Origin of the sequence: Kitasatospora sp. NPDC058162 (assembly GCF_042884005.1) — a bacterium.
Taxonomy (GTDB): domain Bacteria; phylum Actinomycetota; class Actinomycetes; order Streptomycetales; family Streptomycetaceae; genus Kitasatospora.
This window is the reverse complement of the sequence record NZ_JBHVUS010000014.1, coordinates 28,801-86,471: the sequence shown is the minus strand read 5'-3', so window position 1 is coordinate 86,471 and position 57,671 is coordinate 28,801. Positions and strand designations below refer to the sequence as shown.

Below are 57,671 nucleotides of genomic sequence, written 5' to 3'. Positions count from 1 at the left end.
CCGCCGCGCCCGGCGTCATCCTCAGCTACCAGAACCGCGCCATGGGCGAGGCCCCGTACAACGTCGTCCCGGCGCTGTACGTCGGCACCGACAACAAGCTGCGCGGCAAGTTCAACAGCCCCAACCCCCCGGTGACCTCCACCGCGGACGTCACCGACAACGCCTGGCACCACGTCGTGCTCGCCGGCGCCCGCGACAACACCGCGATGTTCCTCGACGGCGCCCTGGTCGGCACCACCCCCGGCGACATCGACCACCTCAACATGGACCGCGCCTACCTCGGCGGCGGCTACACCGGCAACTGGCCCGCCGGCAACGGCGGCTGGTCCTGGTTCAACGGCCAGATCGACGAGGCCGCGGTCTACGACTACCCGCTCACCGAGCAGACCGTCGCCGACCACTACGCCCTGCGCACCGGCAGCGCCCAGCTCACCAAGACCACCCTGCCCTCGGGCCGTACCAGCGCCCAGGTCACCTACGACGCCACCACCGAGCGCGTCACCAAGGTCACCGACGCCACCGGCGGCGACTGGAAGATCTCCGACCCCACCTACAGCGGCGGCTCCTTCCTCTACAGCAACGCCGTCAAGGCCTCCGCCCCGGCCGCCTACTGGCGCCTGGGCGAGCGCGACGGCGCCACCGCCGCCAGCGAGGTCGGCAACGGCCTGGCCGGCACCTACGGCGACGCCGTCGTCAAGAAGGCCCCCGGCGTCTTCGCCCCCACCGACGACACCGCCGCCCGCTTCGACGGTTCCGCCAAGTCCCAGATCGAGATCCCGCAGGACGTCCTGCACGCCAAGACCGAACTCGCCGTCGAACTCTGGTTCAACACCACCAAGCCCGGCGTGCTGCTGGGCGACCAGAGCCGCGCCATCGACGACCCCAACGGCATCGGCGGCACCTGGACCCCAGTGATGTACATCGGCTCCGACGGCAAACTGCGCAACCGCTTCTTCGGCACCGCGGACGCCACCATCGCGTCCCCGAACGCCGTCACCGACGGCTCCTGGCACCACGCCGTCTTCTCCGTCCAGGGCACCACCCAGACCATCTACCTCGACGGCCAGATCGTCGGCGTCCAGAACGGCAGCGTCGACCACCAGCAGAACGCCCACACCTACCTCGGCGCCGGCATCGCCCGCTTCTGGCCCGCCGCCCCCACCGACGACATCAGCCACTTCACCGGCAGCATCGACGAAGTCGCCGTCTACCAGCACCCGCTGAGCGACCGCGACGTCGTCGCCCACTACCGCGCCCGCAGCGCCCAGGTCGGCGGCCAGGGCACCGGCTACCGCGGCTCCGTCGTCGCCGACTCGCCCGGCGGCTACTGGCGCCTGGACGAGACCGGCGGCACCACCGCCGCCAGCGAGGTCGCCGCGATCAAGGGCAACGGCACCTACGCGCCCGCCGCCAAGCCCGGCACCACCGGCGTCTTCGGCCCCGGCGACGGAAACGCCGTCCAGTTCAACGGCACCAACACCTCCTACGTCGACCTGCCCGCCCAGATCGTGCGCAGCCAGACCACCGACCTGGCCGCCGAACTCTGGTTCCGCACCAGCGGCACCGGCATCCTGCTGAACCAGGCCAACAACACCAGCGGCAACACCGTCCCCGACCTGTACGTCGGCACCGACGGCAAGCTGCGCGGCGGGTTCTACGGCCTCAACGGCGGCCCGATCACCTCCGCGGGCACCGTCACCGACGGCTCCTGGCACCACGCCGTGATCAGCGCCACCCAGGGCACCCAGTCCCTCTACCTGGACGGCACCCTGGTCGGCACCGCCTCCGGCGGCATCAACCACCTCGACATGGACCGCCTCACCCTCGGCGGCGGCTACCTCGGCAACTGGCCCGCCGGCAACGGCGGCTGGGCCTGGCTGACCGGCCAGATCGACGAGGCCGCCGTCTACCAGCACCCGCTGTCCGCCGACCGCGTCGCCGCCCACTACCAGGCGCGCTCCGCCTCCTCGGCCACCGAACTCGCCTCCCGCGTCACCCTCACCGACCCGGTGGGCAACACCACCACCGACGTCCACGACGCCACCCGCGGCAACCGCCTCATCTCCCGCACCGACGAAGGCGGCAACACCACCACCTACACCTACGACACCGGCGGCTTCGTCCACACCGTCACCGACCCCAACGGCCACTCCACCGTCAGCGGCCAGGACGCCCGCGGCAACACCCTCTCCCTGACCACCTGCCGCGACGTCAACTCCTGCTGGACCTCCTACACCGGCTACTACCTCAACAAGGACAACCCGCGCGACCCGCGCAACGACAAGCCCACCGAGACCCGCGACGCCCGCTCCGCCGGGCCCGGCGACACCACCTACCGCACCACCGTCGCCTACACCGCCCTCGGCCTGCCCGAATCCACCACCCGCCCCGACGGCCGCACCACCCGCACCGCCTACACCGCCGGCACCGAGCCCGCCTTCAGCGGCGGCACCACCCCCGCCGGGCTGCTCGCCAGCGAGACCACCGCGGCCGGCGCCGTCACGGCGTACGCCTACTACTCCACCGGCGACCTGGCCCGCACCACCCTGCCCAGCGGACTGACCGTCACCTACGGCTACAACCTGGCCGGACGCCGGGTCTGGTCCAAGGAGACCTCCGACGCCCAGCCCGACGGCGTCACCACCACCTACGAGTACGACGAACTCGGCCGCCAGACCGCCCAGACCGGCCCCAAGACCACCGACGCCGTCACCGGCGACACCCACCAGACCAGGACCACCGCCGCCTTCGACGCCGACGGCCGCCCGACCGGCAGCACCACCGCCGACATCGCGGGCACCGACGGCACCCGCACCACCAGCAGCAGCTACGACAGCGCCGGCCGGCTGGAGAGCGACACCGACGCGATGGGCGGCGTCACCCGCTACGGCTACGACGCGCTCAGCCGCCGCGCCTCCGTCACCGACGCCCTCGGCCAGGTCACCCGCTACACCTACACCCCGCGCAGCCAGCCGGCGACCACCGTCGTCGAGGGCTGGAACGGCGACGGCAAGGGCGTGCGCGACCTGACCGCGGAGTCCCGCGCCTACGACCCGGCCGGCCGCCTGGCCTCGCGCACCGACGCCATGGGCGCCGTCACCAGCTACACCTACTTCGACGATGGCCTGCCCGCCACCACCACCGCCGAGAACGTCACCCAGGCCGACGGCACCACCCGCTCGATCGTCCTGGAGGCCGACGAGTACGACGGCGCCGGCCACCTGGTCAAGCAGACCACCGGCGGCGGCCGCACCACCGCGGTGCGCACCCTCGACCCGTCCGGACGCGTCACCCAGACCGTCCTGGACCCGGGCGGCCTGGCACGCACCACCACCCTCGGCTACGACGCCGACGACCGCGTCACCACCAGCACCCTCAAGGTCAGCGACACCGAGAACAGCGTCCAGACCAGCACCTACGACACCGCCGGGCGCCTGACCCGCAGCCAGCTCGCCTCCTCCACCGGCGGCCCCACCGCGGTCAGCACCTTCAGCTACGACCAGCGCGGCCTGCTGACCTCCGCCACCTCGCCCAACGGCAACGCCGCAGGCGCCGACCCGGCCGGCTACACGGCCAGCTACCAGTACGACGTCCTCGGCCGACGGATCTCGGCCACCGCCCCGCCCGTCTCGGCGGAGAGCGGGGGAGCGGCCGCCACCACCGTCCGCCCGACCACCACCACCGGCTACAACGCCTTCGGCGAGGCCGTTTCCACCAAGGACCCGCTCGGCCAGATCGCCAAGACCACCGTCGACGCGCTCGGCCGCGTCACCGAGACCCGCCTGCCCTCCTACACCCCGCCCGGCGCCACCGCGGCGCTCAACCCCGTCGGCCGCACCGAGTACGACAAGCTCTCCCGGGTCACCGCCGCCACCGACCCGGCCGGACGGCGCACCACCTTCGGCTACGACCGCCTCGGCCACCAGAACCAGCGCGTCGCCCCCAACTCCACCGGCCCCTTCCAGCCCCAGACCGACGACACCCCGCCCACCTGGGCCACCACCTGGACCCCCACCGGCCTCCAGCTGTCCACCACCGACCCGCTCGGCGCCCGCACCGAGGCCACCTACGACCAGCTCGGCCGCATCCTCACCGGGACCGTCGTCGAGCGCCAGCCCGCCCTGCAGAACCTGACCACCAAGTTCGCCTGGGACGACGCCGGCAACCGCACCGCCGTCACCACCCCGGCCGGCAGCAGCACCGCCGCCACCTACAACCCCGCCGGCCAGACCGTCACCAGCACCGACCCCGTCGGACGCGTCAGCAAGGTCGAGTACGACGGCCTCGGCCGCGCCGTGCGCGCCATCGCCCCGCTCGGCGAATCCACCCGCACCCGCTACGACGGCCTCGGCAACCCCGCCGCCACCGACAACCTCGACCCGGCCGGCACCGTGCTGCGCACCACCACCGCGACCTTCGACCTGGAGGGCAAGCCGCTCACCAGCACCAGCCCGGCCACCGGCGCCGTCACCAGCACCGACTACGACGCGCTGGGCCGCACGGTCAAGCTCACCGAGCCGGTCGCCACCGGGCAGGCGATCACCACCACCCTCGGCTACGACGCCCTGGGCCGCCGCACCCGGCTGACCGACGGCAAGGGCAACACCACCGTCTACACCTTCAACACCTGGGGCCTGCCCGAGTCCACCGTCGAACCGGCCACCACCGCCCAGCCCGCCGCCGCCGACCGCACCTGGACCACCTCCTACGACGTGGCCGGCCAGGCGGTGCGCGCCACCGAGCCCGGCGGCGTGGTGCGCACCAGCAGTTACGACCCGCTGGGCCGCCTGGTGCGCGAGAGCGGCACCGGCGCCGAGAGCGCCACCACCGACCGCGAACTGACCTACGACAAGGCCGGGCACCTGATCCGGCACAACTCCTCGTCCGTCAGCGGCCAGAACTACGCGTACAACGACCGCGGCCTGCTCATCAAGGCAGGCCCCGACCTGACCGCCCCCGACCAGACCTGGGAGTACGACGCCGACGGGCGCGTCACCAAGCGCCGCGACAAGGACACCGGTGAGACCGTCCTCGGCTACAAGGCCGACGGCCAGCTCGACTGGGCCAACAACCCCAAGCTGAACATCAAGAACTGGTACGGCTACGACGGCGACGGCCGCCCCAGCAAGCAGTGGTACATCCAGGCCGACCCGGTCGACGTCACCAAGGACAAGGCCGTCTCCGAACGGCGCCTGAGCTACGACCCGCTCGGCCGCCTGGCCGGGGACCAGCTGCTCGCCGTCGGCGGCACCGGCACCCCGCTGGCCGGCACCGCCTACGAGTACGACCTCGACAACCGCCTCACCCGCAAGACCGTCAGCGGCGGCGCCACCGACCCCGTCAAGGACAACCGCTACGGCTACGACCAGGCCGGCCGCCTCACCTCCTGGACCGCGGACAGCACCGCCACCACCGCGTACACCTGGGACGCGGCCGGGAACCGCACCGGCAACGGCAGCGCCACCGCCACCTACGACGAGCGCAACCGCCTGTTGACGGACGGCACCAGCACCTACCGCTACACCGCGCGCGGCACCCTGGCAGGCGTCACCACCGCAGGCAAGGAGGACACCCTCGCCTACGACGCCTTCGGCCGCCTGATCACCGAAGGCACCACCAACTACACCTACGACGGCCTCGACCGCGTCACCACCCGCAACGCCGCCCGCTTCAGCTACGACGGCGGCTCCAACAACCTGACCGGCGACGGCACCTGGACCTACGCCCGCGACACCGCCGGCAACCTGCTCGGCGCAGGCAACGGCACCAGCAGCGTGCGCCTGCGCACCGACCAGCACACCGACGTCACCGCCACCCTCGACAACAACGGCGGCACCGTCACCGGCACCACCACCTACGACCCCTACGGCAAGCCCACCGCCACCAAGGGCACCGGCACCAGCCTCGGCTACCAGAGCGGCTGGACCGACCCCGCCACCGGCGACGTCAACATGGCCTCCCGCTGGTACCGCCCCGGCACCGGCGCCTTCACCTCCCGCGACTCCTACCTCCTCAACCCCAGCCCCTCCGCCCAGGCCAACCGCTACACCTACGGCAACGCCAGCCCCCTGAACGGCACCGACCCCTCGGGGCACTGCCTGGAGGACGCCTGTGTCATCGAGGTGACAGTGGTCATCGGTGCCGGCGTCGCGCTCTACCAAGCCTGTCAGGCGAAGTGCAACGACATGGCCAAGGCCGGCGGGCAGATCTACAACAACACGATCAGCGGCGTCAAGAACTCGTGGAACTGGCTCTCCGACAAGTTCAGCGGCTCCTCCTCCCACGCCGGCAGCAGTTCCGCCGCCGCCTCCTCCACGTACGCCCCGGCCACCACGATCCCCGGCACCTGGGACATCCAGCTGGACAAGGCCGACGCCCGCGCCCGGGCCGCCCAGGTAGCCGCCGCCGCTGCCGCTGCAGCCGCCGCGGGGGCAGCAGCAGCGCCCGACACCGCAGCGGACGACGGCACCTGCTGGTCGAGGTGCGGCGGAACGTCGCCCACCAAGGTCCGCCCGGCCAAGTTCCACCGGCCGACCGGCACGATCACGCGGCCGGTCCCGATCACGATCCCGAAGCCGCTCTGGGATCCCCGCACGACCACCATCGAACGGCCCCCGCCGAAGCCCGACTGGGAGCCGCCGAAGCCCGGCGACATCATCAAGATCATCTCTGCGATCTACAACGCCGCCGACCTGCTCAACCAGCTGACCACCCACCAGAACACCACCCCCGACCAGGACGCCAGCACCCAGACTGCTCCGGGGACCAATCCGGGTAATGGAAGCGGTACCACGACCAACCAGCAGGAGGATGACTGCACAAAGCACCTGAGTAAGACCAAGAAGCAGCGTGGGATGTCAGGGATCGTCTGCCTCCGCGCGCCCGAGGGGGCGAGTCAGGAGCAGATCGACGAACTCAAGGACCACATTGCCGCGCTGAATGCCGTGTCGAGCTACTGGTCGCCCACGGGTCGGGTGTCTCCCAGTAAGGAGATCGTGGACTTCACGCGATCGGGAAAGGAGATCACGTTGGCCGATCTGGCGGAGAAGTACAAGGACCTCCACATCAAGGAGGTGAAGGGAACTCCGTACCAGTACAACGGAAACGTGGCTGGCCACCTCCCCGACACCACATGGTCCGGGAAGTACTCCCCCTACTGCTGGCACCAGCAGGACAATGACGTGAACTCGCTCGTGGGTGCATACGCAAACAAGTACAACGAAGGCTACAAACCCACCGAGTTCATCTATGCCGGCGTGAACAAGACACCGAGCACCTACACGACCGAGCACGTCCATGGGTCCGTCACGCGCGGCGAGTACGGGATCTGTAACATCACTCGCTAGCAGGTGCATGATGACGATGGGAACGGTGCGATTTGGCTGAGTGGATCGACAGGCTCGTGGCCGCGAGGAACGCCGACCACCGGTCGGATCCCGAATCCGACCTCTCGGCGCCTCCGGGGCTTCGGCCACCAGCGGACGCGGCTCAGATCGTGGAGCTTGAAAGGTGGTTGCGGCAGCCGATCGAGCCGGGCTACCGCGAGTTCCTTGAGTTCTCCGACGGGATGGGCAACTTCCGTTCGGGGATGCCCCTCCTGGGGTGGCGCGACTGGCCGTCCGGGGACACGCTCTCGCGGGCGCTCCGTTTTCGTGACCTCGTCACCAGCATCGACGTCCACATCGACGAGGGGCTCACGGAGGACGCCGTACTGGCCCCGCTGTCAGTGAACGCGGACGGTACCGTGGGGATCTTCATGGTGTGGGACGAGGAGTCGCCGGAGAAGCGGTACTTCTGGGTCGGGAATGGCGATGCTGCCTTCTTCTCGACGCTGTCCGAGGTCTTCGACGTCGCGTCGGGTGCTCGGTCGTGGAGCGACTTCTCGACCGAATGAGTCGGTGCGGCACCGGGGACGGCCGAGAGACCCGTTCCTGCCCGTCGCGATCGCTGATGCTGTTGGCGAATCCGCCTCGCCGCGTGGAGCGGCGAGGCGGAGTCACATCAGAGGAGGGCGGCGGGTGTCGGCGAGGGGAGAGAGCCGGCTGTCCGGATTCCGCCCCCTCAGGATCGGCATGTACGTCGCCCCTACTGATGCGTGACTGATTCGCCTCAGTACCGCCGCGGCCTACCGTCGGAGACGTCAGAACGACGAAGCCCCTCCGATGCCAACGGGAGCAGCACATGACCGCCTACGCGATCGCCCAGGTCCACTCCGCCGAGATGTGCCCCGACATCGTGGAGTACCTGGAGCGGATCGACGCCACCCTCGACCCCTTCGGCGGCCGCTTCGTCGTCCACGGCGGTGCGTACGAGACGGTGGAGGGCCGCTGGGTCACGGGCGGCACGATCGTCATCGAGTTCCCCGACCTCGCCACGGCCCGCGCCTGGTGGGACTCGCCCGCCTACCGGGAGATCCTGCCGCTGCGCACCCGGCACATGAAGGCCGACATCATCCTGGTCGAGGGTGTGCCGGCCGGGTACCGGGGGGCGGACAGCCTCAAGGGGCACTGACCCCCCGGCCCCTACGATCGCTCGCGCCACCAGGCGACGGTTGCCGCGAGTTGCTCCTCGAGCGGGGTCGCGCGGACGGTGAAGGCGCTCTCGTAGGCGGTGGAGTCGACGACGAAGGGCCGGTCGAACTGGTAGCGGACCTCGCGCAGTTCGCGCAGCAGCGGGGAGAACAGGCCGGCCGCGCCGAGCAGGACGGGGGAGAGGCGGCGCACCGGGACGGGGTCGGTGCCGGCTTCGGCGGTGAGGCGCTCGACCATGGTGCGCACGGGCAGGGCGGGGGCGGTGGGGACGTGCCAGGGGCGGCCCCAGGCGGCTTCGTCGGTGGCGAGTTCGGCCATGGCGCGGGCGACGTCCGGCAGGTAGGTCCAGCTGTGCGGGGCGTCCGGGTCGCCGAGGACGGAGACCGGGCGGCCCTGGAGCAGGGCGGGCAGCACGCGGGCGGCGAGGTGGCCGCCGTCGGTGACGCCGGGGCCGAAGAAGTCGGAGGCGCGCACCTCGACCGCGCGGATCCGCCCGGCCTCGTGCAGGGCCCGGGCCTGTTCCCAGGCCGCCGCGCGGACCCGGCCCTTGGGGCCGGTGGCGGCGAGCGGCAGATCTTCGGTCATCGGGCCCTCGACCGGGCCGTAGCCGTACAGGTTGCCGAGCATCACCAGCACCGCCCCGCTGTCCTCGGCCGCCGCGCACAGCGCGGAGGCGAGCGCGGGCCAGCGGGCGGACCACTGCGGCAGCGGGGGCGCGGCGCAGCCGTGGATCGCGACGGCGCCGCGGGCGGCCTCGGCCAGCCGTACGGGGTCGCTCGCGTCCAGGGCGAGGTGCTCGACGCCGTCGACGGGGGCGGCGGGGTGCTCGGTGCGGGTGACGACCCGGACCTCGTGGCCCTGTTCGGCCAGCAGGCGGGTGGTGGCGGCCCCGGCGGGCCCGTGTCCGACGACGAGATGGAAGCTCACGCGCCCACCCTAGAGCGTCCCCCTGACAGGTCGTGACGCGGCTGCGGAAGGGGGTCGGCCGGCGCCGGGGAGGCTGGCAAATACCTGGTATGGCGATAGCAAAAAAGGATCTATGCTGTCGGGCGTTCATGATCCCTTCACAGGAAAACGAAGGTTCCGCTGCATGAAGCTGCCCCGGGTCTCCACCGTCGTCGCCGCCGCCGTCCTGACCCCCGCCGTCCTGTTCCCCTCCTCGGCCATGGCGGCCGACGCCCCGCAGCCCGCCGGGCTCTCCGGTCCTGACACCGCCTCCGGCTCCGCGCCGGACGTCACCCCCGGCGACGACGGCGTCAACGGCGGCCCGGGCAACAGCAGCGGCCCCAAGGCTCCCGAGGGGCAGGAGCAGCGCGACCGCGCCGAGATCCAGAAGATCCTGGACGACAAGAACACCGGCCCCGGTGTGCGCGCGGCGGCCGAGAAGGCGCTCAAGGGCGACGCCGCCGAGCTGCGGCACTTCCTGGAGATCGACCTGGCCAAGAACCGCGGCGACGACCTGCGGGTGAAGGTCTCCCAGCTGATGGCCGCCGGTGGCCCGGCCGTGCGCGCGGCGGGCGGCAAGGCGCTGGACGGCGGCGAGGCCGCCCTCGTGAAGTTCCTCGAGGAGGGCCTGCCGGCCGCTCAGGCCGAGGACGCGGACCGCGCCGAGGTCCAGAAGATCCTGGCCGACCCGGAGACCGGTCCCGGTGTGCGCGCGGCCGGTGAGAAGGCGCTCAAGGGCGGCGCGGCCGAGCTGCGGCACTTCCTCACGGTCGAGCTGGCCAAGAACCGCGGCGACGACAACCGGGTCAAGGTCTCCCAGCAGCTGGCGACCGGCGGCCGCGAGGTGCGCGAGGGCGCCCAGAAGGCGCTGGACGGCGGCGACGCGGAGGTCGCGAAGTGGCTGGCGGAGGGCTACCCCGCGGCCAAGGCCTCGGACGACCGGGTCGCCGTGTTCGTCGCGCTGTCCGACAAGAACACCGGCCCGCACACCGTCGAGGCCGCCAAGAAGGCGCTCAGCGGCACCCCGGCCGACGTCGCCCAGTTCCTGAGCGACCTGCCCAAGCTGCGCGCCTCCGACAACCGCATCAAGGTCTCCCAGCTGATGGAGACCGGCGGCCCGGCGGTGCGCGCGGCGGCCGGCAAGGCGATGGAGGGCAGCGACGCCGACATCGCCACCTTCCTCGCCGAGGGCTGGGCCACGGCCCGCGCCGCGGACGAGGCCGCCGGGAACAAGCCGGCGGACAAGCCCGCCGACAAGCCGGCCGACCAGTCCGCCGGGCAGCAGGGCCAGGGCGCCCAGCAGCCGGCGGCCGTCCAGCCGGCCGCCCTGACCACGTCCGAGGACACCACGGCCGCCACCGCTGCCACCACGGGCACCACCGGCTCCGGCACCGGCTCGCTCGCCGCCACCGGCACCGACGGGCTCGGCTGGGAGGCCGGCGGCGCCGCCGCGGCCGTCGCCGCGGGCGCGGCGCTGGTCGCGCTCTCCCGCCGCCGCTCCACCCAGAGCTGACACCCGGTCGCGTCCCCGGCCGCCGTGCCCACCACGGCGACCGGGGACGCGCCGCGCCCAGCGCCTGCGCTCAGCCCCCGCGCTCGGCGAGCCTCTCCGCGAACTTCCGCGCGAGCAGCTCGCGCCAGCGCGCCGCGTTGCCGCCGTCCAACTGCCCCTCGAAGGCCCGGCGGGCGGCCGCCACCAGCTCCTCGACCGTCCCCGGGCCGGTCCGGTACCCGGTCGCGGCGTCGTACACCGCCCACAGCGCCTCCTCGGTCGGGTCGTCCAGGCCCAGGCAGGTCGCCACCCCGTGCCCGGCCAGGGCCTCGGCCAGCACCGCCTCGAAGACGCGCCGCAACCGCCGACCCTCCGTCACGCCCGGCACATCCGTCGCGTCCGGCACGCCTCAGCCCCCGTCCCCGCCGCCCTCGCCGCTGCCGCTGTTCCCGCCCAGGAGCCGCCGCTCGCGCCGCCGACGGCGGCGCGCCTGGCCGCGCAGCAGCTCGCCCGCGCCGAGCGTCACCGCCGCCACCGCGCGCGCCCAGCGCGGCCCGCCGCGTGCGGCCCACACCACGCACCCGCACCCGGCGAGCACCAGCACCAGCACCCCGACCAACACCGCTCCGACCACCACGGACACCTCTTCTCCCTCACCGGTTCGGCCACGAATCCTGCCATGTGCCAGGATGCCCATCCGAGTACCGACCAGGACGAACGACAAGAGGAGTCACCCGTGGCCAACGCCCGGTTCGCCACCCTGCACACCACGGCGGGCCCGATCCGGCTGGAACTGTTCCCGTTCCACGCGCCGAAGACGGTCCGCAACTTCGTCGAACTCGCCGAGGGCGCCCGGGAGTACACCGACCCGCGCACCGGGGAGCCGGGCAGCGGCCCGTACTACGACGGCACGACGTTCCACCGGGTGATCAAGGGCTTCATGATCCAGGGCGGCGACCCGACCGGTACCGGCACCGGCGGGCCGGGCTACGCCTTCGCCGACGAGTTCCACCCGGAGCTGTTCTTCACCAAGCCCTACCTGCTGGCGATGGCCAACTCCGGCCCGGGCACCAACGGTTCGCAGTTCTTCATCACGGTGGGCACCCCCACCCACCTCAACCGCCGCCACACCATCTTCGGCCAGGTCGCCGACGCCGCCTCCAAGGCCGTGGTGGACGCGATCGCCGCCGCCCCGACCGAGGACGAGCGCCCGGTGGAGGACGTGGTGGTCACCAAGGTCGAGATCACCCACGCGTGACCCCCGGGCCGGCGGCCTTCCCGCCCCGCCCGGTGCGCGGGGTGCGGGCCCGCTACGTCTTCCAGGGCGGCTGCCCGAGCGCCGTCGCGGACGCGACGGTCGACTTCGAGCCGTGGGAGGAGGGCGTGCACCTGGAGGTCGCCGCCGGCGCCACCGTGCGCGGTGACCCGGAGCCGGGGGAGCTCGCCCGCTACCACGCCGCCCTGGCCGAGGGCGTGCGCGCCGAGCTGGCCGAGCAACTGCCCGGTACGGAACCGGCGTTGGCACTGGTCGTGCACCACACCGTGGTGCACGACGTGGACACCAGCGAGTACGCCTACCGCCGGGCCGGGCAGGCAGCGGTGCACGAGGTCCTCGCCCTCCTGAAGGGGGACAGCCGCCGCCCGGCCGAGCGCGGGCGGCGGCAGCGGAGTTGACGGAAGGCCGTGCTCAGCAGCCGCCCGCCGGGCGCTCACGGGTCACCAGGTCCGCCCGCCCCGCCGTGGCGTCCAGCCACACCACCCGGGTGCCCCGGTCGGCGGCCACCGCGTACTGGCCGCCGCGGTCGCAGGAGACCCGCCGCGGCTCACCGCCCGCCAGCGGCACCTGCCACAGCTTGGGCATGGCCGCGTTGGTCCAGCCGCCGGCCGGCTTCGCCGACGTCAGCTGGTAGCTGACGGCCTGGTCGGAGGCGGTCAGCGCGGTGAACCGCGGGGCCAGCGGGGAGCTCGCGGGCACCACGTCCACGACGCCCGAGCCGTCCAGGGCCCCCGAGCGGATGGAGCTGCGAGCGGCCGGGTCGGCGGGGGTGTCCAGCCACACCAGGCGCCCGCCCGCCAGCAGGGTGGAGGAGGTGCGGCTGGGCCCGGAGCCCGCCGGGGCGTGCGCGGTGTACTGGGCGGTGACCTTCCCGGCCGCGAGGGAGTAGACGGTCGGCGCGTACACCTGCTGCCCGCCGTCCTGCCAGGTCTCCGTCCAGCCGAGCAGACCGTCGCGCAGGGTCAGGCCGGACACGCCGTGCCCCTCGGGCAGCGGCAGTTCGACCGCCGGGGCGCCGTCGTGGACCAGGTAGGCCCGGGAGCGGTGGGCGGCGGAGTCGGTGCGCACGTAGGCGATGTCCGGGCCGGAGACCTGGAGGCCGTCGATGCCGTCGGTGGTGCGCAGCAGGCTGCGCACCGGGCCGGCGCCGCTGAGCGGGGCGGTGAGGAGCTCCTTGCCCGGTCCGCCGGAGCCGCCCTGGGCCTCCCACACGGCGGTGGTGCCGTCGGTGGCGGCCCAGCTGTGGAAGCGCCCGTCCTGGGGGCTGAGCCGTACGGGCTCGCCGCGGCCGTCGACGGTGCCGGTGTACAGGCCGTTGCCGTCGGGGCCGTTGGCCAGGACCACCCAGTGCCCGTCGGCGACGACGGGGCTGGACATGCCGTTGGGGATGTCCGTCAGCAGGGTGCGGGCGTCGGTGCCGAGCCGTCGCTGCCAGCCGGCGTGGATCCCGTGGGCGTCGAACGCGGCGGCGACGGCGCGCAGTTGGCGCCGGTCCAGGCCCTGGTCGCGGCCGGCGGCGAGGACCGCGTCGCGGCCGGCGAGGAAGTCGTCGGTGGGGGTGAGGTAGTCGGCGAGCGCGTGGTAGACGAGCCGGTCGGCGGCGAGCGGGTCGATGCTGCGCCGGATGTCCCACAGGGCGCCGCCGAAGATGGTGGAGTTCAGGTGCACCCCGCCGGCGTCGACGTCGAGGGTGCCCAGGTAGTCGTCCACGGTGGTGCGGTGGTCGTCCAGGCGGCGGCTCGCGCACTCCTGCGGGGTGCCGGTGCGGCACAGCGACTCGCCCAGCAGTGGGGCGGTGGGGTCGTCCATGGCCAGGCCGCGGGCGGTGACCTCGATGGCGTTGCCGAAGTAGTCGGCGAGCGCCTCGTTCATGGCGCCGGACTGGCCGAAGTAGGTCAGGTTGGCGGTGTGGTCGATGACGGCGTGGGTCATCTCGTGGCCGGAGACGTCCAGGGCGGCGGAGAAGGGGTAGTGGCCCGGGAGGGCGCCGTAGACCATCTTCTGTCCGTCCCAGAAGGCGTTCGGGAACGGGTTGCCGTGGTCGCTGACGTTGACGACGGAGACGATCGGGCCGCCCTTGCCGTCCAGGCCGTCGCGGCCGAGGCGGTCGCGGTAGAAGTCGTACACGATCCCGGCGTTGACGTGGGCGTCGGTGGCGCCGTCGTCCCCGGTGGCGGCGGGAAAGTCGGGGGTGGGGGAGGAGGCGGGGACGGCGTCGGCGGGCATGGTGTGGTCGAAGTCGCCCTCGTCGCGGCCGGCGGCGTCGTAGGTGGTGATGGCGGCGGGGCGGGTGAGGTCGCTGAGCTGGTAGGTGCCGTCGGGGCGCTGGGCGATGTGGACGGCGGTGGGGCGTCCGTGGGCGTCGGGGGCGGTGCCGGCGGCGGGCCGGAGGCCGTCGGCGGGGGCGGGGCCGGGGTCGGTCGCGGGGCGGGGCGCGCGGGCGTCGTGGGCGAGGGCGACGGTGCCGGCGGTGGCGTCGACGTACACCTCGCGGGCGGTGCCGCCGGCCCCGGGGCGCACGGTGTAGTGCTCGGTCAGACGGCCCGGGCCGCCGGGCAGGACGACGGCGCCGTGGTCCTCGGCGGTGGCGCCGGTGCGCTGCTGCGGGTCGGTCAGCGCGTCGACGGCGGTGCGGCGCAGGGCCTCGGCGGGGACGGCGGGGGTGGTGGGGGCGGTCAGGCCGGTGAAGTAGCGCCCGCCCGCGGACTCGACCTTCTGGGCGGCGCCCTGCCCGGTGAGGTGCACCAGGTACTGGCCGCCGAGGACGGGGATCCCGCCGTGGCGCTGCTCGAACCTGACGGTGCGCCGGCCGTCCGGGCCCGCGGTGGTGGCGAGTTCGGCGAGCTCGCCGGTGTCGATGCGGTAGCGCTCGGGGTGGGCCGCCAGGTGGGCCCGGGCGGCCTGGGCCGGGTCGCCGGGGGCGGGCTCGGCCAGGCCGGTCACCAGCTGCGGGGCGGCGGTGTCCCGGCCCTCGACCAGGGCGGGCACCGGGTCGGCGCCCGCGGCGGGGGCCGGTGTCGGTGGGGGCGCGGCCAGGGCGGGCGGTGCGGTCAGGGCCAGCGCCACGGTGGTGGCGGCGACGGCCAAGGTGCGGGCGGTGCGCGGGTGTCGGGGCACGGCGGTCCTCTCACGGGCGGGTGCGGGGGTGCGACGGCACGGCGGTGCAGTCGCGCCCGTCCACCATAGGCAGTCTGGCGACATATGTCGATTGACTGCTCATCAAGTCCGGTCCCGCGCGGCCCCCTTCCGGTCCACGGCCGTCCGTGGGCGACCCGTTCAGCCCCGTTCAGCCCCGTGCTGCCCGGTACCGCTCCCGCAGGTCCGCGGCCGTCCAGCGGCCCAGGAACACCGCGCCGTACGCGGTGAACGGGACGGGCAGGGCGAACAGCGGCACCGACAGCCAGCTCGGCCGGCCGGTGCTCATCCGCCCCCGGTCGTCCAGCCACACCGTGACCTCATGGCCCTCCGGGTACGGCCCCTCCGGCCGCTCCGCGCTGAACTCCCGCCCGTCCACGCTCCAGCGGAAGGTGCAGGCGTACGTCTTCGCGCCCAGGCCGCCGCCCTCCCCGCCCGGCTCCTGGCCGCTCACCCGGCAGCCCGTCACCCGGGCCGTGGCGGCGCGCGGGTGGCCCAGCCGCTCCCGTACGGTGCCGGCGACCTGCGCCGCCAGGAACACCGAGAGCAGCGTCAGCAGCAGGAACCCCGCCGCCCGGGTGCCCGTCCCGCGCAGCCGGTCCGGGCCGCTCCGGCGCACCGGGAGCCAGGCCGCCGGGCCCGCCACCGCAGCCCCGGAGCACAGCCACCACAGCCAGCCGGGCACCGCGTCGTCCTGCGACCACAGCCACACCGCCGCCGCACCCGCGAGCGCCAGCGTCACCACCGCCGCCGCGGCCACCGCCAGGCACCACCGCACCCGTCCGTCCAACGCCCCGCCCCCCGATGCCACGGCCCGTCACCGTCCTCCTGCCCGATCCTGGGGCCGCCCGGCCCCCGTGACCAGGATTTCCCCCGAGCGGTGACAAGGCCGCGACATCCTCGCGGGCGGACCGCGCCCGCCCCCGTCAGGAGCCGGACAGGGTGATCCCGAGGATCCGCGCCCCGGTCTCGGTGCGCGGCCGGTGCCGGCTGCCCGGCGCGAACACCACGTAACTGCCCGCCGGGTGGCGCTCCGCGCCCTCGATCACCTCGCCGCTGAGCACGTAGTACCGCTCCTCGGTGTGGTGCACGTCGACCTCCGGCCACCGGCTGCCCGGCGCGAAGTCGATCAGCCAGGCCCGGGCGTGGTCGGTGGCGGTCAGCCGCCGCCGCACGATCCCCGGCCCGACCTCGACCGGGTCCACCTCCTGCGCGAGCAGGGCCGTCTTCAGCCCGTCGTCGTCCAGTACGTCCGCGTCGTCGTTCAGTGCGTCGTTGTCGTCCATGCCCCCACTGTGGCCGCCCGCGCCCCCACCGCCCCAGTGTCCGGAAAGACATCCTCGGGTACATTCCTGCCATGGAAGCCCCCGCCGCGACACCGCCCCGCCACCGGGTGGTGGCCCTGCTCGGCGCACCCCAGTCGCCGTTCGAACTCGCCTGCGCCGCCGAGGCCTTCGGCACCGAACGGGCCGGGCTGCCCTCGTACTACGACCTCACGCTGTGCACCGAGCACCCCGGCCCGCTGCCCACCACCCTCGGCGTCCCGCTGCTGGTCGAGGAAGGGCTGACCGCCCTGGAACGGGCCGACACCGTGGTCGTCCCCGGCTGGCAGCCGCCCGGCACACCCGCCCCACCCGCCGTCCTGGACGCGCTGCGCGCCGCCCACGCCCGCGGCGCCCGGATCGTCTCCATCTGCACCGGCGCCTTCGTGCTGGCCCAGGCCGGACTGCTGGACGGGCGCCGCGCCACCACCCACTGGGGCCGCACCGCCCAACTCGCCGCCCAGCACCCGGCCCTGGAGGTCGACCGGGACGTGCTGTACGTCGACCACGGCGACGTCGCCACCAGCGCCGGCTCCGGCGCCGGCATCGACCTGTGCCTGCACCTGCTGCGCCGCGACCACGGCGCCGCCTACGCCGCCCAGGTCGCCCGGCACATGGTGCTGCCCCCGCACCGCGAGGGCAGCCAGCTGCAGTACGCCGCCGCCCCCGCGCCCGCCCGGGCGGACGAGTCGCTGGCCCCGCTGCTGGAATGGGCCGAGCAGCGGCTCGGGGAGCGGCTGACCCTGGACGGCCTCGCCGCCCGCGCCGGGCTCTCCGCCCGCACCCTGGCCCGGCGCTTCGCCGAACAGCTCGGCACCAGCCCCGGCCAGTGGCTGCTGGCCCGGCGCATCGACGCCGCCCGCGCCCTGCTGGAACGCACCGACCTGCCGGTGGAGGCCGTCGCCGCTCGGGTCGGCCTGGCCTCCGCCGTCAACCTGCGCCGCCGCTTCCACACCGCGCTCGGCACCACCCCCGGCGCCTACCGCCGCACCTTCGGCACCGCCCCCCGGCCCTGAGGACCCGCCGCCCGGGCACCCGGCCGGCCCCGCCGCGTCCGCCAGCCCAGCCGCTAGCCCGCCGCGTCCGGCAGCTGCGCCGGGCACGTTCCACCCTGGCGGTAGCGCCACCCCGCGGCCGGCCCGGGGCTCAGCCCGGGCGGCGTACGGGGGCTGGTCCTCGGTCCTGGCCGCCTTCGCCGAAGCGTTCCTGCGCGGGCGCGGGCGCACCGCCCAGGCGGACCCCGTGCGCCGGGGCCACAGCCTGGGCCTGGCCATCATCGAAGCCCGTCACGAAGGCCTCGACCTCACCCTCGAGCCCTTCGGCGGCCTGCGCGCCACCCTCACCCCGCCAGCCCTGCCCCGGCAGTAGCGGGCTCCCCGGGCAGCCGCCCGAGACTCGGCCCGCGCGGCGTACGGGGGTCTCGCCCTCGGCCTCGGCCACCTTCACCGAAGCGTTCCCGCCCGGCCGCGCGTGCCCCGCCCCGGCAGTAGCGGCCGCCCAAGGCTCAGCCCGCGCGGCGTACCGGGGTCTCGTCCTCGGCGCCGGCGACCCACTCCGGCAGGGGTTCGCGCCTGGCGAGCCAGTGGGCGGCCCGCCCGCCCAGGCCGGTGCGGGCGGCGACGACGCCGCCGGTGATGGCGCAGGTGGTGTCCACGTCGCCCAGGCCCTCGGCGGTGGTCCACAGCGCGTCGGCGAGGCTGTCGAGGTGGTGGGCGGCCGACCACAGGGCGAAGGGGACGGTGTCGCCGGCCCGGACCCGCTGCCCGCTGCCGAGCAGGTCCGCCGCCCGCCAGGGCTCGGTCTCCGGGGCGAGTGAGGCGGCCCGCTCCAGGCCGTCGCGCACCGGACCGGCCGGGGTGCGCCGGGCCACCTCGGCGAGGAACCCCGCCCCGGCCACCGCCTCCGTCCCGCCGTCCGCGCGCCCGCGGGCGGCGAGCGCGGCCGCCAGCGCCACGGCCACCGCGCCAGCGATCCCCTCGGGGTGGGCGTGCGTCACCTCCGCCGACAGCGCGGCCTGCTCCGCGGCCTCGTCCAGGTCCGCGTGGAACCAGGCCCCCAGCGGCGCGACCCGCATCGCCGCGCCGTTGCCCAGGCTGCCCTGCCCGTCGAACAGCTTCCGCGACTCGGCCCGCCACTGCGACGGCCGGTCGGCCAGCCGGGGCAGCAGCAGGCTCATCCCGTTGCCGTAGCCGCGGTACGCGTCGGCCAGGTACGTCGCCCCGAAGGCCTGCGCCAGCCGCTCCTGGTGCACCGCCTCGTACGCGGTGAGGATCCCGTACACCGACAGCGCCATCGCCGTGTCGTCGGTCCAGTGCCACGGGGTCTCCGCCGGCACCTGCCGGGCCCGGATCTGACGGAATGCCACCGCGGGCCCGCGGAAGAGCGGGAACCACCGCTCCCCGAAGCCGTCCCCGAGCGCCAGGCCCTCCAACGCGTCACGTGCTGCCGAATAGGTCATGGCCGGCATCCTCGCACCGCCCGGGCCCCGGCGGGAGGCGGGTCGGCGGGAGGCGGGGCGTCAGTTCGCCGTGACCGGGAGCAGTCCGCGCTCGCCGAAGACCTTCTTGGCAACGAAGGTCGCGTTCAGCGCCTTGGGGAAGCCGCAGTACACGGCCGAGTGCAGCAGGGCCTCGGTGATCTCGACGGGGGAGAGGCCGACGTTGAGGGAGGCGTTGATGTGGACCTCCAGCTGCGGCTCGCAGCCGCCGAGCGCGGTGAGCATCCCCAGGGTCACCAACTGCCGGTCGCGCGGGGCGAGTTCGGGGCGGCTGTAGACGTCGCCGAAGCCCCAGGCGACGACCTGGTGGGCCAGCTCGGGGCTGATGTCGGCCAGCGCGTCCACCACCCGCTGCCCGCCCTCGCCGTCGACCCGGGTGAGCACCTCCATGCCCCGGTCGAACCGCTCCTGCCGCTGCCCGGCCTGCTGCTCCGAAACACCCATGGCGCCTGTCCTCTCCTCGTACTGTTCTCCGTGCCGTGCTCCCGGCCGACCGGCCGTGACCACGGAAGGAACCGTAGGACTTGGAGTGCACTCCAACTCAAGCCGGGCCCGGAGCCGCGGCCGAACGACACCCCGTCAGGGGGTTCCTGTTGCGGTTGGGTCACGGAGTGTCCGGTTGATCGGGCATTGGGCGGGAGTGCGGTGATTCTTTTCGTTGGCGAGAATGTCATCGGACTCTCATAATGCCTGCTGAGACACGTGATGGACGGTCCGGGAAGGCCGCAGGGGGAGCGGATTCCGACGGTGGCCCGCGTGCGAAATTCCGATCATTCCCATGGGGGGAGTCCTTTGTCCGCGCCCGAGAACGAGAGCGCCGCGTTCACCGACCCGCCGCCGGAGCCCGCAGCCGCGCCGGAGCCCGCAGCCGCGCCGGAAGCCGCCGCTGCGCCCGAGCCCGCGCCCGCTGCCGCCCCGCGCCGGCTGCCGCGCGCCGTCGGCATCGCGCTGGCCACCGCCGGACTGCTCGCCGTCACGGCGGCCAGCGCCGCGGTGACCGTCGCGGTCGGCAAGCCGGACGGCCGCCCGGCCGCCGCACCCGCGCCGCGCGCCACCGCCACCGCCGCCCCGACGAGCACCGGCCCGAGCACGACGCCCTCCGCCGCACCCGTCCCGGTGCCGACGGTCGTCCCGACCGAGCCCGCCCCGGCCAGCACCGTCAAGGGCACCGTCAGCGGCGGCACGCACGACGGCGACCTGCGCTACTTCCTGCTCCCGATCCCCGCCGGCGGCGAGTCCTACGGGCCCGCCGACGGGATACCGATGACCCGCGACGACGTCTCCGAGATGTTCGGCAAGCCGGACGACATCGACACCATCCTCAACCGGCTCGGCTACCGGGACGGCGCCACCCGCACCTACCGGACGGCCGACGGCACGGCCGAAGTGACCGTCACCCTGCTGCACTTCGGCTCCGCCGACCTGGCGAGCAGGTTCGTCCAGGGCTACACCGTCAAGTCGCAGGAGTCGATCGACATCGACGGCGACCCCAACGCCCACGGCTTCCGCCGCAAGCCCAAGAACGAGTCCTACACCGGCTCGATGACCGGCATCTCGAGCCAGGGCGACGTCCAGTACACCGTCGACGTCGAGGTCAAGGGCACGCCGGACAAGGCGCTGCTGAACGACCTGATGAAGCGCCAGCGCGAGTGGCTCGCCTCCGGCGGCTGAGCCCGCGCCCGCCCCACGACGTCGTTCCCACTTCCTCCTCTGGAGTCGTTTCCGTGACCACCGAACCCGAGCAGCCGCCGTCCGCGGCCGCCGAGCCACCGCTGCCGCCCGTGCCGCCGGTACCCCCGGTCCCGCCCGTACCCCCGGTGCCGGCCGAACCGTCCGTCCCGTCCGTCCCGCCCGTGCCGCCGGTCCCGCCGGTGCCCCCCGTCCCGGCCCCGTCCCCCTGGTCGGCCGAGGCGACGGCGCAGCAGGCTCAGCAGGCGCCAGCCGCAGAGGAGTTCGCCCCTGCGGCGGCCGCCTACGCCGACTACCTGTCGGCCGGCCCGGAGACCGCCCCGCGCGCCCCGCGCCGCCCCCGCCCGGTGCTGCTGTCCGTCTGCGCCCTGGTCGTGGGCGCGCTGGCCGGCGGCGGCGTCGGCTACGCGATCCAGGCCCAGCGCCCGCCCACGCCGCTGCCCCCGATCCAGGTCGCCCTGCCCGCCTACCCGGCCGAGGCGGTCGACCCGGCCGCCCTCGCCGCCGCCCAGCCCGGCCCGCCGGCCATCGACGGTGACCTGCGCAAGCTGCTGATCAGCGTCCCCGACGGCAGCACCGCCTGGGGCGACTTCCCGTACGAGCCGAGCTGGATGTCGATCGGCGAACTCGCCGAGCGCAACGGCGACGCGGCCTACGTCTTCAAGAACCTGGCCAGGACCGGCTTCCGGCGCGCCGCCGAGGTGGACTGGAAGAAGGACGACATCCGCTACCGGGTCATGCTCACCCAGTACACCCCCGAGCACCTCGACAAGGCCGCGGGCCCCTCCTACGGGAAGAGCTTCGCCGACGGCGCCAACGGCGGCTACTACGCGGAGACCGAGCCCAGCAGCTGGTCCGACACCAAGGAGCAGTACTACTACGGCCGCGCCGCCGCCCAGCGCGGCACGGTGCAGATGAGCGTGGAGGTCTTCAGCCCCAAGCCGGTGGACACCGGGGACCTCAAGGCCCTCGCCAAGCAGCAGTGGGAGCGGCTGGCATGACCGACGAATCCGTGACCTCCACGCCCGCCGCCCCGACGGTCCCCGCATCTCCTGAACCGCCCACCCCCACAAGCCAGTTGAACCCTGCCCCGAACCCGGCCCAGCGCCGCCTGCTGCGCGCGGGCGCCGCCACCGTGGCCGCCGCCCTGGTCGGGGTGGTCATCGGCGTCGGCATCATCAAGACCCAGTACGACGACCCCGCCCCGGCCGCGGCCGCCGGCCCCACCGGCGCCCCCGCCCCGACCGCCACCCCCACGCCGTTCGGCGCCAAGTCCAACGGCAGCCACTTCGGCTCGCTGCGCGACCTGCTGCTGCCCGTCCCGGCCGGCTACGCCCCGGGGCCCGACGAGGGCGGCTACGGCAACGACACCGAGCTCGGCGCCGGACAGCTGACCGACGAGATGGACGCCGAACTCCAGCAGATCCCCAAGGACAAGCGCGACAAGCTCCGCTCCTACTGGCAGGGCCTGCACGTCAAGGGCACCGGCGTGCGGACCTACCGCAACGAGGACAACAACCTGGTGATCGGGTTGCGGCTGCGCCAGTTCAACCAGCAGGAGGTGCAACGGATCAACGAGTACACCGCGGTGTTCACCGGCGACACCGGCATCTTCCGCTCCGGCCCGCAGGTCCCCGGCCACCCCGAGGCGCACTGCTACCTGATGCCCGCGCCGCCGTCCGCGCCGATCGACTACCTGGAGTGCTCGGCCGCCGAGGGCGACCTCCTGGTGGTCATGAGCGCCGAGGGCGTGGCGCCGCTGCCCAAGGACCGGATCGTCGCCCTCTTCACCATGCAGCTCGACCGCCTCGCCAGCCCGGGAGCCTCCGTATGACCGACCACGCCCCCGCGCCGCAGCCCGCGCCGGAGCCGCACGACCAGGCCCCCGCGGCCCCCGCCGCGCCCGAGAGCCCCTGGGCCGCCGTCACCGTCGACGACCCGCAGCCCGAGGCCGCCCAGGCCCCCACGACGGCGGAGGCCGCCGAGGAGCAGGCCGCCCGCCGCACCCGCCGCCGCAAGGCCGCGGTGCGCTGGGGCAGCGCCGTCCTGGTGTTCGCCCTGGCCGGCACCGGCGCCGCGCTGGCCGTCACCGCCCCCGAGCGCACCGACATCCCCGGCCTGGCGACGGCCGGCGACGGCCGCTACACCTTCCCGCCCTTGGCCCTGCCGCCGCTGCCCTCGGGCAAGGCCGCGCCCGATCTGAAGGACAAGGGCAGGGACAAGACCAAGGACAAGGACGCTGGCCTGCACCTGGCCGACCTGCGCTACCTGCTGCTGCCCGCCCCCAAGGAGGCCGGCGGCTCGGTGAAGGCGCCGGTGTTCCCGTCCCCGACGGCCCCGGCGTCGCCCACGGCGGCCCCCTCCGACGCCCCGTCGGCCACCGCGAGCCCGAGCGCCCCTCCCACCCTCCCCGCGGTCCCCGACGGGGCGGCGGCCCCGGCCAACTGGGTGTCCTGCGGCGCGCTGGAGGGCGACGCGCAGAACGCGGCCAGGCTGCGCGCCCTGCTGCTGCAGAACGCGTGCCGCGCGGCCACCGTGCGGGAGTGGACCGCCTCGGACGGCACCAGCACCCGGATCCGGCTGCTGCGCTTCGGCTCCTCGGCCGAGGCCTGGGACACCTTCTCCCGGATGCGGTCGGAGATCCAGCTCAAGGCCGCGCCCGACGCGAGGACCACGACCGCCGCCTCCGACAGCGAGCTGCCCGACGGCGTGGAGGTGACCCGCAAGGAGTCCCGGGAGACGGTGGGCAAGGACGTGCCGACGACCCGTCTGGCGTACGTGTCGGCCTCCGACGTGGTCGCCGTGATCACCATGACCAACCCCCGCGGCGTGCCGGTCTCGGCCTTCCGCCAGGTGGTCGACCTCCAGTGCGACCTGCTCGCCTGAGCCACCCGACCGCCCGAGGGCCCCTCACCCCCGCCACGGGGGCGAGGGGCCCTCGGGCCGTCACGGTGCGACGGCCCGGCCGGCGCACCGTACTCGAACGGCCCTCCGGCCGCCAGGCGGTGACGAAACGGTGACCTCCATGTCCGGCACAAGCCCCGTCCTTCAGGGCGGGGCTAGCCGGTTCGGTCCGCAGCGCGGAGCGTTGTCAGTCACCTCGGGTAGGTTGACCGTCATGCAGCTCCGCTACAACTTCCGCGCGTACCCGACGCCGGGTCAGGCACACAGCCTGGCCCGTGCGTTCGGGTGTGCTCGCGTGGTCTTCAACGACGGGCTCAGTGCCCGTCGGGAAGCCCACGCGGATGGGCTGCCGTACATCAAGGACACCGACTTGCAGAAACAGGTCATCACCGCCGCGAAGCGCACCGAGGAACGGGCGTGGCTGGGTGAGGTGTCATCGGTGGTGCTGGTGCAGTCGCTGCGGGATCTGCATACCGCCTACCGGAACTTCTTCTCCTCGGTCACCGGCAAGCGCAAGGGGCCGAAGGTAGCGCCGCCACGCTTCAAGTCGAAGCGGGACAACAAGCAGAGTGTCCGGCTCACCGCCAACGGCTTCTCGCTGCGCGACAACGGCAAGCTGTACGTAGCCAAGGTAGGAGACCTTGCTGTCCGGTGGTCCCGGCAACTGCCGTCCACCCCGACCAGCGTTACTGTCACCAAGGACGCGACGGATCGGTACTGGGTGTCGTTCGTGGTCGAGACCGACCCGGACATCCTCCCCGAGACCACCGCCGAGACCGGCATCGACCTCGGACTCGCCCACTTCGCCGTCCTGGCCGACGGCCGCAAGGTCGACTCCCCGAGGTTCCTGCGCCGTGCCGAGAAGAAGCTCAAGCGGATGCAGAAGGCCCTCAGCCGGTGCGCGAAGGGAAGCAACAACCGGGCCAAGGCCCGAAAAAAGGTAGCCCGGCAGCACGCCCGCGTGGCGGACAAGCGGCGGGACTGGCACCACAAGCTGAGCACTTCGATCATCCGCGATACCCAAGCGGTGTACGTCGAAGACCTCTCGGTCAAGGGCCTCGCCCGTACCAACCTCGCCAAGTCCGTGCAGGACGCCGGATGGTCCCAGTTCGTCACCATGCTGGAGTACAAGGCCCTCAAGCACGGCCGCCACTTCGGCAGGATCGGCCGGTTCGAGCCCACCAGCCAGGTGTGCTCGGCCTGCGGAACCAAAGACGGCCCCAAACCCCTCCACGTCCGCGAGTGGACCTGTGGGGACTGCGGGAGCGCCCACAACCGCGACGTCAACGCCGCACGCAACATCCTGGCCGCCGGACGGGCGGACAGGCGAAACGCCTCGCAGAGCGCAGGTAAGACCGGACCCGTTCCGGCACAGCGCGTTGAAGCAGGAACCCACCGAGACCGGCACGTGCCGGTGGTAGGAATCCCGGTCCTTCAGGGCCGGGAGGACGTCAAAAATCCCTGATGGATCCCTTGCGAAAACCGGCGCTCGGCGGACATACGATCATCGGTGCCCGGTGATCGCAGCACCGGGTCACCACACATGGGGGATCGGAAGATGAGCACACCACCACCGGGCGGGTTCGGGGTCAACCACGACGCGCTGGACAAGGCGCACACCACGCTGACCAACCTGGCCCACGACTGCCCCGGTGCGGGTGCGGTCGCCGACGACGCCACCGGGACGGCCGTCACCGGCCTCAAGGGCTGGGACAGCGCCGGGGCGTTGAAGGACTCGCTGGACGAGTGGCACCAGCAGGTCAAGGCGCTGACCGGGCGGCTGAACGCCAACGCCGCCGCGATGCAGAGCACCGGCGCCAACTACCGCAGTACCAACCTGTCCATCGCCCAGTCCCTCCAGGTGCCGTGACCATGCTCGGATACGAAGACGTCCTCAACGCCAACCCCGACGCGCTGACCGCCGCCGCCACCCAGTGGCGCGCGATGGCCGTCCGCTTCCACACCATGCAGACCACCATGGAGCAGGACGTCCTGGGCGGGAGCGGCAAGGGCGGCGGCATCGGCGGCAGCGGCCTGTTCACCCCGGGCGGCAACGGCCTGCCGGGCAGCGGCAGCGGTCTGGGCGGCGGGCCCTGGTGGACGGGCAGCGCCGCCAACCTGGCCAACACCGCGCTGCTGGCGACCAAGGGCCAGATCGTCGACGCCCAGACCGAGGCCAACGCGATGGCCTCGCTGCTCGACGAGGCGCACGCCGACTTCGCCGCCGCGCAGAAGCAGACCCGCGACGCCGCCGACGGCGCCGTCAAGGACGGCTTCAAGGTCACCGGCACCGGCACCGCGGTGTTCGACGAGACCACGCTCGACCCGGCGACCCGCCAGGCGCTGCACCACGACCCGGAGGCCCGGCAGTCCTACCAGGACGCGGCCGCCAAGTGGACCGCGGCGATCTCGGCCGGCGTGCAGGCCGCCACCCGCGCCGACCAGCGCATCGCCGCCGCCCTGCGCGGCGCCTCCAAGGCCGGCAACCCGCTGGACACCACCTTCAACGGCGGGGCGGTGGGCGGCGGCGACGCCGGCGACGCCCAGCGCGCCGCCGACCTGGCCACCCACCTGGACGACCTGACCCCGGACCAGCTGCTCCAGCTGCAGGACCTGATGAAGGACAAGGCCGACCACCCCGCCTTCTCCCAGGGCCTGCTGGACCGGCTCGGCCCGGACGGCATGCTCAAGCTCGCCGGGAAGCTGAGCAGTCCCGGCGACGACAAGAAGGCCGCCTACACCGACCTCCAGGGCGGCCTCACCCACGCCCTGGCCTCCGCCACCCAGGACACCAACACCGACTTCTACCGCCGCTGGCGCGACGGCATGAGCAAGGTCGGCTGCGACAAGGACCACAACTACGGCTCCAACACCGAGCCGGTGTACGGGTACCAGGTCCTCACCACCCTGATGGCCAAGGGCGACGCCAAGTACTCCGCCGGGATGCTCGGCGACCTGGCCGACGACATCACCGCCGCGGAGAAGAAGACCCCCGACGCGTGGAGCTACAAGGCCAACCACAACGGCACCGCGCTGGGCGCCGACCCGCTGGACAACGTGCTCGCGATCATGGGCCGCGAACCGGACGCCGCCACCGCCTACCTGGACCCGAACTCGGGCGGCGGCAACCAGCACCTGCACTACCTGCTCAAGGACCGCAAGTGGCCCGAGGGCTGGGTCACGTCGATGGCCGGCCCGTTCAAGATGCCCGACCCGCTGTCCCAGAGCGGCCTGGGCGCGGCCCTGGAGGCCGCGACCACCGGCCAGCCGGCCGGCGCCCCGCACACCGGCCACCACACCGAGGCCCAGGCCCGGATCATGCACGACACCGTCACCACCCTGGACGAGGGCCAGGGCGGCAACAAGGTCAACGCCAACCTGCGCCAGCCGCTGGCCAACGCCCTGGCCGACTACACCAACGACACCCACGAGATCTTCAACGGCCGCAACTCCCAGTACCAGGACCACGGCAGCGCGGTGTGGACCGACGCCAATGGCACCGTGCACATGGGCGTCGGCGAGGACAGCCTGGTGCGGGTGATGCGCGGACTGTCCGACAACCCCGACGCCTACGCCACCCTGCACCAGGCCGAGAGCGCGAAGATCGCCCAGGAGCTGTCCTCGATGGGGCCCAACCCCTCGCAGAACGACATCCAGGACGTGATGAACAAGGGCGCCGCGAGCCTGGGCGTCTACGACGCGATCCGCGCCGACGTCGCCATGGGCCAGCGCGACGACGCCAACCTCCAGGCCGACTGGCAGGCCAAGGTCGCCTACCACGTGGTCGGCGCCCCGCTGACCCCCATCCCGTGGGTCGGCGACGGCGCCCAGCGCCTGGTCGACACCTGGGCCTGGGAGTGGGACAACCAGATGAAGGACCACAACAACAGCGTCGCCAACGCCAAGATCTCCGACACCTACCTCGACGCCAACAACGAGATGACCCACCTGGTCAGCGGCTGGGCCAAGGACCGTGGCATGGACCCGGACAGCAGCATGATCCACGTCGTCGAGGACGCCTCCCACGACCGCCGCTCCACCAGCGCCACCACCGCCGGCCACTTCCTCGGCCGCGGCAACTCCTGACGGACCCGACGGATCTGACGTACCGTCAACTCCACTGCGGCCGCCGCCTCCTGGGATTGGGGCGGCGGCCGCGGGCCGTCCGTCCCCGCCGGCCGCGGGAGGACCCGCCGGAGCGGTTGAACCCGGCGGGCCCCCGCAGCCGTCACCCCGGTGGGAGCGAAAAAGGTGGACGGGCGCCGCACGACACGGTCCTGCGGCGCCCCCGCCACGGCCCCGTACCACGGCCCGCCGGACGCCGCGTGCGGCCGCAGCACGCCCCCACGGGGCCGGAGGACACGTGACCATCCGCACCGGGAGCACCGGCACCGGGCGACCAGGCACCGGGAGCACCGGCACCGCGAGAACGAGCACCGGGAGCACAAGCACCGGCACCGCCCACCGGCCCGCCCGCTGGGTCCGCGCCAGGCTGCGCGCCGACCCGGCGGCCGCGCTGCTCATGGCGGCCCTCGCCTTCACCACCGTCTTCCTCGCCGCCGCCCTGCCCCGGCTCCAGGACCGCGGTGCCGACGCCGCCCTCCAGGACTACGTCAGCCACCGCGACCTGAGCCTGAGCAGCCTGCAGTACACCTCCCGCACCCGCCCGACCGACACCGCCGCCGACCTCGCCGCCGTGCGCCACGCCCTCACCGGGCGCCTGGCAACCGCCCTGCCGCTCGCCCCGGCGGGCGAGGCCGTCGGCACCCGGGCCCGCGCCAAGGGCGACCTGAACAACCCCGGCTACGCCCGGATCGCCGCCGACACGGCCCCCAAACTGGACCTGCTGCACCTCGACGGCCTCGCCGACCGGGTCACCCTCACCGACGGCACCTGGCCGACCCCCGCCCCCGCCGACGGCCCGCTGCCGATCGTGGTGAGCGCCGAGGCCGCCCGCACCATCGGCATCAGGACCGGCGACGTCCTCGACAACGGCACCGGCGAATCCGGCGCCCGCCGCACCATCGTCGTCGGCCTCTACCGCGTCAACGACCCGCTGGACCCGTACTGGGACGAACTCGGCTGCCCGGCCCGCGCCTGCCTGCGCCTGGACCCCCTGGGCAACGACTGGTGGCAGACCACCGGCTTCACCGACGGCGCGAGCCTTGCGGCCCTGGCCCGCTGGGGCGGGGGCGCCGACGACTTCTGGCGGCTGCCCGTCGACCCCGCCGCCCTGCGCGCCGACCGGCTCGACCGCACCATCGCCACCGTCGAGTCCTTCCTCAACGGCCCCGACGCCAGGGCGCTGGCCCCCACGAGCGGCCGCGCCGACCTGCGCACCTCCTCCGCCCTCCCGGACACCCTCACCCGGGCCCGGGACCGCTACCGGGCCGCCACACCGCTGGCTGCGATCGGCCCGGCCGGCGCCGCGGGCGTGGCGACGGTGGTGCTGTTCCTGGCCGCCGCCCTCTCCACCGACCGGCGCGCCGCCGAGATCCGGCTGCTGCGCGCCCGCGGCGCCTCCCGCACCGGGGTGCTGCTGCGGCTGCTCGGCGAGGGCGCGGTCACCGTCCTGCCCGCCGCCGCGCTCGCCACCGTCCTCGCCCTGGTACTGCTGCCCACCCCCCGCTGGGGCCCGGCGGTGCTCGCCGCCCTGGCCGCCGCCCTGATCGCCCTGGCGGCCTTCCCGGTCCGGGCCGTCCTGGCGCGCTCGCGCCCGCGCGGGCCCGGCGGCCCGCGCCGGCTGATCGGCGAACTCAGCGTCCTGGCGGTCACCGTCGCGGCGGTGGCCGAGCTCCGCCGCCGGGGCGTCGGCCACCCCGGGTCCGGGAGCGACCCGCTGCTGGTCGCCGCCCCGCTGCTGCTCGCCGTCACCGCCGGGCTGCTGCTGGCCAGGACCGCGCCGCCGCTGATCGGCCGACTCGCCGCACTCGCCGGCCGCAGCCGCGGCCTGACCGGCTTCCTCGGCCTGGCCCGCGCCGCCCGGGACACCACGGGCCGCCACCGGCCCTCCGCGCTGCCGCTGCTCGCCCTGCTGATCGCCGTCACCAGCACCGGCTTCGGCGCCACCGTGCTCGACGCCGTCGACCACGGCCGGACCCGCGCCGCGCGCCTGGCCACCGGAGGCGACACCGCCCTCGTCGTCCCCGACTACGCCACCGTGCCCGAGGCCTTCACCGCGGCCGCCGCCGGCCTGCCCGGGGTCCGCGCCGCCGCCGCCGTCCGGGTCGAGGCCAAGGCCCTGCTGCTGGGCACGGGTTCGGACTACACCAAGGTCACCGTGGTGGTCGCCGACCCGGCCCAGTACGCCCGGATCGCCGCCGGCACCGGCGCCGGCGGCTTCGACCCGGCGAAGCTCACCGCCGCCGGCCCCGGCACCCCCGTGCCCGCGCTGGTCAGCCCCGACCTGGCCGAGCGCTTCGCCGCCGGCCCGCCCACCCTCCACCTGACCAGCGGCAACGACCTGCGCACCACCGTCGCCGGGGCGCTCACCGCCACCCCCGCCCTGCCGGACCCGGGCCTGCCCTTCGTCGTGGTCCCGGCCGGCCCGGCCGCCGAGCGCCTGCCGGAACTCGGCAAGCCCAACCGGTGGCTCGCCGTCGGCGACATCGACCCCGAAGCGGTCCGGGCCCTGCTCCGGGACCGGGGCCTGACCCAGCCCACCGGCATCCTCAAGCTCATCCAGGACGACGACGCCGCGGCCGGCCGCGCCACCCACGGCCTGCCGCCCGGCTACGCCGTCCACAGCAGCCGCGAACTGGCCGCCCAGCTCGCCGACGACCCCCTCCAGCAGGCCGCCGGACACCTGTTCCGCTACGCCGCGGCCGCGGCCGCCGGCTTCGCCCTGCTCGCCGTCCTGCTGACCCTGCTGCGCACCGCGCCCGAGCGCGCCGCCGTCCTCGCCCGGCTGCGCACCATGGGCCTGCGGCCCCGTCAGGGGCTGGCGCTGATCACCGTCGAGGCGCTGCCGCAGGCCCTGACGGCCACGGTGGGCGGGGGCCTGGCCGCGCTCGCGGCGGCGGCCCTGCTCGGGCCGGCCTTCGACCTGTCGACCCTGGTCGGCGCCGGGGTCGGCGACGCCCTGCGGCCCGCGGCGCTGCCGGTGCTGCTGCCCACGGCGGGCCTGGCGCTGCTGGTCTGCCTGGCCGTCGTGCTGGAGACCGCGGTCGCCGGACGGCGCCGGCTCACCGCGGAACTGCGGGCCGGCGACCGGCTCTGACCCCGCCCGCAGGTGGGCGGGGTCGTTGCCCTCAGGCGCGGTGGTACTGGATCGGGGAGTGGACCTCGCCGCCGAGGTCGCGGGCCGCGTGGCGGGCCCAGAAGGGGTTGCGCAGCAGCTCACGGCCGATCAGGACGGCGTCGGCCCGGCCGTCGGCGAGGATCTCCTGCGCCTGGGCCGCCTCGGTGATCAGGCCGACGGCCGCCACCGGCAGGCCCGCCTCGTTGCGCACCGCCTCGGCGAAGGGCACCTGGAAGCCGGGCGCGGCCTCGATCCGGGCGTCGGGCACCAGGCCGCCGGTGGAGACGTCCAGCAGGTCCACGCCGTGCGCCTGCAGCTCCTTGGCCAGCCGCACGGTGTCCTGCGAGGTCCAGCCCTCGCGGCCGTCCTGCGGGTTCTCGCTGAGCCAGTCGGTGGCCGAGACGCGGAAGAACAGTGGCAGCTCCTCGGGCCACACCGCGCGCACCGCGTCGACGACCTCCAGGGCGAAGCGGATCCGGCCCTCGAAGGAGCCGCCGTAGCCGTCGGTGCGGTGGTTGCTCTGCGGGGAGAGGAACTGGTGGATCAGGTAGCCGTGGGCGCCGTGGAGTTCGACGGCCTGGAAGCCGGCCGCCAGCGCGCGCCGGGCGGCGTCGGCGAACTCCCTTACGATCCCGGCGATCTGATCGGCCGTCAGTTCGTCGGGGGTGGTGTGCTCGGGGGAGAAGGCCACGGCGCTGGGGGCGACCGGGGTCCAGCCGTGCTCCTCCTCGGGGGCCAGGGCGCGCCCGCGGTCGACCCAGGGTCGCTCGGTGGAGGCCTTGCGCCCGGCGTGGCCGAGCTGGATCGCGGGGACGGCGCCCTGCTCCTTGAGGAAGGCGGTGATCCGGCGGAACGCCTCCAGCTGGGTGTCGTTCCACAGTCCGAGGTCGTACGGGCTGATCCGCCCCTCGGGGCTGACCGCGGTGGCCTCCACGATGATCAGCCCGGTACCGCCGGCGGCCCGCGCCGCCAGGTGGGTGTAGTGCCACTCGTTGGGCACCCCGGCCCCCTCACCGGCCGGCGCGGCGCTGTACTGGCACATCGGCGGCATCCAGACCCGGTTGGGAACGGTCAGCTCCCGCAGGGCGTACGGGGTGAAGAGGGTGGTGCTCATGTCGGACTCCCGTGGGGTCGGCGGCGCCGGGCTCCGGGTGCCAGGACGCAGGTGCCAGGGCGCAGGCGCTTGCTGATGCGCTTTACGTGTCACAACAATAGTTGCACGGGACGGTACTTTTAATGGGCGGGTCCGCCCGCGGAACTCGGAGGACCCCCCCCGCGGAACTCAGAGGAACCTCAGAGCCCACACCCGTGCCACCGGGCCTGAGGCGGCGACAGAATTGGCGCTGTCGCGTCAAGCGCGGCCGGGCCCGTCCGTACGGCCCGGCGCCGGCCGCCCGGACGCCCTCCCCCGCGCCCGTCCGATCGAGGAGTTCCCCGTGTCCGTCGACCTGCCGCCGTTCGCCGAACGCGCCCGCCCCCTGGTCCTGGGGCTGTTCCGCATCGTGGTCTCCCTGCTGTTCGCGTGCCACGGTGCGGCGACCCTCTTCGGCGTCCTGGGCGGCGCGCACGGCAAGGCGCCCGGGTTCGGGCAGTGGCCCGGCTGGTGGGCGGCCGCCATCCAGCTGGCCGGCGGGATCCTGGTCCTCGTCGGGCTGGTCGTGCGCCCGGCCGCCCTCCTCTGCTCCGGGTCGATGGCCTACGCCTACTTCAGCGTGCACCAGGAGAACGGCCTGTGGCCGATCCAGAACGGCGGCGAGCCCTCGGTGATGTTCTGCTGGGCCTTCCTGCTCATCGCCGCGGTCGGGCCGGGCGCCCTGGCCCTGGGCCGGGTCCCGCGCCGCGTGCCCGGCGGGCCGGCCCTGTCCGTCTGAGCGCCGCCCGCCCCGGCCCCGGCCCGCGCCTCAGCCTTCCGCGCCTCAGCCTTCCGGCCCCGCGGCCAGCAGGTCGCGGGCCCGGGCCGCCAGGCCGTCGGCGCCGCAGCGGGCGGCCAGCTCCAGGCCCCGGGTGAGCGCGGTGCGCGCCGCCGCGGTGGAGCCCAGCACCCCGGAGCCCAGCACCTCGCCGAGGTCGACCAGGGCGAGCGCGTGCTCGTAGCGGGCCGGCGAGCGCTCCAGGCACCGGACCGCCTCCGCCAGCAACTCGGCCGCCCGCGGCGGCTCGTGCACGGCGGCGCACAGCCGCAGCGCGCTGCCGACGGCCGAGTCCGTCCCGGACTCCCGGGCCCGGCCCACCGCCTCCTCGGCCAGGCCGCGGGCCCGCTCCGGATCCACCGCGGCCACCGCGCGCGCCAGATGCCCCAGCCACGGCGCCCACACCGTGTTGCGCCACCCGCGCGCGTCCAGGGCCGCCCCGGCGGCGGCCAGCGCCGCGGCCGCGCCCGCCGCGTCGCCCCGGGCCAGCAGCAGCCGCCCGTACAGCGTCGGGGCGTCCGGCAGCACCATCACCGTCGGGTACGGCGGGCCGAAGGCGTGCTCGCGCGCCAGCTCCAGGGCCTCCTCCAGCCGGCCGCGCGCGGCCACCGTCTCGGCCAGCGCCCCGACGGCGTCCCAGTGCAACGGGGTGCCCGGGCCGATCCGCCCGGCGATGCGCAGGGCCCGGCGCAGGTAGTCCTCCGCTGCGGCGAGCTCGCCGCAGCGGAACCGCAGCATGCCGGTCAGCAGGTAGGCGAAACCCAGGTGGCCACCGCTCCACCCGGCGACCTCGTAGCTGCGCACCGCCTCCTCGAACAGCTCCTGCGCCCGGTCGACCCGGTCGGCGTACAGGTAGCTGAGGCCCAGCACCCCGGGCAGCTCGAAGCCCCAGGTGGTGTTGGTCCAGCCGAGACTGACGGGCAGCCGGCCGCCCCGCAGCGCGGACTCGGCCAGGGCGATCGCCTCCGTACGGTGGACGCCGCGCAGCGTCAGGTCCCAGCAGCGCAGCACGGCCACCGCCTGGGCCAGGCCGTCGCGTTCGAACACGGCCTCGCCCGCGGCCGCCCCGTCCGGACCGTCGTCGGTGAAGGCCAGGCCGACCGTGCCCAGCATCCGGCCGAATTCCGCCAGCCGCCGGGAGCGGCCGGGGCCGTCCGGGTCCTCGAACCGGAACGTCGCGAACATGAAGTCGGCGACCTCCAGCCGCAGCCGCCCCGGGCCGGGCGGGGTGCGCGCGGCCTCCTCGGCGCACAGCGCGGCGGCCTCGCCCAGCCGGTTGCTGTGGGCGAGGGCCTGGGCGAGCCGGAAGGTCGCGTCCACCCGCAGCTCGGGGCCCAGCCCGTACGGGTCGGCGAGCGCCAGCCGCAGCTGGTTGACCGTGGTCGACGGGTCGGTGAGCAGCGCCGAGCAGCCCAGCTCGTAGAGCACCGGGGCCCGGTCCCGGTCGGCGGGCGGCTCGCTGATGGCGCGGCGCAGGCAGCGCTGCGCGGCCCCGGGCGCGCCGATGGCCAGGTGCTCGCGGGCCGCCCGGCGCAGCTTGTCGACGATCAGGCCGTCCCCTTCGGGCAGGATCTCCAGCAGGTGGCGGGAGGCCGCGGGCAGGCCGAGGCCGGCGTTCTCGATCTCGACGGCGGCGACCCCGTGCATCCCGGTGCGGGCGGCGGGCGGCATCGACTGGTAGACCGAGGTGGCGACCAGCGGGTGGACGAACTCCAGCCGGCCCGCCGGGGTGCCGGTCAGCACCCGGTGCCGGCGCAGCTCCCGGACGGACTGGGCGGCGGTCTCCGGGCCCTGGGCGCAGATGGCGGCGGCCAGGTCGGGGCGGATGTCGGTGTCCAGCACCGAGGCCGCCCAGGCGAAGCGCAGCGCGGTGGGGCCGAGCCGCTCCAGCCAGTGCCGCAGCGTCATCCCCCTTGCTGTGGCGGCGAGTTCGCGCAGCTGCCCGGTGCTCTCCTCGACCGGGTCGAGCCGCTGGTCGGCCACCTCCCGCAGCAGGGCCGCGGTCTCGTACGGGTTCCCGGCGGTGACCGCCCAGACGTGCCGGCAGAAGGCGTCCTCGGCCCGCTCGCCCAGGGCCGCGCGGACCAGGTGCGCGACCGAGTCGGGCTGGAGCGGGCGCAGTTCGTGCCGGCGGTCGGCCCGGTCGGCGAGGCCGCGCTGCAGCGCCAGCGCGTCGTCGGGGAACTCGTCGCGGCAGGCGAGCACCAGCAGCGCCGGCAGCTCCCGGGCGCGCAGCGCGAAACCGGCCAGCCAGCCGAGCGACTCCGGGTCGGCCCAGTGCAGGTCGTCGACCAGCACGGCCACCGGCGAGCGTAACTGCACGAGGCGGGTGAGGACGAAGTCCAGCCCGTCCCGCACCCCTTGCGGATCGAGCTGCCCGCGGGGCGGACACAGCCCCGCCGCCGGGCCGACGATGTCCTCCCACGGCCCGAAGACCTCCGCCCGCTCCTCGGCGGACAGCGCCGACAGCACCGGTCGCACCAGCTGGCGCACCACGTGGAACGGCTCGTGGCACTGCCGCTGCCCGCCCCGGGCGAACAGCACCGTGCAGCCCGCGCGCTTCGCGGCCCGCCGCACCGCGGTCAGCACCGCGGTCTTGCCCAGCCCGGCCGCGCCGGTGTACAGCAGCAGTTCACCGACCCCGGCACCGGCGGGCAGGGTGAGCGCCGCTATCGCCTGTGCCGCCGACCGGATCTCGGCCTCGCGCTCGTGCAGCGTCCCCTCGCCGTCCCCGGCCTTCCCCTCGGCCACCGCCGCCTCCAATTCGCCCTGCCAGGAGCATCGTTGCGTCGTCACAGGCTGCCGAGGCTACTGCCGATCGGCCGGTCCCGGGACGGGCTTGACAAAGCCGCCCGCCCGGGTGGGCGGTGGGGCCGGTCCTCGAACTCCCGCCTGCGGGGCGGCGACAGGCCCGGGGGCCGGTGAACACGGCGGCGCCGTCCGGGAACCCCCGGACGGCGCCGCCGTTCACGCGTGCCGGCCGTCAGCGCACCGACTGCGCCACCCGCTGCGCCGGGACGCCCGGGGCCTTGGCCGCACCCGGCCCGCCCGGCGCGGCGGGGGAGGCGGGGGAGGCGCCCAGCGCCGTGCCCCGTGTCTCCTCCGCCCACAGCACGCACACCAGCAGCCCCAGCGCCGTCGTCCCGGCGGCGATCAGCATGGTCGGGCCGGTGCCCAGGCCGGTCAGCGACAGCGGCAGCAGGTAGGTGCCCACCGCCGCGCCGATCCGGCTGACCGAGGTGGCCATGCCCACGGCGGTGGCCCGGATCTCGGTCGGGAACAGCTCGTTGGGGTAGGTCCAGTCGAGCACGTTCGGCCCGCCGCACAGGAAGGCGTACGCGCACAGCGCGGTCAGCGCCACGGCGGCCGGGGCGGGTGGGCCACACCCCCAGCAGGGCCAGCGGGACGGTCATCAGGGCGAAGGACCAGATGATGACGGGGCGCCGGCCGCGGGTGTCGATCAGGCGCAGCGCCGGGTAGCAGCCGAGCAGGAAGACCAGGCTGATCAGCCCGGTGCCCAGGGTCTCCATCACGGTGCCGCCGGGCATGCCGAAGGAGGAGAGGATCTGCGGGCCGAAGGTGAGCATCGCGAACAGCGGGCCGACCTGGAAGAGGAAGAACAGGCCGCAGAACAGGGTGCGGCGCCGGTAGGGCGGGGTCATCAGCAGGCGCAGTCCGCCGGCGGCGCGGGCGCGCCCGGCCGGGTCGGGCATCAGCTCGCGGCCGTCGACCCGTACCCCCAGGTGCTTCTCGACCACGCGCACCGCCTCGCCGACCCGCCCGTTGGCGGCCAGCCAGCGCGGCGACTCCGGGGAGCCGCGGCGGATCACCAGGAAGACCACGCACAGCACGGTGGAGCTGGCCAGCATCCACCGCCAGCTGCCCGGTCCGGCCAGCTCCAGGAACAGGTAGCCCACCACGTAGGCGAGCACCGAGCCGGCGTACCAGGCGACGATCTGCTGGCCGAGCAGGCGCCCGCGGTGCTTGGCGGGCAGCCACTCGGCGAGCAGGGAGGTGGCGATGGGGTAGTCGGCGGCGACGGCCATGCCGAGCACGAAGCGCAGCACGGTGATCGCCCACACCGAGTCGACCCAGAACGAGAGCACCGAGCAGGCGACCATCACCAGCAGGTCGGCGGTGTACATCACCTCCCGGCCGATCTTGTCGGTCAGCACGCCGAACAGGGCGCCGCCGACGAACATGCCCACCAGGGCGGCGGCGCCGATCAGGCTGACCTCCGCGGTGGACAGGCCGAGGTCGGGGCGCATCCCGATCAGGGCGACGCCGACGATGCTGAGGATGTAGCCGTCGAGCAGCGGTCCACCGGAGCAGGCGAGGGCCAGTCTGCGGTGGAAGGCGGTATACGGGGCGTTGTCGATCGTCTGGGACATGGGCTTCGGGGTCCTCCGGGACGTACGGCCGCACGCTTGTCACGCGTGCCGTGCGCCGGGTAGACGGCGGGGAACGGCGCCGCCCGCGTCGGGCGGCGCCATCGCCCGCTCACACCGGGCGACCGTCCACGGTTGCCCGGGTACGCAGGGTGAACCACCGGGGCGAAGGTCGGCCGGATTCATGCCCAAGGTCCCGAAGCGGACGGGCCCTTCGCCCGTGCCGGTTTACGCCCCGCCCAGTCCTCCCGGGCCCTGACGCCGTGTGCCCGCCCGGCGCCGCGCCGCGGGTGACCCTGGTCACTTCCGGTGCCGAACGGTGTGGGACCTGCCACTTTCAGGCTCCCGGACGGGCCCCGCGCAGCCGCTCCAGGCCCGAGTCCAGGGCCGCCTCCAGATGGACGGTCGAGCCCGTGGTCAGCAGGATCGTCACCCCGCCCTGGATCCCGGCCAGCAGGGCGGCGGCCTCGCGGTCGGCGTCCAGCCCCGGGGCGGCCCGGCCGGTGCCCTGGAGGTGGCGGATGCCCGCGGCGATCTGCTCCTGCCACCGCTCCATCAGCCGGGCGGCCACCGCCCGGGCCGCCTCCGTGGTCGAGCCCAACTGGGACAGCGCCACGTGCAGCGGACAGTTCACGCCCTGGGCGCGGTAACGCGCGACGACCTTGTCCCGCCACTGCCACCAGGCCTCCCAGGAGGTCAGGGCGCCCAGCTCCGGCTGCTGGTCGGCGAGCACCAGGCCCGCCTCGTGGCGCGCCACCGCCAGCAGCAACTCGTCCTTCCCGCCCGGGAAGTAGTGGAACAGCTGGCTCTTGCTGGTCGCCGTGCGGGCCATCACGTCCTCCAGCCGCAGCGAGAACACCCCCTCCTCGCGGATCTGCCCGGCCGCGCCCTCGACGATGCGCCGCCTGGTCGCGGCGCCCTTGCGGGTCAGTGTCACGTGTCCCCTCCTGCGCTCCCGTCGCTCCCCCCGGTCAGGGCAGCAGCACCAGCTTGCCGGTGGTGCGCCGGGATTCGAGGTCGGCGTGGGCGCGGGCCGCCTCGGCCAGTGGGTAACGGCCGGTGATCCGCGGGGTCAGCCGCCCCGCCAGGACCAGGTCGAACAGCTCGCCGCTGCGCCGCACCAGGGCCTCGTGGGTGGGGACGTGGTGGTGCACCACCGGGTAGCTGAGCAGGATGCTGTTCGGCAGGTCGGTGGGCCGCAGGGTCGGCACGCCCATGAACGGGCCGTAGTAGGCGTGTACGCCGTGCGGGCGCAGCGCCAGCTGCGAGGAGACGAAGGTGTCGGCGCCGCCGCCGTCGTAGACGACGTCGGCCCCGCGGCCGCCGGTCAACTCCCGTACCCGCTCCTCGAAGCCGGCGCCGGAGTGGACCAGCACGTGGTCGGCGCCGGCCTCCCGGGCGGCGGCGGCCTTCTCCTCGCGCGAGACCAGCCCGATCACGCTGCCGCCGTGGGCCTTGACCAGTTGGGTGAGCAGCTGGCCCACCCCGCCGGCCGCCGCGTGCACCACGGCGGTGTCGCCGGGGCCGACGGGGTAGGTCTCGGTGCTCAGGTGGCTTGCGGTCAGGCCCTGGAGCATCACGGCGGCCGCCGTCTCGTCGTCGATGCCGTCGGGCACCTTGACCAACGAGGCGGCCGGGACGGCCAACGACTCGGCGTAGCTGCCCATGTGGAAGAACCAGGCCACCCGGTCGCCGACGACGAGGTCTTGCACCCCCTCGCCGAGCGCGGTGACGCGGCCGGCCCCCTCGGCGCCCAGGACCATGGGGGGCACCCACCCGAACCCGCCCTGCGAACGGGCGCCGACGTCCAGGTAGTTGACGCCCGCCGCACCCAGGCGCACCACCGCCTCGCCGGGGCCGGGAACGGGGTCGGGCAACTCGGTCCAGCGCATGACTTCGGGGCCGCCGTGCTCCTGGATGCGGATCGCGTGCATGGGGTGACACCTTCCTGTGCGGGTTCGTCCCCGGGAGGGAACGTCCAGCACGGTAGGCACCCGAAAATGGACCCACAAGTCCAGAAATCGCGAACTCAGTGGTGCCGCCCGGCCGGTGCCACCGGCCGGGCGGGGCAGGGGAGTTCAGGAGGCGGGCGGGTGGTGCGGGTGCGCGCGCTCCTGCTTGCAGGCCTCCTGCTGGAGGAGGACGGCGATCTGGTCGACGTCGTCGTTGACGTCGAAGAAGCCCTGGATGTTCGGGACGGCCGCGCCGTTGACGCCGACGAAGAAGGTGTAGAGGTGGCCGTCGTCCGCCTGGAGGTAGCCCGCGTAGGTCTGGGCGTTGATGGCGAACTGCTGGTTGAGCCAGTCGAAGCCGATGATGGTGCCGGGCTTGGCGAAGACCTTGCCCTTGGCCGGGCAGGCGTCGGTGTTGCAGTAGAGCGCGCCCGTGCCGGACACGCCGAGGATCGGCAGCGAGGTGCGGAAGGCGTCCGCGTCGGGGGTGTGCAGCCAGTACGCGAGCAGCTGGTTGAGCCCGGTGGGGGTGACGCGGTCGACGGGGACGTCGCCGCGCCCGTCGGCCATCTGGAACTGGGTCGGGTCCACCTTCGCCGTGTTGGTGAGGAAGTCGTGGATCACCGGGAAGCCCTCGAAGCAGTTGGTGCTGCCGCGGCCGACGGCCATGTTGCACAGGGCCAGGTTGGCGCCGAGGTTGTGGCTGACGTTCAGGATCAGCTTGGCGTACTCGCGGTACGGCGGGGAGACGAAGGCCGCCACCTGGGGGTCGCCGGTGTACGAGGCGGGCAGCGCGCCCTGCGGGTTGGGCCCGGTCGGCGGGGCGGTGACGGTGACCCCGGCGCGGGCCAGCGCCTCGATCAGGGCGGTGCGCCCGAACGCGTTGGGGTCCTGGACCTGGGAGATCTTCAGGGTGGGCGGGGCGTCGGCGGCGATCGTGCCGGAGAGCGTGATGGCCGTGCCGTCGGGGGAGGCGCTGACCTGGATGTCGGTGGTGCCGCCGGCCGCCACGGTGCGGACGTCGGAGGTGACCCGGTAGGGCGCGACCTGCGGGCGCCAGCTCAGCTGGGCGGGCTGCCCGGGGGAGGAGGGCGTGGTCAGCAGGTCGATGACGTTGTCGTTGATGATCAGCGGGGTCGGCTGGGGGGTGATCGCGGGGGGCGTGAACAGCCGCGGGTCGATGATGACGTCGCCGTCGACCGCGGTGATGCCCGAGTCACGGACCTGACGGGCGATCTGGTCCAGGCCGGCGAGCGGGTCCTCCGGGGTGAGGGTGGCGCCCGGGACGTCGTCGGCGTAGGTGTGGTCGATGGGGGTGAAGTCGACCGACCCGTCCGCCTTGGTGCGCCCGCCCATGGTCAGGTCGCCCTGGGCGACGAGCGCCAGGTTCCCGGTGAGGGTCGACCCGTCGAGGCGGCCGACGGCGTGCACCGGCGTGGTGAAGCGGTGGTCGGGGCCCAGGGCGTGCCAGGCGCTGGAGATGGTGATCAGTTTGACGGTCGAACCCGGCATGAAGAACTGGTCGGGGTAGCGGGAGTGGATGACCCGCCCGTCCTCGGGGTCGACCTCCAGCAGCCCCCACTGGGCGTGCTGGTACGCGGGCTTGTTCATGATCGCCGTGATGTCGGGACTGAGGTCGCCCTGCGGGTTCCCCGCCGGCGCGGCGGCGGCCGTACCGGCCACGACCGCGAGTGCGACGCCGACGACGGCCCAGGGCCGAAGCCGACCGCGGATCCTTGCTCTCATTCGATCAGCCGTTCCTTGAGTCGGAAGCCCCGTTTCGCGGGGCGCTCAAGGCGGACATGGTAGGTATGCGGACTCCGGGCGCCGGGATCCCGGGCGGCGTGCTGACGGCGAGGGGTGTGAAAACCATCCGATCGGTCGAAAGGCGGGTGTCGGAGGCGGGCCCGGACCGCGTCCGTCGCGGTCCGGGCCCCCGGCGCCGCGAAGGCCCCGGGCGGCCCCCGCAGGCGGTGGCGGGGGCTCTCTCAAACCCCCCGCGGGGGGCGGCGGGGGGGGGGGGGGGGGGGGCCCCCCCCCGCGCCCGCCCGGCCCCCCCCCCGCGGCTCCGCGAAGGCCCGGTGCGGCCCGCTCAGCCGTTGGCGTGGGATCCCCTCTCGGACGAGAAGCTCGCCAGTCGGAGCTGGAGCCGGCATCCGCCGGGCCGGTCGTCGGTGTCGATGCGGACGGCGAACGGGCGGTCATTGTCCACGGGGCTGAACAGGCCGAGATCGGGGCCGGCGTTCCCGCACTGGGCGCGGTCGCCGTCCGAGGAGTAGTTGACGCCGATGCTCATGCCGATGGAACTCGACAGGGCGAACGTGAGATCGCATCCGCCCGGCCGGTTGTCGGTGTCGATCCGGATGGTGGGGCCGAAGGTCCGGGACGTCCGGCCGACCGGCATCCGGTGGGTGCCCGGGTTTCCGCACTGGGCGGGATCGCCGCCGGGGGTGGCCTGGAAGGTGTAGGTGACGGACGGATCCCGCAGCAGACCGTCCGGGTCGTAGATGCCGAATGCGAGCTGACAGCCGCCCGGGCGGGAGTCGGTGTCGAAGCGGATCGGTTCGGTCGCGTCGAAGTCGTTCTTCCACTGGTCGCCCGTTCTTCCGCCGCACTGGCCCGGGTCTCCGTCGGCGTTGAACCGGATGCCGAGCTGCGGAGGGGTGAACAGTCCGGTGCGGGCTCGGGCGAGGGGTGCCGGGGCGATGCCGACCGCGGCCGCCGTCGCGCCGACGGCGGAGAGCAGCAGCATCCTCCGTACGAAGCTCTTCATGGCAAACGTCCCTTCGTGTAGGGATCGATGTTTCGGGGGTGAGGTTTCCGGCACCCCGAGCACCCCAAACCCGGCACCGGTGGACAAGGAGGGGGTGCCGCCTGAACGGCCCAACGGCCGACCGTCCCCTTCGAGTTGACGTTCGGCAGGGGAACGGAGGAAGGGGGGAAGGGGGCTCGTTCGTCACCGCCGTCCGCAGCGGGGAGTTCGGGGGCGTCTGAAACAGTAGGCCCGGACCGCAGCCGCTGCGGTCCGGGCCGTCGCACCGCACAGGTGAGGGGGCCCGTGAACCTGGGGGAGTGAAACCTGTGCGTGTGCAGACCGATCAGCTATCGCAGCAGCCTGCGACCGAGACCACCGACAAGAAATCCGTACGGCACGCCCTGCTGATCGCGCTCGGCAGCGGCATCGGCTACATGCCGTTCGCCCTGACCATCCCGATCCTGCCCAGCCTCGTCACCGGCCCGCTGCACGGCGGCCCCGCCGAGGTCGGCGCGGTCGTCGGCGGTTACGCGCTGACCGCGCTGCTGTCCCGCCCGGTGTCGGGCGCGCTGATGAACCGCCTCGGCGCCCGGGCCCTGACCATCGGCGGGGCGATCCTGACCACGCTCGCCACCGTCTGCTACCCGCTCGCCGGGTCGGTCGCCCAACTCGTCGGCCTGCGCATGCTGGTGGGCATCGGCATGGGCGTGATGCTGGCCGCGACCGGGGTCTGGCCGGTGCAGCTGGTCGCCAAGGACCGGCAGAGCTGGGCGCTCGGGCTCAGCGGCACCGTCATCTACGTGGCCATCGGCCTGGGCGCCCCGCTGGGCACGCTGACCGAGCACCTGGTGGGCACGACGACCACCTTCGTGATCGCCGGGTTGCTCGCCCTGCCCGTCATCCCCATCGCCCTGTCCGTCCCGGAAGTGCGCCTGCCCCCGAAGACGAAGCAGACGGTCGGCATCGACCGGGGCCGGGCCCTGCTCGGCACCGTGCTGCCCAGCATCGCGCTGGTCTTCACCGCGTTCGGCTTCGCCGCCGTCTCCGGCTTCGCGGTCGCCAAGTTCGACGCCCTCGGGGTCGCCGGGGGAGCGGCCGTGGTCACCGCGTACTCCCTGACCGTGGTGCTGCTGCGGATAGCCAGCACCTGGATCCGCTGGGAGGCCACCCGACCGGTGGCGCTCGCCGCCCTGTTCCTGGTCGAGGCCCTGGGCGTCGCGCTCATCGGGCTGTCGAACGGCCTCGTCCTGGGCGTGCTCGGCGGGGTGCTCACCGGGATCGGCATGTGGCAGATCTACCCGGTGCTGGGGCTGTTCGTGGTGCGCTCGGTCGACGAACGCCAGCGCGCCACGGCGCTGTCGACCTTCGGGGCCTGCTTCACCGTGGGCCTGGCCGCCGGCAGCGGCTCGCTGGGGCTGGTCGCCGAGGCCACCGGGTACCGGGCGATGTTCCTGGTCTGCGCGGCCTGTGTCGGCCTGGGACTGCTGGTGGCCGTGGCGGCGGCCCGCGTCGCCCGGATCCGCTGACGCCTCCCGGCGGCGGGGCGCCCGCGTTCGGCTCGGCTTCGTCGGGGACCGTGCCGGGCCGTCGGCGGGCGGTTCGTCGTCGGCGCCGGCGTCGGGCGGGCCGGGCGCACGGCCGTCTCGGAAAGCCCGTCAGGCCGTCGGGCCGCCCCTGCCCGGCCCGGGCATCGGGCGCTTCACCGCTCGGGCCGCCGGAACAGTGCCGCCCACAGGCCGGGCCGGCCGAACCGGCTCGCCTCCGGTGCCGATTCGTCGCGCATCCGCCGCAGCTCCACCTCCTGGAGGCCCAGCGGCCCCTCGACGAAGATCCGGCGCAGTTCGTCGGCGGTGTAGGCCAGGGCGCCGTGCAGGGCGCCGTCCCGGTACAGCTGCGCGTCCGGGGTCCGCGTCCCCGCCCCGTCGCCGTCCGGCGCGCAGCAGACCAGCCCCAGGTGTCCGCCGGGCGCCGTCAGTCGCTCCAGCAGCGCCAGGTAGCCGGGCCGCCGGTGCGGCGGCAGGTGCTGGAAGAGGCCCGAGTCGTAGACCAGGTCGTACGGACCGGTCAGGGCGGCCGCCACCGGCCCGAAGGCGTCCCCGCAGTGGAAGCGCACTCCCAGGTCGAAGCCGAGGTGGTACTCGAACTGTTCCTGGCGGCTGCGCGCCTGGTCCAGGGCCCGCTGGTCGCGGTCCAGCCCGTCCATGGCGAAACCGTGCATCCGCAGGTGGAGGGTGTTGCGGCCGTTGCCGCAGCCGAGGTCGAGTCCGCGTCCACCCGTGGACGCCCCGATCACCCCGCGGTCCAGCAGGTCCGCCAGGCTCTCGTCCGGCTTCCCGGGGAGGGCCGGCACCGGCTGGCTCCGGTCGGCGTGTTGCGGCGCCCGTTCCCGCCGGGCCTGCGCGAACAGCCCGTCGAGCAGCTCCAGCAGTTCGTCCTCGGTCCGCACCACCCGTACGTCACCCTGTTCCTGCGCCATGTCCGCCTGCCCCTTTCGTCCCCCACGGTCGTCGCGACGCTACCGGGAACGGGCCCGCCCGCGCGGGCGGCGGGCGGGCCGACGGGACGGCTGCGGCGATCGCCCGCATCCGTTGCGGTGCGGGCCGGGGCCGTGGGCGTGCCTACGAGCCGGCGGTGGCCAGGGCCAGGGTGGTGGCCATCACCGGGCTGGTGAAGGTGTTCGTCGCATCGCCCGGGTTCTGGTGGTACGAGCCCCACTTGAGGTAGTTGCGGTCGCCGTCCCAGGTGGTGCCCTTGAAGGTGCCCGAACCGGTGCTGAACGTCTGCTTCTTCCCGTCGAACCAGAAGTCGATGGTGCCGTCCGTCCGCCCCAGGTGGATCTTCAGCGCGTACGCGTGCCACTCGCCGTTCTTCACGGGCGCCGTCCACAGCGGGTGCGCGTTGTGCCCGGTGTCCCACTCCTGGAGCCGCACCCGGCCGTTGGTGATGTCGATCTCGATGGGGTGGTTGGCCGTGCCCTCGCTGGGCGAGCACTTGAGCTGGAAGACGTACCGGCTCTGGTCGTCCTTGATGTCCACCTTGGACGACCAGCCCAGGTAGAAGGTGTCGCCGCTCTTCAGGTCCGGGCCGACCGTCTCGCAGCGCTCCTGGTCCGCGGCCTGGAACGCCCGCCACACGCTGCCCTTCACCGGGTCCTTGACGACCCCGAAGGTGCTGGGGGCAGCGCACTGGACGCCGGGGAAGGAGGACGGGCCGGTCTTGGTGCTCGGGGTCCACAGGACCTTGCCCGCCGCGGCGGCGGAGGTGCCGGCGGCGGCCGAGCCGCAGGAGATCGCGAACACGGCGAGGGCCAGGGCCCCGACGGTGAGCCTGCGGTGGTGGGGCAGAACGGACATGCCACTCCCAGTGGGGGGAATCGGGTGGTCGGATCGCTGGGTGCGATTCGACCACCCGACGGCCCCGCTGGCCAGGCGGAACGACCGGCGGAAGTACCGTCAGGTCATGTCCCGGCCAATTCTGCCTACGGCGTGGGCCGCCGCCCCGTCTCCCCGGAGCCCCCGGACGGCTCGTCGTACGAGGAGGTGCCCTCGTCCAGCAGCGGCTCCTGCGTCTTGAGGTGCGCGGGGGCCAGCGCCCGCAGCGCGTGGTAGCCGGTGATGACGACCAGGGTGCCCAGGGCGATGCCGCTGAGGCTGAAGGTGTCGGTGAACTTCAGGGTCACGTTGCCGATGCCGATGATGATGCCCGCCGCGGCCGGCACCAGGTTCAGCGGGTTGCGCAGGTCCACCCCGGACTTGGTCCAGATCTGCGCGCCGAGCAGGCCGATCATGCCGTACAGGATGACGGTGATGCCGCCGAGCACCCCGCCGGGGATCGCGGCCACGACGGCGCCGAACTTCGGGCAGACGCCGAACAGCAGGGCGAAGCCGGCCGCGGCCCAGTAGGCGGCGGTGGAGTAGACCCGGGTGGCGGCCATCACACCGATGTTCTCGGAGTAGGTCGTGTTGGGCGGGCCGCCGAGCGCGGTGGAGAGTACGGAGCCGACGCCGTCCGCGGAGATCGCGGTGCCCAGCTTGTCGTCCAGGTTCTCGCCCGTCATCTCGCCGACCGCCTTGACGTGTCCGGCGTTCTCGGCGACCAGCGCGATCACCACGGGCAGCGCGACCAGGACCGCGGACCACTGGAAGGAAGGGCCGTGGAAGGCGGGCAGGCCGACCCAGTCGGCCTTGCCGACGCCGGACAGGTCCAGGCGCCAGTGGTCGGTCAGGTGCCCGCCGCCGTCCACCGAGTGGATCTTCCCGAAGACCCGGTCGAAGACCCAGGAGATCCCGTACCCGAAGACCAGCCCGAGGAAGATCGCCACCCGCGACCAGAAGCCGCGCAGGCACACCACCGCGAGCCCGGTGAACAGCATCACCAGCAGCGCCGTCCACTGGTCCTGCGGCCAGTACGTCGAGGCGGTGACCGGGGCGAGGTTGAAGCCGATCAGCATGACGACGGCGCCGGTGACGATCGGCGGCATCGTCGCGTGGATGATCCGCGCCCCGAAGTACTGCACCGCCAGGCCCACCAGGAACAGCACCACGCCCACCACGAGCACCGCGCCGGTCACCGTCGCGCTGGTGCCGCCCTGCGCCCGGATCACCGCGGCGACCCCGACGAAGGACAGCGAGCAGCCGAGGTAGCTGGGCACCCGGCCGCGGGTGGCCAGCAGGAAGATCACGGTCGAGACGCCGGACATCATGATCGCCAGGTTGGGGTCGAGCCCCATCAGCACCGGGGCCACGAAGCTCGCCCCGAACATGGCGACCACGTGCTGGGCGCCGAGCCCTGCCGTGCGGGGCCAGGAGAGCCGTTCGTCGGGGCGGACGACCGCTCCCGGTGCGGGCGTCCGCCCGTCACCGTGCAGCTTCCAGCGCACGCCGAGATCCATGTGGGGGTTCACTTTCTGTCAGATTCCGGGGGGTGTCCGCACCATTCTGGTGCGTCCCGGCCCCGGATCGCGCCACCGGCCCCGCTCCTGACCTGCGCACTCACGTACGGGGGCGGGGCTCGGGGGAGCGCGACGGGGCGTCAGCCCCGGGAGTCGGCGGCGGCGTTCGCCAGGTCGCCCAGCCAGGCGTCCAGGCCCTGGCGCAGGATCGCGGTGGCGGCCGGGACGTCGGCGTCGACCTGCGGGCCGGAGTGGGTCTCCTCGGTGCGCACCAGGACGCCGCCGGGCACCGGGGTGAAGGTCCACACGTGCACGCCGTCGATGCGCAGGCCCTCGGCGACGGCCGGGCCGGTCCAGCGGATGCAGGCGCCGGGGCGCAGCTGCCGGACGGTGGAGGTGACGGACAGGGCGGGGGCGGTGGTGGCGGGGTTGGGCGGCAGCGGGGTGGTCCAGTGGAACGCCGAGCCGGCCCGCAGCGGGCCGTGGTCCAGGCGCTCGGCGCCCGACACGGCGTGCTGCCAGGACGGCCAGCGGGCGACGTCGGTCTGCAGCCGCCAGACGGTGGACAGCGGGGCGTGGACCACGGCCTCGGTCCGGTAGCGGACCCGGGCGGCGGGGTCGACGCCCTGTCCGCGGCAGGTCAGCGGGGCGGGGGAGTGAGCGGCGGCCTGAGCGGTGGCGGCCTGAGCGGTTTGGGCGGGCACGGCGGCGGCGCCGAGCACGGCGACGGTGAGGGCGGCGGCGGACAGGGCGGTGCGGATGCCGGACATGGCGGTCCCCTTGGGTCGGCGAAGGTCTGGTGGATCCGTTAGGTGTTCTGTCGTTCGTTAGAAGTTGTAACTCCCGGCTCCGGTCCGCGTCAACAGGTCCAGTGATAGCCTCTCACTAAAGCTTGAGGATGTAGCCCACGCGGCACGGAAGGCGGCGCAGCATGGCCGAGGCGGACACCGCGACCCCGAGGGAGCGCTACCGCGCCCAGGTGCGCGAGGAGGTCAAGCGGTACGCCCGGGAGCAGATCGCCACGGCCGGGGCCTCCGCGCTCTCCCTCAACGCCATCGCCAAGCAGATGGGCCTGAGCGGGCCCGCGCTCTACCGCTACTTCGCCGGCCGCGACGAGCTGATCACCGAACTCGTCCGCGACGCTTACCGCAGCCTCGCCGACACCCTGCGGGTGGGCGCCGAGGGCGGCGCCGACCTGCGCGCGCTGGCCCACGCCCTACGGCTGTGGGCGCTGGCCGACCCCCAGCGCTACTTCCTCGTCTACGGCACCCCCGTGCCCGGCTACCACGCCCCCGAGGACACCACCGCGATCTCCGCCGAGATCATGACGGTCCTGCTCGACGCCTGCGCCGCCACGCCCGTCCCCGCTGATCGGGTCACTGCCCCCGCCGCGCTCGCCGCCCACCTGGCCGACCACCGCGACTGGACCCTCGGCCACCCCGCCCCGCCCGAGGTACTGCACCGCTTCCTGAGCCTGTGGACCCGCCTGCACGGCGTGCTGTCCCTGGAGCTGGCCGGCCACTTCGCCGGGATGGGCTTCGACCCCGCCCTGCTCTACGCCGCCGAACTCGACGACCTGCTCGCCGCCCCGCGCGCCTGACGGGGCGTCACAACAGGTCCGCCCGGGCCGCCTGGATGCCCGCCTGGAAGCGGGTCCGGGCCCCGAAGCGGTCCATCACCTCGCGCACCCAGCGCTGCACCGTCCGGGTGGACACCCCCAGCTGCCGGGCGATCGACTCGTCGGTGAGCCCGGCCGCCAGCAGCGTCAGCAGCTGCCGGTGCCGGTCCTCCGGCGGCTCCTCGGACGGCTCCGGCAGCCGCATCGCGTGCGCCCAGTACAGCTCGAACAGCCCGGCCAGCGCGTCCAGCAGGGTCGAGGGCCGGATCAGCAGCACGCTCTCCAGCTCGGTGCCCGCGCTGACCGGCAGCAGCGCCCAGCGGTCGTCCAGCAGGGCCAGCTTCAGCGGCACTTCGGTGTGCACCCGGGCCTGCTCCCCGGCCGCCGTGAAGGTCCGGATCTCCGCGAGGCGCTCCGGGTCGCGCAGCACCCGGCTGTGGTACACCACCCGGGTCGTCACCCCCCGCCCCAGCAGCGCCAGTCCGGTCTGCGGGTCGGAGCGCCGTACGTACGGCGGGCGGTCCAGCACCCGCAGCCGCTCGCGCACCCCCAGTTGGAGGGTGCGCCACAGGTCGGCGATCGAGCGGCGCCCGCTGATCACCTCCACCGGCCCGGCCGCGCCGTCGTCCGGGCGGCCCTGCCGGTAGGTGCGCATCAGCTCGCCGATCCGGCCCCGGGCGCGCCGCAGCTCCACCTCGCGCCGCAGCAGCAGCTCCTCCAGCGCCACGTCGGGCGGCACCGCCGTCCACGCCCCCGCCGCGCAGGACTCCACCAGCCCCAGTTCGGCCAGCACGGCCAGCGCCGCCACCACGATCGAGGCCCGCAGGTTCAACTGTGAGGCCAGCCACTGCGGTTCGGCCGCCGGAAGGCCCAGCAGCCGCAGGTAGAGCTGCTCCTCCAGTGGGCCGAGCCCGAGTCCGGCGAGCATGCCCATCCCCGGCACGGCCTGCCTCCTCGCGTCCATGACGGCCAGCGGAACAGAGTGACTGTGCGCCACCCGGTGGCCGAAATCAAGGGGTTGACCGTTCGACATGTTCCCGCCATGTCGGGTTCCGGCCTCCAAGGTTCCCTTCCCGGCCCGGCCGCGGCGCCCCCAAGCTGGCGGCACCCCCACAACGTCCAGCCGAGGAGCCCTCCATGGCCCTTTCCCGCACCGGCCGCCTGGTGCTCGCCGCCGCCCTGGCCCTGCCGGCCGCCGCGGTCGCCGCCCCCGCCGCCAGCGCCGCCCCCACCCACGCCGCCCACGCCCCCCACGGCTACGGCGCGCACCACTACGGCCACGGCGCCCGCTACGACGGCGGTGTCTGGGGCGGCTACGTCGCCCAGGGCAACGGCTTCCAGAGCGTCTCCGGCTCCTGGACCATGCCCAACGTCCAGTGCAACACTTCCAACGACCTGTTCGCCCCCTGGGTCGGCATCGACGGCTACGGCTCGCAGACCGTCGAGCAGACCGGCGTCCAGGTCGACTGCTCCAGCGGCTCCCCGGTCTACTCCGCCTGGTACGAGATGTACCCGGCCCCGCCGCAGTACTTCAACGACCCGGTGGACGCCGGCGACAGCTTCACCGCCTCCGTGGTGAACAGCGGCGGCTCCACCTACACGCTGCGGATCACCGACAACACCAAGGGCTGGACCGAGACCACCGACCAGCAGCTCGACGGGCAGAACGTCAGCGCCGAGGCCGTCATCGAGTCGCCGAGCCAGAGCTACCCGTCCTTCGACCGCCTGGACTTCTCCGGCGTCACCGTCAACGGCCAGGTCTTCGACAGCTACTCGCCGCAGGCCATCAACAGCGGCCAGTACACCGAGACTTCGCTCAGCAACGGCGCCTTCGCCATCGTCCCCGCCTGACCCTGAGCCCGCCTGACCCTGAGCCCGGCAGGCCCGCCCGCCCCGGCCCGTACCCGCTACGGACCGGGGCGGGCGCCGCCGTCAGCGCAGGCCGGCGAAGAGGTCCTGCTCCGGCAGGGCCGCGCCGGTGGTGTCGCGGACCCGCACGAAGGTCTCCGTGCCCATCAGCTCGGTGAAGCGCTCCTTGCCCATCCGCAGGAAGAAGATGTTCTCGCCCTGGCTGGCGTGCGCGGCCAGGGCGTCGAACTTCTGGCCGCCGAAGGCATGGGTGTCCACCCAGGTGGTGACCTCCTCGTCGGGCAGCCCGATCGGGGGCAGCTCCGGGGCCTCGGCGGCCCCGCCGTCCGGTCCGGCGGCCTCGCCGGCCTGCTCGTCCCAGTCGGTGCCGAACTCCTGCATCGCCGCGAAGAACCGCTTCATCGCCGAGTGCGGGGCGGTGGTCCAGTACACCTTGGACGTCACGTCGGGGACCAGCTCCAGGGCGGCCATGGTGATCCGATGGGCCTGGATGTGGTCGGGGTGGCCGTAGAAGCCGTTCTCGTCGTAGGTGACGACGACGTCCGGCCGGTAGCGGTGCAGCAGTTCGGCCAGCCGGGCCGCGCCCTCGGCGACGGGGGTGCCCCAGAACGAGCCGGGGGCGTCGTTGGCCGCCCAGCCCATCATCCCGGAGTCGCCGTACTCCAGCAGTTCGAGGTGGTCGACGCCCAGCACCCGGCAGCTGGCCTCCAGTTCGGTGCGGCGCAGCGCGGCGACCGCGGCCGGGTCGTGCCCGTCCTCGCCGGGCTTGACGCCGCCGGGGCCGTCGCCGCAGGCGCCGTCGGTGCAGGTGACCAGGACGGTGCGGATGCCCTCGGCGGCGTAGCGGGCGAGGACGCCGCCGGTGCCGGTGGCCTCGTCGTCGGGGTGGGCGTGCACTGCCATCAGGGTCAGGGGCCGGTCGGCCATGGTGTCGTCCTCGGTTCGTTCGGGTGGTCCGCCCCCAGTCTGCCCGGTGGCCCCGACAGCCCGCCGTCCGCCCTCGCCCCCCGCCTCGCCCCGGCAGCCGCCTCCCGCGCCCGCCCCCGCCGTCGCGGCAGGCGCCTTACGCGCCGCCGATGCGAACTGATATGAATGGTTTCCGGACAAGGCATTCATAATAGTTGACGTGTCCTCGGCTCATCGCCCACGCTGGGCAACACCGGCCACACGGTCCACACCACCGGTCGGCCCCGACTCCCGTCCGGGTAGCCCGCACTACCCGAACGGGTATCCGCCCGGGCCCACCTGAGTACCCGTACTCAGGTGGGCCCGGCGCCCCGCGCCCCAGCATGGGGCCATGCACCCAGCAGCGACCCCGAGGATCGGCATCACCGCCGTCGGCTCCCACCTGCCGGCCCGCCGGCTCACCTCCCAACAGCTCCAGGACGAGATCGCCGCCGCCGCCCGACTCGCCCTGCCCGAACGGATGCTGGAGAAGGCCACCGGCATCCGCACCCGCCACCTCGCCGCCGACGGCGAGTACGCCTCCACCCTCGCCACCGGCGCCGCCCGCCGCGCCCTGGCCGCCCGCGGCCTGCACCCCCGCGACGTCGACCTGCTGCTCTTCGCCTCCGCCACCCGCGACGTCTGCGAACCCGCCACCGCCCACATCGTCCAGGCCGAACTCGGCACCCGCGCCCACGCCCTGGACGTCAGCAACGCCTGCAACAGCTTCCTCAACGGCATCGACCTGGCCCGCGCGATGATCCTGGCCGGCCGGGCCCGCCGCGCCCTCGTCGTCACCGGCGAGACCCCCAGCCGCGCCATGCGCCGCGATCCCGCCGACACCGCCGCCCTGCGCGAGGGCTTCGCCGGCTACACCTTCGGCGACGCCGGGGCCGCCGTCGTCGTCGAAGCGGTCGAACGCGGCGGCATCCTCGACATCGCCGCCCTCACCGCCTCCGAGCACTGGCCCGCCGGCGGCATCCCCGGCGGCGGCTCCCGCCACCCGCGCGGCGACGAGCACAGCTACTTCCGCGGCGGCGGCAAGGAGTTGCGCGGCATCTTCGAACAGATCGGCCCCGCCGCCCTCACCGCCCTCGCCGAACGCACCGGCCTGACCTGGGACGACTACGCCCGGGTGCTGGTCCACCAGGTCACCGTCCCCTACCTGGAACGCTTCGTCGAACTCACCGGCGCCCCCGCCGACAAGCTCGTCCTCACCGTGCCCGAACTCGGCAACATCGCCAGCGCCACCATCGGCGTCCAACTCGACCGCATATCCGGAGAGTTGGCACCGGGGGAGCGGGTCCTCATGATCGGCCTGGGCGGCGGCGTCAGCCTGATGACCATCGTCTGGCAGGCCCCGTGACCACGCTCTGGGTGATCATCCCCGCCTACCAGGAGGAAGCCCGGATCGACGCCACCCTGCGCGCCCTCGCCGCCCAGCACGACCGCGACTTCACCCTCCTCGTCGCCGACAACGGCTCCACCGACACCACCGTCGCCACCGTCCGCGCCTTCGCCGCCCGCGCCCCCTTCCCCGTCCACGTCCTGGTCGAACCCGAGAAGGGCGTCGGCTGCGCCGTCGACACCGCCTTCCGCCACGCCATCGCCCACGGCGCCACCCTGCTCGCCCGCACCGACGCCGACTGCCTGCCCGAACCCGGCTGGACCGCCGCCGCCCGCACCGCCCTGCACACCGGCCGCGGACTCGTCTGCGGCCGCGTCACCGCCCGCCGCGACGAACACGGACCCGCCGGCCGCACCCTCTTCCGCCTCCTGGTCGCCCTCGGCGCCCTCTTCGGCCGCCTGCGCCCCGCCCACCACCGCCGCCACGGCTACCTCACCCCCTACCGGATGCACGCCGGCAACAACATGGCCATCACCGCCGACCTCTACCAGGCCGTCGGCGGCATGCCCCGGCGACCCTCACCCACCGACCGCGCCTTCCTCAACCAGGTCCGCCGCCACACCACCGCCATCACCCGCAGCCGCGCCATGGTCGTGCAGAACTCCACCCGCCGCATCCGCGCCTACGGCGTCCTCGGCACCGCCCGCTGGTACCTCGAACGCGGGGCCGGCCCCCGCCCCACCGACATCCGCTGACACCCCCGTCCGCCGGCACCGACATCCGCCGACCCCCCGTCCGCCGACCCCGGAGAGCTACGCCGTGCTCGACCGACTCGCCCACGCCCTGCGCACCCACCACCCCGACCGCCCCGCCGTCCTGCACCACACCCGCACCGGCACCACCCGCACCCGCATCCGCCGCGGCGACCTCGCCGACCTCGCCGACACCTACGCCGCCGCCCTGCACGCCCGCCGCCTCACCCCCGGCACCACCCTCGGCCTCGCCCTGCGCCCCGGCCCCCGCGCCCTCGCCGCCCTGCTCGCCGCCCACCGCCTCGGCCTGCGCGTCGCCGTCCTCGACCCCACCACCGGCCCCGACGTCCTCGCCGCCCACCTCGCCCTCGCCCAGCCCGGCCTCATCCTCGCCGACGCCCCCGCCCAGGCCGCCGCCGGCTGGGCCGCACCCCTGGCCCGCCGCGCCCACCTCCACCTGCCCCGCCTCACCACCCTCGGCCCGGTCGCCACCCTCGGCCCCCGCCTGCCCGGCTGCGCACCCCGCCTGCGCCCCGCCACCACCCCCGTACCGCCCCACCACCACGACCCCGACGCCGACGCCGTCATCGTCTTCACCTCCGGCACCACCGCCCGCCCCCGCGCCGTCGTCCACACCCACGCGAGCCTGGCCGCCGCCCTGCACACCGTCACCGACCTCGTCCGCCCCCGAGGCGCCACCACCGTCCTCGGCGGCACCTTCTTCGTCCTCGCCCCCGCGCTGGCCGCCGGCGCCACCGTCGCCCTGCCCGCCCGCACCCCCACCGCCCTCGCCCGCCAACTCACCCGCCTCACCCCCGCCCACACCTACCTCACCCCACCCCAGCTGCGCACCGCCCTGGCCGCCGGCGCCCGCCTCACCGGCACCCTGTGGACCGGCTCCGCCCCCGCCGACGCCGCGCTGCTGCGCCGCGCCAAAGCCGCCGGCGCCGACCGGGCCTGGAGTGTCTACGCCCTCACCGAACTCTTCCCCGCCGCCGCCGTCGAGGAGGCCGACAAGAGCGCCCACACCGACGACGGCGACCTGGTCGGCCACCCCCTGCCCGGCATCCGCACCCGCCTCGCCGACGACGGCGAACTCCACCTCACCGGCCCCGGCGCCCGCCACCGCTACCTCGGCCGCGAACCCGACCCCTGGATCCGCACCGGCGACCGTGCCACCCTCACCCCCGACGGCCGCATCGTCCTGGCCGGCCGCCTCAAGGACATGGTCCTGCGCCGTGCCCGCAACATCTACCCCGGCCTGTACGAACCCGCCCTGCACATCCCCGGCGTCGAACTCGCCCTGCTCGTCGGCATCCCCGACCCCGACGGCGACGAACGCCTCGTCGCCCTCGTCCAACCCGCCCCCGGCACCGACCCCCACCACCTGCGCACCGCACTGGCCGCCCCGCTGGCCCGCATGGGCGCCGCCCGCCCCGACGCCCTCCTGTTCGGCACCGTCCCGCTCACCGGCCGCTCCTGCAAACCCGACCGCGCCGCCGCATCCGCCCACTGCGCACGGGAGTTGGCCCGATGACGCCCTCCGAATGCCGCCGCGCCCGCCGCCGCGACCGCACCGTCTACCTGCGCAGCCACCCCCTCCTGTTCGCCCTGCTCTGCGCCACCCGCCACCGTCCCGTCCTGCGCCTGGGCCGCACCCTGCTCGTCCAGCACCCCACCGCCTACCGCGAAGCCCTCACCCGCATCCCCCTGCACCGCACCGCCCCCGGTACCACCGGCGCCGCCACCGCCCAACTCGCAGGCACAGGAGCCCTGTTCGACCAGGACGGCGACGACCACCGCACCGCCCGCCGCACCCTCGCCACCGACCTCGGCGCCACCGCCCTGCCCCGGCTGCGCCCGCTCTGGCAGGCCGTCCTCGCCGAACGCGTCCCCGCCCTGGCCACCGGAACCCTCGAACTCGTCGACCTCGCCGCCGAACTGGCCGCCACCACCGCTGCGGCCCTGACCGGCACCACCACCCCGCCCCGCCAACTCGCCCACGCCGCAAGGGAAGCCGCCGCGGCCGCCGCCCGCGACCACCTGCCCGGCCCCCGCCCGCGCCCCCGCAGCCGTACGGCCACCCAGGCCACCGAAGCCGCCGCCCGCCTCACCGCCCTGCTGCCCGACCCGCGCGACGCCGTGCTCGCCGTCGCCGCCGTCAACACCACCGTCGCCGCCCTGCCCCGGGCCGTCGCCTGGTGCGCCGACGCCCGCCTGTGGCCCGCCGTCGACGACACCACCGCACCCGCCCTCGCCGCCGAACTCCTGCGCCTGACCGCCCCCTCCCCGCTGCTGCCCCGGGTAGCCGCCGCCGACGCCACCCTCGCCGGCCACCCCGTCCGCACCGGCGACCGCCTCATCCTCATCGCCCGCCACGCCGCCCGCGCCCACCACCGCACCCCGCCCGCCGACCCCGCAGCCACCCAGGCCGTCTTCGGCGCCGGAGCACACGCCTGCCCTGGCGCCCACCTCGCCCGCGCCCAACTCGCCGACACCCTCCTCGCGTTGGCCCCCCACCAGCCCCGCGTCGCCCGCGCCCGCGCCGACCGCCACGCCGCCCTGCCGGGCTACGCCGAACTCACCCTGCGCCGCGGCACCCCGACCGGAGGAACCCCGACCCGAGGAAGCCGCTGACCATGCGCATCGCCATCACCGGCGCCGCCGGCTTCTGCGGCTCCCACCTCGCCCGCGCCGCCGCCCACCTGGGCCTGGACGTCACCTGCCACGGCCGCCGCCCCGGGCCCGTGGGCCGCCACCAACCCTGGGACGCCACCACGGCCGACCCCGACTTCACCGGCGCCGACCTCGTCGTCCACTGCGCCGCCGCCGTCGCCGACCTCCCGCCCGGCCACCGGGCCGAAGCCCACCAGCACGCCGTCAACGTCACCGGCACCCGCCGCGTCCTGCGCGCCGCCGCCGGCCGCCCCCTCGTCCACCTCAGCAGCGCCAGCGTCTACGACCCCCGCACCACCACCGCCGCCCCCCTCACCGAGGACCACCCCACCGCCGCCGGCCACCTCAACGCCTACGGCCGCACCAAAGCCGCCGCCGAACACCACGCCCTCGCCGCCGGCGCCGTCGTCCTGCGCCCCCGCGCCGTCTACGGACCCGGCGACCCCCACCTGCTGCCACCCCTGCTCGCCCGCGCCCGCCGCGGCCTGCTGCCGCTGCCCGGCCCCGACACCGCGCTCAGCCTCACCGCCGTCGCCAACCTCACCGACGCCTGCCTGGCCGCCCTCGGCCTCACCGCCACCCCGCCCTGGCCGCCCGGCGCCTACAACATCGCCGACCCCGCCCCCTACCGCCGCGACGCCGCCCTGCGCCACGTCCTGACCGCCCACCACCTGCCCGCCCGCATCGCCCACCTCCCCGCGCCGCTGGCCCGCCTCGCCGCCCGCACCACCCTCCTGCCCGGCCTCACCCCCTACACCGTCGACCTCCTCGCCCGCGGCGTCGTCCTCGACCTCACCCGCGCCCGCGCCCAGGGCTGGCACCCCCGCCACACCCTCGCCGACTACCGGCCCTGACCCCTCGTCCGGCCCGATTGGCCCACAGATCCGGCGGTCAATTGGATACCCCACTAGGGCATCCTCCCTGGCTAGGGTCGGGGCACACGCTGCGCCGCAGGAACGGGCGCACGCCAACGGGAGGGTTATCCATGCGCAAGATCATCATCGGGCTGGCCGCCACCGGCCTGCTCCTCGCCGGCACGGTCGCCACGGCCGGCACCGCCAACGCCGCAGGGACGCGCTGCGGCGACTGGAGCACCAGTGAGCCGCTGCTCAAGTACGGCGCCACCGGCGACACCGTCAGGGAGCTCCAGTGCGAGCTCAACTACTCGCTCAACCCCGACGTCTTCGGCAAGACCACCGTCGACGGGGTCTTCGGCGACGACACCCTGCGCCGCGTCCGCATCTTCCAGAACTGTATGCCGAACCTCCAGGTCGACGGCCAGGTCGGCCCGCAGACCTGGGGCCAGCTGGACTGGTGGAGCTCCAAGGACGCCTACCCCAACTGCTCGGCCGGCTAGGCAGGAACAGCCGGTAGGAACAGCCGGTAGGGACAGCCCGTAGGAACAGAGCCGGGGGGGGGGGGGCCCGGGGCCCCCCCCCCCCCCCCCGCGCCCCCCCCCCCCCCCCCCCGGCCCCCCCCCCGGGCGGCCCCCCCCCACGACCCCGGAGGGCGGGGGGCCGCACGCGGCGACCCCGG

General features: G+C 74.4%; 46 protein-coding genes and 1 pseudogene (1 of these 47 running past the window's edge). 26 read left to right on the top strand and 21 right to left on the bottom strand.

Annotated features, from left to right (window positions below):
• From ACFVXG_RS24645 to ACFVXG_RS24635, 3 genes are all read left to right on the top strand, one after another.
• A protein-coding gene (locus tag ACFVXG_RS24645; RefSeq protein ID WP_387930564.1) for a LamG-like jellyroll fold domain-containing protein crosses the window boundary here: on the top strand, positions 1-7,346 show its 3' portion. 3,262 nt of this gene lie to the left of the window's left edge; the window shows 7,346 of its 10,608 coding nt (coding positions 3,263-10,608); its start codon lies beyond the left edge, outside the window; its stop codon occupies positions 7,344-7,346.
• Positions 7,347-7,378: 32 nt separating this feature from the next.
• A complete protein-coding gene (locus tag ACFVXG_RS24640) occupies positions 7,379-7,894 on the top strand; it encodes a hypothetical protein (protein WP_387930563.1) in 516 nt (171 codons plus the stop codon).
• Positions 7,895-8,181: 287 nt separating this feature from the next.
• Positions 8,182-8,511, top strand: coding sequence for a DUF1330 domain-containing protein (locus ACFVXG_RS24635; RefSeq protein WP_387930562.1), 330 nt, complete (start codon positions 8,182-8,184; stop codon positions 8,509-8,511).
• Positions 8,512-8,522: 11 nt separating this feature from the next.
• On the opposite strand, the gene ACFVXG_RS24630 is transcribed toward ACFVXG_RS24635, so the two are convergent.
• Entirely contained in the window at positions 8,523-9,458 is a 936-nt protein-coding gene (locus ACFVXG_RS24630; RefSeq protein ID WP_387930561.1) for an NAD-dependent epimerase/dehydratase family protein, read from the bottom strand.
• A gap of 163 nt (positions 9,459-9,621) precedes the next feature.
• On the opposite strand from ACFVXG_RS24630, the gene ACFVXG_RS24625 reads away from it, so the two are divergent.
• Positions 9,622-10,989 carry an ALF repeat-containing protein gene (locus tag ACFVXG_RS24625; protein ID WP_387930560.1) on the top strand — a complete coding sequence of 456 codons (1,368 nt, stop codon included), beginning with the start codon at positions 9,622-9,624 and terminating at the stop codon, positions 10,987-10,989.
• A 70-nt stretch (positions 10,990-11,059) separates the two neighbouring features.
• On the opposite strand, the gene ACFVXG_RS24620 is transcribed toward ACFVXG_RS24625, so the two are convergent.
• A complete protein-coding gene (locus ACFVXG_RS24620) occupies positions 11,060-11,347 on the bottom strand; it encodes a hypothetical protein (RefSeq protein ID WP_387930559.1) in 288 nt (95 codons plus the stop codon).
• Between the two features lie 30 nt (positions 11,348-11,377).
• Entirely contained in the window at positions 11,378-11,602 is a 225-nt protein-coding gene (locus ACFVXG_RS24615) for a hypothetical protein (RefSeq protein ID WP_387930684.1), read from the bottom strand.
• Positions 11,603-11,704: 102 nt separating this feature from the next.
• Here ACFVXG_RS24615 and ACFVXG_RS24610 point away from each other — a divergent pair, with 102 nt between their 5' ends.
• Positions 11,705-12,226 carry a peptidylprolyl isomerase gene (locus tag ACFVXG_RS24610; RefSeq protein ID WP_387930558.1) on the top strand — a complete coding sequence of 174 codons (522 nt, stop codon included), beginning with the start codon at positions 11,705-11,707 and terminating at the stop codon, positions 12,224-12,226.
• Positions 12,223-12,642 (top strand): hypothetical protein, encoded by a 420-nt coding sequence (locus ACFVXG_RS24605; RefSeq protein WP_387930557.1) that lies wholly within the window; start codon positions 12,223-12,225, stop codon positions 12,640-12,642. Before ACFVXG_RS24610 ends, ACFVXG_RS24605 begins: the two co-directional genes overlap by 4 nt.
• A gap of 13 nt (positions 12,643-12,655) precedes the next feature.
• On the opposite strand, the gene ACFVXG_RS24600 is transcribed toward ACFVXG_RS24605, so the two are convergent.
• The 3 genes from ACFVXG_RS24600 to ACFVXG_RS24590 form a co-directional block, all read right to left on the bottom strand.
• The gene (locus tag ACFVXG_RS24600; protein ID WP_387930556.1) at positions 12,656-15,361 is read right to left on the bottom strand and encodes a M4 family metallopeptidase; all 2,706 of its coding nucleotides are present in this window, start codon (positions 15,359-15,361) and stop codon (positions 12,656-12,658) included.
• Positions 15,362-15,530: 169 nt separating this feature from the next.
• Positions 15,531-16,190: a hypothetical protein gene (locus ACFVXG_RS24595; RefSeq protein WP_387930555.1), complete on the bottom strand. Its 660-nt coding sequence runs from the start codon at positions 16,188-16,190 to the stop codon at positions 15,531-15,533.
• A gap of 115 nt (positions 16,191-16,305) precedes the next feature.
• A complete protein-coding gene (locus ACFVXG_RS24590; protein ID WP_387930554.1) occupies positions 16,306-16,665 on the bottom strand; it encodes a cupin domain-containing protein in 360 nt (119 codons plus the stop codon).
• A gap of 71 nt (positions 16,666-16,736) precedes the next feature.
• Between ACFVXG_RS24590 and ACFVXG_RS24585 the strand changes: the two genes are divergently transcribed.
• On the top strand, positions 16,737-17,717 hold the full coding sequence (locus ACFVXG_RS24585) for a GlxA family transcriptional regulator (RefSeq protein ID WP_387930553.1): 981 nt from the start codon (positions 16,737-16,739) through the stop codon (positions 17,715-17,717).
• Between the two features lie 226 nt (positions 17,718-17,943).
• Positions 17,944-18,069 (top strand): hypothetical protein, encoded by a 126-nt coding sequence (locus ACFVXG_RS24580; RefSeq protein ID WP_387930552.1) that lies wholly within the window; start codon positions 17,944-17,946, stop codon positions 18,067-18,069.
• A gap of 136 nt (positions 18,070-18,205) precedes the next feature.
• Here ACFVXG_RS24580 and ACFVXG_RS24575 read toward each other — a convergent pair whose 3' ends face one another.
• Together ACFVXG_RS24575 and ACFVXG_RS24570 are read right to left on the bottom strand one after the other, a co-directional pair.
• The gene (locus ACFVXG_RS24575; RefSeq protein WP_387930551.1) at positions 18,206-19,159 is read right to left on the bottom strand and encodes an ADP-ribosylglycohydrolase family protein; all 954 of its coding nucleotides are present in this window, start codon (positions 19,157-19,159) and stop codon (positions 18,206-18,208) included.
• Between the two features lie 60 nt (positions 19,160-19,219).
• Positions 19,220-19,642, bottom strand: coding sequence for a carboxymuconolactone decarboxylase family protein (locus tag ACFVXG_RS24570; RefSeq protein WP_387930550.1), 423 nt, complete (start codon positions 19,640-19,642; stop codon positions 19,220-19,222).
• 348 nt (positions 19,643-19,990) lie between these two features.
• Here ACFVXG_RS24570 and ACFVXG_RS24565 point away from each other — a divergent pair, with 348 nt between their 5' ends.
• The 8 genes from ACFVXG_RS24565 to ACFVXG_RS24530 all read left to right on the top strand — a co-directional run bounded on the left by ACFVXG_RS24565 (position 19,991) and on the right by ACFVXG_RS24530 (position 31,010).
• Complete coding sequence (locus tag ACFVXG_RS24565) at positions 19,991-20,869, top strand: hypothetical protein (RefSeq protein WP_387930549.1); 879 nt, start codon at positions 19,991-19,993, stop codon at positions 20,867-20,869.
• Positions 20,870-20,922: 53 nt separating this feature from the next.
• The gene (locus ACFVXG_RS24560) at positions 20,923-21,888 is read left to right on the top strand and encodes a hypothetical protein (RefSeq protein ID WP_387930548.1); all 966 of its coding nucleotides are present in this window, start codon (positions 20,923-20,925) and stop codon (positions 21,886-21,888) included.
• Positions 21,885-22,721: a hypothetical protein gene (locus ACFVXG_RS24555; RefSeq protein WP_387930547.1), complete on the top strand. Its 837-nt coding sequence runs from the start codon at positions 21,885-21,887 to the stop codon at positions 22,719-22,721. The genes ACFVXG_RS24560 and ACFVXG_RS24555 overlap by 4 nt, the downstream gene beginning before the upstream one ends.
• The gene (locus ACFVXG_RS24550) at positions 22,718-23,773 is read left to right on the top strand and encodes an SPOR domain-containing protein (RefSeq protein WP_387930546.1); all 1,056 of its coding nucleotides are present in this window, start codon (positions 22,718-22,720) and stop codon (positions 23,771-23,773) included. The genes ACFVXG_RS24555 and ACFVXG_RS24550 overlap by 4 nt, the downstream gene beginning before the upstream one ends.
• 232 nt (positions 23,774-24,005) lie before the next feature.
• A complete protein-coding gene (locus tag ACFVXG_RS24545; RefSeq protein WP_387930545.1) occupies positions 24,006-25,256 on the top strand; it encodes an RNA-guided endonuclease InsQ/TnpB family protein in 1,251 nt (416 codons plus the stop codon).
• Between the two features lie 93 nt (positions 25,257-25,349).
• On the top strand, positions 25,350-25,661 hold the full coding sequence (locus ACFVXG_RS24540) for a hypothetical protein (RefSeq protein WP_387930544.1): 312 nt from the start codon (positions 25,350-25,352) through the stop codon (positions 25,659-25,661).
• Positions 25,662-25,663: 2 nt separating this feature from the next.
• Entirely contained in the window at positions 25,664-27,877 is a 2,214-nt protein-coding gene (locus ACFVXG_RS24535; RefSeq protein WP_387930543.1) for a DUF6571 family protein, read from the top strand.
• 277 nt (positions 27,878-28,154) lie between these two features.
• The gene (locus tag ACFVXG_RS24530; RefSeq protein ID WP_387930542.1) at positions 28,155-31,010 is read left to right on the top strand and encodes a hypothetical protein; all 2,856 of its coding nucleotides are present in this window, start codon (positions 28,155-28,157) and stop codon (positions 31,008-31,010) included.
• A 31-nt stretch (positions 31,011-31,041) separates the two neighbouring features.
• Here ACFVXG_RS24530 and ACFVXG_RS24525 read toward each other — a convergent pair whose 3' ends face one another.
• Positions 31,042-32,145 carry an NADH:flavin oxidoreductase/NADH oxidase gene (locus tag ACFVXG_RS24525; protein ID WP_387930541.1) on the bottom strand — a complete coding sequence of 368 codons (1,104 nt, stop codon included), beginning with the start codon at positions 32,143-32,145 and terminating at the stop codon, positions 31,042-31,044.
• A 322-nt stretch (positions 32,146-32,467) separates the two neighbouring features.
• On the opposite strand from ACFVXG_RS24525, the gene ACFVXG_RS24520 reads away from it, so the two are divergent.
• Positions 32,468-32,902, top strand: coding sequence for a DoxX family protein (locus ACFVXG_RS24520; protein ID WP_387930540.1), 435 nt, complete (start codon positions 32,468-32,470; stop codon positions 32,900-32,902).
• A gap of 45 nt (positions 32,903-32,947) precedes the next feature.
• Here ACFVXG_RS24520 and ACFVXG_RS24515 read toward each other — a convergent pair whose 3' ends face one another.
• The 6 genes and pseudogenes from ACFVXG_RS24515 to ACFVXG_RS24490 form a co-directional block, all read right to left on the bottom strand.
• A complete protein-coding gene (locus tag ACFVXG_RS24515; RefSeq protein ID WP_387930683.1) occupies positions 32,948-35,692 on the bottom strand; it encodes an ATP-binding protein in 2,745 nt (914 codons plus the stop codon).
• A 232-nt stretch (positions 35,693-35,924) separates the two neighbouring features.
• Positions 35,925-37,332: pseudogene (locus ACFVXG_RS24510) on the bottom strand (MFS transporter).
• Between the two features lie 334 nt (positions 37,333-37,666).
• Positions 37,667-38,266, bottom strand: coding sequence for a TetR/AcrR family transcriptional regulator (locus ACFVXG_RS24505; RefSeq protein WP_387930539.1), 600 nt, complete (start codon positions 38,264-38,266; stop codon positions 37,667-37,669).
• A gap of 34 nt (positions 38,267-38,300) precedes the next feature.
• The gene (locus ACFVXG_RS24500; RefSeq protein ID WP_387930538.1) at positions 38,301-39,263 is read right to left on the bottom strand and encodes a quinone oxidoreductase family protein; all 963 of its coding nucleotides are present in this window, start codon (positions 39,261-39,263) and stop codon (positions 38,301-38,303) included.
• 144 nt (positions 39,264-39,407) lie between these two features.
• A complete protein-coding gene (gene dacB / locus ACFVXG_RS24495; protein ID WP_387930537.1) occupies positions 39,408-41,027 on the bottom strand; it encodes a D-alanyl-D-alanine carboxypeptidase/D-alanyl-D-alanine-endopeptidase in 1,620 nt (539 codons plus the stop codon).
• 346 nt (positions 41,028-41,373) lie between these two features.
• Positions 41,374-42,054, bottom strand: a complete 681-nt coding sequence (locus ACFVXG_RS24490) for a hypothetical protein (protein ID WP_387930536.1) — start codon at positions 42,052-42,054, stop codon at positions 41,374-41,376.
• 314 nt (positions 42,055-42,368) lie between these two features.
• Here ACFVXG_RS24490 and ACFVXG_RS24485 point away from each other — a divergent pair, with 314 nt between their 5' ends.
• A complete protein-coding gene (locus ACFVXG_RS24485; RefSeq protein ID WP_387930535.1) occupies positions 42,369-43,562 on the top strand; it encodes an MFS transporter in 1,194 nt (397 codons plus the stop codon).
• Positions 43,563-43,735: 173 nt separating this feature from the next.
• Here ACFVXG_RS24485 and ACFVXG_RS24480 read toward each other — a convergent pair whose 3' ends face one another.
• The 4 genes from ACFVXG_RS24480 to ACFVXG_RS24465 form a co-directional block, all read right to left on the bottom strand.
• Positions 43,736-44,512: a class I SAM-dependent methyltransferase gene (locus tag ACFVXG_RS24480; RefSeq protein ID WP_387930534.1), complete on the bottom strand. Its 777-nt coding sequence runs from the start codon at positions 44,510-44,512 to the stop codon at positions 43,736-43,738.
• A gap of 142 nt (positions 44,513-44,654) precedes the next feature.
• The gene (locus tag ACFVXG_RS24475; protein WP_387930533.1) at positions 44,655-45,389 is read right to left on the bottom strand and encodes a heparin lyase I family protein; all 735 of its coding nucleotides are present in this window, start codon (positions 45,387-45,389) and stop codon (positions 44,655-44,657) included.
• 125 nt (positions 45,390-45,514) lie between these two features.
• A complete protein-coding gene (locus tag ACFVXG_RS24470; RefSeq protein ID WP_387930532.1) occupies positions 45,515-46,927 on the bottom strand; it encodes a uracil-xanthine permease family protein in 1,413 nt (470 codons plus the stop codon).
• Positions 46,928-47,067: 140 nt separating this feature from the next.
• Complete coding sequence (locus ACFVXG_RS24465) at positions 47,068-47,697, bottom strand: SRPBCC family protein (RefSeq protein ID WP_387930531.1); 630 nt, start codon at positions 47,695-47,697, stop codon at positions 47,068-47,070.
• Positions 47,698-47,858: 161 nt separating this feature from the next.
• On the opposite strand from ACFVXG_RS24465, the gene ACFVXG_RS24460 reads away from it, so the two are divergent.
• Positions 47,859-48,527 (top strand): TetR/AcrR family transcriptional regulator, encoded by a 669-nt coding sequence (locus ACFVXG_RS24460; RefSeq protein WP_387930530.1) that lies wholly within the window; start codon positions 47,859-47,861, stop codon positions 48,525-48,527.
• Positions 48,528-48,534: 7 nt separating this feature from the next.
• Here ACFVXG_RS24460 and ACFVXG_RS24455 read toward each other — a convergent pair whose 3' ends face one another.
• Positions 48,535-49,509: a LuxR C-terminal-related transcriptional regulator gene (locus ACFVXG_RS24455; protein ID WP_387930529.1), complete on the bottom strand. Its 975-nt coding sequence runs from the start codon at positions 49,507-49,509 to the stop codon at positions 48,535-48,537.
• 173 nt (positions 49,510-49,682) lie between these two features.
• On the opposite strand from ACFVXG_RS24455, the gene ACFVXG_RS24450 reads away from it, so the two are divergent.
• Complete coding sequence (locus ACFVXG_RS24450; protein ID WP_387930528.1) at positions 49,683-50,396, top strand: G1 family glutamic endopeptidase; 714 nt, start codon at positions 49,683-49,685, stop codon at positions 50,394-50,396.
• Positions 50,397-50,477: 81 nt separating this feature from the next.
• On the opposite strand, the gene ACFVXG_RS24445 is transcribed toward ACFVXG_RS24450, so the two are convergent.
• On the bottom strand, positions 50,478-51,341 hold the full coding sequence (locus ACFVXG_RS24445; RefSeq protein ID WP_387930527.1) for a PIG-L family deacetylase: 864 nt from the start codon (positions 51,339-51,341) through the stop codon (positions 50,478-50,480).
• Positions 51,342-51,711: 370 nt separating this feature from the next.
• Between ACFVXG_RS24445 and ACFVXG_RS24440 the strand changes: the two genes are divergently transcribed.
• The 6 genes from ACFVXG_RS24440 to ACFVXG_RS24415 all read left to right on the top strand — a co-directional run bounded on the left by ACFVXG_RS24440 (position 51,712) and on the right by ACFVXG_RS24415 (position 57,492).
• Positions 51,712-52,725 carry a 3-oxoacyl-ACP synthase III family protein gene (locus tag ACFVXG_RS24440; protein ID WP_387930526.1) on the top strand — a complete coding sequence of 338 codons (1,014 nt, stop codon included), beginning with the start codon at positions 51,712-51,714 and terminating at the stop codon, positions 52,723-52,725.
• Positions 52,722-53,462, top strand: a complete 741-nt coding sequence (locus ACFVXG_RS24435) for a glycosyltransferase family 2 protein (protein ID WP_387930525.1) — start codon at positions 52,722-52,724, stop codon at positions 53,460-53,462. Before ACFVXG_RS24440 ends, ACFVXG_RS24435 begins: the two co-directional genes overlap by 4 nt.
• Before the next feature lie 64 nt (positions 53,463-53,526).
• Positions 53,527-54,996, top strand: coding sequence for a class I adenylate-forming enzyme family protein (locus ACFVXG_RS24430; protein WP_387930524.1), 1,470 nt, complete (start codon positions 53,527-53,529; stop codon positions 54,994-54,996).
• Positions 54,993-56,096, top strand: coding sequence for a cytochrome P450 (locus ACFVXG_RS24425; protein WP_387930523.1), 1,104 nt, complete (start codon positions 54,993-54,995; stop codon positions 56,094-56,096). The genes ACFVXG_RS24430 and ACFVXG_RS24425 overlap by 4 nt, the downstream gene beginning before the upstream one ends.
• 2 nt (positions 56,097-56,098) lie before the next feature.
• Positions 56,099-56,989 carry an NAD-dependent epimerase/dehydratase family protein gene (locus ACFVXG_RS24420; RefSeq protein WP_387930522.1) on the top strand — a complete coding sequence of 297 codons (891 nt, stop codon included), beginning with the start codon at positions 56,099-56,101 and terminating at the stop codon, positions 56,987-56,989.
• Positions 56,990-57,120: 131 nt separating this feature from the next.
• Positions 57,121-57,492, top strand: a complete 372-nt coding sequence (locus ACFVXG_RS24415; protein ID WP_387930521.1) for a peptidoglycan-binding protein — start codon at positions 57,121-57,123, stop codon at positions 57,490-57,492.
• Positions 57,493-57,671 lie beyond the last annotated feature (179 nt).

Excerpts from the sequence above, each read along its gene's own strand:
- ACFVXG_RS24635 (WP_387930562.1), top strand. The coding sequence starts at position 8,182 with ATGACCGCCTACGCGATCGCCCAGGTCCACTCCGCCGAGATGTGCCCC.
- ACFVXG_RS24625 (WP_387930560.1), top strand. The coding sequence starts at position 9,622 with ATGAAGCTGCCCCGGGTCTCCACCGTCGTCGCCGCCGCCGTCCTGACC.
- ACFVXG_RS24590 (WP_387930554.1), bottom strand. The coding sequence starts at position 16,665 with ATGGACGACAACGACGCACTGAACGACGACGCGGACGTACTGGACGAC.
- ACFVXG_RS24585 (WP_387930553.1), top strand. The coding sequence starts at position 16,737 with ATGGAAGCCCCCGCCGCGACACCGCCCCGCCACCGGGTGGTGGCCCTG.
- ACFVXG_RS24575 (WP_387930551.1), bottom strand. The coding sequence starts at position 19,159 with ATGACCTATTCGGCAGCACGTGACGCGTTGGAGGGCCTGGCGCTCGGG.
- ACFVXG_RS24570 (WP_387930550.1), bottom strand. The coding sequence starts at position 19,642 with ATGGGTGTTTCGGAGCAGCAGGCCGGGCAGCGGCAGGAGCGGTTCGAC.
- ACFVXG_RS24555 (WP_387930547.1), top strand. The coding sequence starts at position 21,885 with ATGACCGACGAATCCGTGACCTCCACGCCCGCCGCCCCGACGGTCCCC.
- ACFVXG_RS24550 (WP_387930546.1), top strand. The coding sequence starts at position 22,718 with ATGACCGACCACGCCCCCGCGCCGCAGCCCGCGCCGGAGCCGCACGAC.
- ACFVXG_RS24545 (WP_387930545.1), top strand. The coding sequence starts at position 24,006 with ATGCAGCTCCGCTACAACTTCCGCGCGTACCCGACGCCGGGTCAGGCA.
- ACFVXG_RS24540 (WP_387930544.1), top strand. The coding sequence starts at position 25,350 with ATGAGCACACCACCACCGGGCGGGTTCGGGGTCAACCACGACGCGCTG.
- ACFVXG_RS24535 (WP_387930543.1), top strand. The coding sequence starts at position 25,664 with ATGCTCGGATACGAAGACGTCCTCAACGCCAACCCCGACGCGCTGACC.
- ACFVXG_RS24525 (WP_387930541.1), bottom strand. The coding sequence starts at position 32,145 with ATGAGCACCACCCTCTTCACCCCGTACGCCCTGCGGGAGCTGACCGTT.
- ACFVXG_RS24500 (WP_387930538.1), bottom strand. The coding sequence starts at position 39,263 with ATGCACGCGATCCGCATCCAGGAGCACGGCGGCCCCGAAGTCATGCGC.
- dacB (WP_387930537.1), bottom strand. The coding sequence starts at position 41,027 with ATGAGAGCAAGGATCCGCGGTCGGCTTCGGCCCTGGGCCGTCGTCGGC.
- ACFVXG_RS24490 (WP_387930536.1), bottom strand. The coding sequence starts at position 42,054 with ATGAAGAGCTTCGTACGGAGGATGCTGCTGCTCTCCGCCGTCGGCGCG.
- ACFVXG_RS24480 (WP_387930534.1), bottom strand. The coding sequence starts at position 44,512 with ATGGCGCAGGAACAGGGTGACGTACGGGTGGTGCGGACCGAGGACGAA.
- ACFVXG_RS24475 (WP_387930533.1), bottom strand. The coding sequence starts at position 45,389 with ATGTCCGTTCTGCCCCACCACCGCAGGCTCACCGTCGGGGCCCTGGCC.
- ACFVXG_RS24470 (WP_387930532.1), bottom strand. The coding sequence starts at position 46,927 with ATGGATCTCGGCGTGCGCTGGAAGCTGCACGGTGACGGGCGGACGCCC.
- ACFVXG_RS24465 (WP_387930531.1), bottom strand. The coding sequence starts at position 47,697 with ATGTCCGGCATCCGCACCGCCCTGTCCGCCGCCGCCCTCACCGTCGCC.
- ACFVXG_RS24460 (WP_387930530.1), top strand. The coding sequence starts at position 47,859 with ATGGCCGAGGCGGACACCGCGACCCCGAGGGAGCGCTACCGCGCCCAG.
- ACFVXG_RS24455 (WP_387930529.1), bottom strand. The coding sequence starts at position 49,509 with ATGGACGCGAGGAGGCAGGCCGTGCCGGGGATGGGCATGCTCGCCGGA.
- ACFVXG_RS24450 (WP_387930528.1), top strand. The coding sequence starts at position 49,683 with ATGGCCCTTTCCCGCACCGGCCGCCTGGTGCTCGCCGCCGCCCTGGCC.
- ACFVXG_RS24445 (WP_387930527.1), bottom strand. The coding sequence starts at position 51,341 with ATGGCCGACCGGCCCCTGACCCTGATGGCAGTGCACGCCCACCCCGAC.
- ACFVXG_RS24440 (WP_387930526.1), top strand. The coding sequence starts at position 51,712 with ATGCACCCAGCAGCGACCCCGAGGATCGGCATCACCGCCGTCGGCTCC.
- ACFVXG_RS24425 (WP_387930523.1), top strand. The coding sequence starts at position 54,993 with ATGACGCCCTCCGAATGCCGCCGCGCCCGCCGCCGCGACCGCACCGTC.
- ACFVXG_RS24420 (WP_387930522.1), top strand. The coding sequence starts at position 56,099 with ATGCGCATCGCCATCACCGGCGCCGCCGGCTTCTGCGGCTCCCACCTC.
- ACFVXG_RS24415 (WP_387930521.1), top strand. The coding sequence starts at position 57,121 with ATGCGCAAGATCATCATCGGGCTGGCCGCCACCGGCCTGCTCCTCGCC.